Raw genomic sequence first — 56570 nt, 5'->3', positions numbered from 1 at the left:
CAGCGTGGCGGCGACGTCATGGTTGACGACGGACACACAGTACTCGGGGCGGCTTCCGTTGTACCGCTTGGCATATCGGTCGAGCCAGGCCTGTCCGATCGGGTTGCCCTCGTCGTACTGGTCGACCCCGACCCAGCCGAGGAACGCCTGCCACATGATCGGATTGACCCACGCGTTCTGAAATGCGGTGGTGGTGAAGCGCGGTGGATCCCAGTCGACTGCCTCGAGGGCCGGATTGATGAAGACGATTCCGAAACCGAAGCCGAGATGCACGATCGCCTCGGCCTTGGCTTCGTGCAGTGCGCTGACCGCGGCGTTGATGTCCTGCGCCGTCTGCGCGATCGCGGCTTCGGCGACGATGCGAATACCCTTGCGGGCGCATGCAGTTCGCAGATTCTTCAGATAGCTGTCGCCGATCAGGTTCTGCTCGACCAGTACACCGACATCGGTAAGGCCCCGCTTGGCGACGAGGTCGGCGATGAAGATCGGTTCGTCGGTCATCGACCCTTGAGGGAAGGCGAACGTCCATTCCCCGAGCCAGTCGTCGGTTCCCGTGACGCTGATCGCCGGCACCTTGAAGCGCTCCTCGATCGCCTCGCGCACCGGCACGCAGTTGTCGGTGATGTTCGGCCCGAATACCACCAGGCAACCCTCGTCGACGAGTTCGCCGTAGGCATCGATGACCGCCTTGACCGAACCCTTCGGCAGTCCCTCCACCTCGCGGTAGACCATCTGCACGGGACGGTCCATCAGACCCTGCTCGACGGCCTCGGCGAATACGAGGTCGAAAGTCTGGGTGAATGAGGCCTGCAGTACCTCCGGGAACCCCGGCGGCAGCTTGAAGTCCATGAGGTAGCCGACCTTGATTGGCTCCGCGGTGCTCTCGTACGACATCCAACCTCCTGGGCCGGTTCGGTTGTGGATCGAGAAACCTAATATTTGTTCAGACACTAACGGCGCTGCTGTGCAGCGTCAATGACCGGCCGCGCCGAGGTAGACCTCGATCATCTCCGCCAAACCGCGACTCACCGAGGCATCGTCGGTGAGCGGGCCGGCGATCGCCGCCCGGGCCGCCTCACGCACGGACAAACCCTCGGCGATCAGCCGGCCCGCAGCGATCAGTACCCGGGTCGACGCGACTTCGCGCAGTCCCCCGGTCTCCAGTCGCCGGATCGCCTGACCGAAGCGCACCAGCTCGGCGGCCGTCGCAGAATCGACACCCGCTTCGTGTGCGACGATCGTCTCCTCGACGTCGGCTGCTGGGAAACCGAACTCGATCGCGACCATCCGCTGGCGCGTCGAGTCCTTGAGATCCTTGAGGACGCTTTGGTAGCCCGGGTTATAGGACACCACCAGGCCGAACCCCGGCGCGGCGGCCAGCGTGACACCGAGGCGCTCGATGGGCAGTTGCCGCCTGTGATCGGCGAGCGGATGTAGCACCACGGTCGTGTCCTGGCGGGCTTCGACCACCTCGTCCAAATAGCAGATCGCACCGTCCCGCACGGCGCGGGTCAGCGGACCGTCCACCCACACCGTCTCATCGCCGCGTAGCAGGTAGCGGCCGACGAGGTCGGCGGTGGTGAGGTCGTCGTGGCATGCGACCGTGATCAGCGGCCGACCGAGGTCGTGAGCCATCGCCTCGACGAAACGAGTCTTGCCGCAGCCGGTCGGACCCTTCAGGACGATCGAAAGCCCTTGACGGTAGGCGGCCTTGAAGACCGACTCCTCGTTCCCGACCGGCGTGTAGTAGGGACGTGCCGTTTCAGCCTGAAGCGGTGCAATGTTCACTTCTTCAACTCCATTGCGGGACAGTGCCATCAAGCCACCCTCCGTCGGATCTCAGCTGCGTGCAGGGCCGACCGGAACAGCGGGCCGATCACACCCGCGAGCTGGTCGGGGCGGCCGACCGTCGCGTGGGCCGCGCTGCCGAACACCTTGCGCAGCGATACGACGTCGGTGCTCGCCCCCACGGTCAGGCACACACAGCCGGTTCCCCGGCGCCGCGCCTCGGTCAGTGCCCGGCGCGCGTCGGCGGCGCCATAGGCCCGCTCGTAGCCGTGGTCGTAGGCCAGGCCGTCGGACACCACCACGAGAAGTCGCCGGGAGGTGCCACCACGGGACTCCAACACCGCCGAGCCGTGGCGAATCGCAGCGCCCAAGCGCGAATACGCCCCGGGCTCAAGGCTGTTGAGCCGCCTGATGGTCCGGGCGTCGAGGTGGTCGTCGAACCGCTTGACCGGCACCATCGTCACATCCTTGCGGCCCTGCGAGCAGTAGGCGTACAGCGCGACCCGGTCACCGAGGTCGTGCAGCGCGACCGTCAAGTTGGCCACTGCCTCCCGCTGCTGCTGATGCACGGTGCGCCCGACGGTGCCCGGCTCCGCCGTGGAACCCGAAACGTCGAGCAGCACGAGCACCGACAGATCACGACGGCGGCGCAGGCTGTCCAAGTAGACGGCCTCGTCCGGCACCGACCGCGCCCGCGCTTCCACCCGCGCCTCGATCGCGGCATCGATGTCGATGTCGTCGCCCTGGGACTGGCGATGACGACGGTGCAGGCCCATCCCGAGACGCGCGAGCGGCCGTCGCACACCAATGGCGGCGTCGATGGCCTGCGGGGCGGACGCCAACACCCGCGGCTCGACCTCACGTACCGTGCACCAGTCCGGCCGGTAGCTCTTTCGGTTAACGTCCCATTCGGGATACGTGAAGCCGTCCGCTTCGACATCGGAGGTCTCCTCGGTAGGCGCAGATGCCAACGACGCCACTGCGTTCGAGCCACGCTTGGCCGAGTTGACGCGATGCGTCGGCGAATCGGCGCCGGGCGGTCCGCCGCCCTTGCCGGTCTTGCGCGCCGAGGACAACAGCTTCTTGAGCCATGTGCCGATCGCGCCACCGCCGCCGACGGGGCTGGTGAACAAATCGGGTTCGTCGGTGTCGTCGACCTCGCCGTCGTCGAGTTCCTCAAGCGCCTGCTTGCTGTCGCGTCCGCGCGGGACGTGTCCGGGCGTCTCGTGATCGGACTGGCGGTCCGCACGACTGCTCGTCGCCAGCACCTTATTCGGCCGGATGACACCGAACACCGCGGGAGGATCGTCGAGCGCGTCCTTGCCCGAGGCGATCGCCAGTGACGTTGTGGCCGAATCACTTCGACTGCCGATCTCGTGGTCGGTCAGAGACCCGAGAATGCCCGGCAGCAGCGAACCGTTGGCCAGCAGCGCGCGATGCCCCTCCACGGCCAGATAACGCTTCGTCAGACGTGGATGGCGAACCATGGCGCCGACGACCTCTGGGGCCAGGCTCCCCGCGGCGATCAGCGACGCCTGCACCGCCACCGATTCGAGTTGGTCACGCGCGGGCTCCGAGGGGTCGACGAAGATGGTTTGACCGTCGGTCCATGGCGGTTCACCTGGCTCAAGTGGGGCCACCGCCACCGGGCGGCCGGCGAGAGCAGAGGCCAGCAAGCCGAGACCGGAGTGTTCGCCGGGCACCGACCACCTCCACCAAGACGTTGACCAAATATCTGTTCCACCGTAGAGTTCGGCCCGACCGGAAGTCAATCATCAGGCCTGCGGAATGCGAATGAGCGAGGAGTGCAACATGATCGACTTCACCGGCCAGGTTGCCGTGGTGACCGGCGCGGGACGCGGGCTGGGCCGGCTCTATGCCATCGATCTGGCTCGCCGCGGCGCGTCGGTGGTCGTCAACGACATCGGTGGCACCATGCACGGCGAAGGCTCGGATACCAGCGTCGCCGACCAGGTCGTGGAGGAGATAACGAAAGCCGGCGATCGGGCGGTTGCATCGTACGAGTCGGTGGACACTGCCCAAGGTGGACAGGCGATCGTCGACTCGGCCATCGAGAACTTCGGCCGGCTCGATGCCGTGATCAGCAACGCAGGCATCTTCAACAGCATTCCGTTCGAACAACTCAGCGTGGACGACTGGCGGCGCATGCTTCGGGTGCATCTCGACGGCGGTTTCTATCTGAGCCAACCCGCATACCGGGTGATGATGAGGCAGCGCTACGGGCGATTCGTGTTCATCTCTTCGTCGGCAGGCAATTTCGGACAACCGATGGAGGCCCACTACGCCGCGGCCAAGACCGGGCTCGTCGGCCTGTCCAACGTCATCGCGATCGAAGGGGCAGCGTACGGAATCAGTTCAAATACCGTTCTACCGACGGGCTTTTCACGAATGGTCACCGAGACGGTCGGAGACGAGAGGTTTCTCGCGGAGTCCGGCTTCATGCGTGCCATTCGTCCCGAGTTGGTCGTGCCGCTGGTGACGTTCCTGGCGAGCGGAAGCTGCACCTTCACGCACCGCAATTACTCGGCGTGCGCCGGACGCTACGCTCGGGTGTTCGTCGGCCTGAGCGACGGCTGGCTGGCCGACGCGGACAGTGAGCCCTCGGCCGAAGACATCGAGAAACACTTGGACGAACTGTCCTCCACCGACGCCTTCATCGTGCCGGACTCCATCGTCGACGAGGTATTGCAGGTGTGTGACCGACGCGGCATCAGTGCCATGCCCGACAACGCCGACGTCGCGTTCCCGAAACCCCGCAGTTCGGTGGCCGATCGGTAGGATCGAGTTCCGGTCTCTGTCGGCGCACACGAAGGAGGGGCGATGGCCGTGGCTGCAGGGCGAAACCCCAAACGCGGCCGTCCGTCGACCAAGAAGAGCGCGGCCGCGGCCAAGCTCACCGCCGTTCCCGACGCCGCCGCAGCCGATCCCACGCGACGTACCGAGATCCTCAAGACCGCGAACTCCGTCATCGCCACCACCGGACTGCGCAGCTCGCTGCAGCAGATCGCCGATGCGGCAGGCATTCTCGCGGGCAGCCTCTATCACCACTTCGAATCAAAGGAAGCGATCCTCGTCGAGCTGATCCGGCTCTATCACGCCGATCTGGATCGCATCGGCGACTTCGCGCTGGAACGCCTCGACGAGCCCGACACCGGTCCCGCCACCGAACAGATCACGGCGCTCGGATGCGCCATCGCCCGGTGCGCGGTCGAACATCGGGCCGCCCTGCAGATGTCGTTCTTCGAGGGGCCGAGCGCAGACCCCGAACTCATCGAACTGACTGCCCGCCGACCGTCGAAGATCCAGGCGGCGATGTTGCAGGCCCTACGTGCCGGCCGCTGGAGCGGTGACATCCGGTCCGACGTCGACCTTCCCACCCTGGCAGACCGGCTGTGCCAGAGCATGCTGCATGTCGGCCTCGACGTCATCCGGCACAAGGCCTCCCCCGACCAGCTGGCCACGCTGAAAAGCCGGATCGCCCTGCAAGGTCTCGCCGTCGATCCTCCGTCGGATACCGAGCTCGATCGGTCGGAGGCCTTCGCCGCAGCGCAAGCCGTCATCGACAGCTGGGACGACACCGAGGACGACACCGACCTCAAGGCCGCCCATCTGCGTGCAGTGGCGCGCACGGAGTTCGGTCGCCGTGGCTATGAGATGACGACGATCCGCGACATCGCGTCCGCGGCGGGATTGGGTACCGGGACCGTCTACCGCATCATCGGCTCGAAAGACGAACTGCTGATGTCGATCATGCTCGAGTTCGGCCACAAGGTCGGCGGGGCCTGGACCGACATCGTCCGGTCGGACTCCACGACGGTGCAGAAGCTCGATGCCCTCAGCTGGCTGAACATCAACGCGCTCGACCAGTTTCCCGACGAATTCCGCATCCAACTGGCGTGGCTGCGTCACTCCCCGCCCGACACGGCCAACCCCGCATGGTCCTTCACCACCCGGATCCGTCAAATGAAAGCTCTGCTGGGCGAAGGAATTCGCGCCGGCGAGATACATGTCGACAGCCCAACAGCGGACATGTTGACCCGGTGCATCATCGGTGAGCAGTGGATCCCCGAGAACATCCTTCAGCAGATAGGCACGCGCAACGCGCTGATCCTGGCTCGCGACACCGTACTCCGGGGCATCGCCGTCCGCCGCTGACCTCATGAGCGCGAACAGACGCGTGGGTACCCCGGAATTCGCTTTCCGCGGTACCCACGCGTCTGCTCGCGCAAGGAAAGTCAGTGCCGCGGCAGGCCTAGCACCTGCGTCGCGATGATGTTGCGCTGAATCTCCGAGGTGCCACCGGCGATGGTGCCGCCGAAGCTGCGGGCGTAGCGCTCGAACCAGCTCGCGAAATAGTGGTCGAGGTTCATGTGTTCGTACGGGCCGGTGGTCGAGGGATGGATCAACCCGTCGGGACCGGCTGCGGTCAAGGCGTTTTCGAATGCGTTGCGCTCAGCCTCGGAGCCGAACAGCTTCAGCACCGACACCGACGCGGTGTCCGCCTCGCCACGCGACGCCTTCGCGAGTGCGGCCGAACCCATGGCCCGCAACGCCTGGTAGTCCATGATCGTGGTGGCGTACTGGTCACGCTCAAGCTCTGTGCGCGGCTCGAAATCGGCGAGCATGTTGTCGATGCGGTCGGCAAAACCCAGCCACATCATGGTGCGCTCATGGCCGAGCGATCCGTTGGCCACACCCCAGCCGCCGTTCAGCGGCCCGACGAGGTTCTCGGCGGGCAACCTGGCATCGGTGAAGAAGACCTCGTTGAAGTCGAGGTTCTCTTGACCGGTCATGTCGGCGAATGGCCGGCACACCACACCAGGGGTGTCGGTCGGGATGATCAGCGCACTGATTCCCTTGTGCTTCGGTGCATCCGGGTCGGTACGGACGAAGGTCAGCAGGAAGTCTGCGTCGTGCGCGCCAGAAGTCCACACTTTCTGTCCGTTGACCACGAACTCGTCGCCGTCCAGCACCGCGCGGGTCCGCAGCGACGCCAGGTCGGAGCCGGCGCTCGGTTCGCTCATACCCAGGGACGCCGTCCGCTCACCACGCAGCACCGGCACCGCCCAGCGGCGCTTCTGCTCGTCCGAGCCGAATGTAAGCAGCGACGCCGCAATGATATTGACGCCCTGCGGATTGAAGCTGTGGTAGATCCGCCGCCGGCACAGCTCATCGAGGTGGACGAAAGTCTGCACCACGCTGGCGTTGCGTCCGCCGAACTCGGGCGGCTGGGCCGGCAGCAGCCAACCGTTGTCGAACAGCAGCCGCTGCCAGTCGCGTGCCCACTGCGGCATGTGCGACACCGACCGGGGCCGCTCCAAAGTCTGCGCCTCGGAGGGCAGGTTGGCATCGAGGAACGCGGCGAACTCGGCGCGAAACTCCTCGACGTCGGAATCGAATGTCAGCTGCATTTACAGACCCCTGTAGCTCGTGCGGTACTCGGCGGCGATCACCGCGCGGTGTTCGGCCGCGCCGCCCAACAGCAGCTCGCCTGCCTTGGCCCGCTTCAACGCGAACTGCACGTCGTTCTCCCACGTGAAGCCCATGGCCCCGAACAACTGCAGGCCGTGACGGAACACGATTGCCTGGCACTCCCCCGCCGCGGCCTTGGCCATCGCCGAAGCCAGCCGGCGCCGGGGATCGTCGGCCGCGATGGTCAGTGCGGCGAAGTACGAGAGGGCGCGGGCACGTTCGATCGCGACGTGCATGTCGACGGCCTTGTGCTGCACGGCCTGGAACGACCCGATCGCCACCCCGAACTGCTGACGCTGTTTGACATGCTCGAGCGCGAGGTCGAGGACGCGTTGGCAGGCGCCGACGGTGGTCACCGCCATCCCGGTCAACGCCAGATGCCGTGCCTTGTCGGTGTCGGCGTGCACACGGTCGGTGTCCGGCACGTGGACGTCGTCGAACGACACCTCCGCGACATGCAGTACCGGATCGAATATCGGGCTGCGGCGGACGATGGCCTTGCCCGCGTCGATCAGGAACACACCGGCGTCGGTGACGACCGCGAGCGACTCGGCACGGTCACCGTCGAGGACGTGATGGGCGGTGCCGGTCAGCACCCAGCCCGAGGCGTCGCGGTGGGCGGCCACCCCGCTGTAGACGGCAGTGCCGGCATGCGCGGTGTCGAACCGGTCCCCCGCCAGCGGCGCGAACTGCGTCATCGTCGCGAGATAGGGCGTCAGATCGGTGGCGCGCCCGAGTTCTTCCAGGACGATCGCGAGCTCGACGGCGTTCTCCGGATCGGTGAGCTCCGTCCAGCCCTGGTCGATATAGCTCTTCCACAGGGGCGTCGGATCGACATCCTGTTCGGCAACTTCACGGACCAGCGTGGCCGGGCACTGCTTGGTGACCGCATCGCGCACGGTCTCCTGCCATAGCCGCTGATCGGCATCGAATTCGAGTAGCACCCGCCGCCTCCTGCTGCACTGTCACGTCGCGATGAGAATAGCATTCTCTTTAGACGATCTGTCGTTCTCGCCATGCAGACGTGGACTCTCCCTGCACCGACGCCGCGCAGCTGATCAGCAGTGGCGCTCACCTGCACCGGAACGAAGCTCGCGCCCGAGAACAATGTTCTTGCTATTGAAGAATATCGATCTAAACTGCAAAGAGATCCGGTGTCGTCGGCACACCGTCATTGGAGGCAGCCCTGGTGATCCAGCACAGCGACGGAACCCAATCCCCCGTCATCGACACCAGCGTGCACATCTTCTTCGGGTCCAACAAGGACTTGCGGCAGAACTTCCTACGAGAACCGTTCGCCAGCCGCGGTTTTCCCGACTACGAGATGAACTGGTACGGCGCGCCCGGCGGCGAGTACGCCAAGGGCACCAAGGGACCGGACCGCCAGTACCCCGGATCGGACCCGGATCTGGCGGCTCAGCACCTGTTCGACGACCGCGGCGTCGACATCGCGATCCTGCACCCGATGACGCGCGGCATCATGCCGGACCGTCATCTGGGCACCGCGCTGGCCAGCGCACACAACGAGATGATGGTGACGCGCTGGCTCGAACACGACGAGCACGGCGAGAAGTTCCGCGGCACGATCCGCGTCAACCCCGACGACATCACCGGGGCGCTGCGCGAGATCAAGAAGTACCAGGACCATCCGCGCGTCGTGCAGATCGGCATTCCGATGCAATCGCGCGAGCTGTACGGCAAGCCGCAATTCTGGCCGCTGTGGGACGCTGCCGCCGACGCCGGACTGCCGGTGGCCGTCCACATCGAAGGCGGTGCGGGCATCCAGTTCGCGCCGACGCCGTCGGGCAAGACGCGCACCTACGAGCAGTACCTCGGCTTCATGGCGCTCAACTACCTCTACCACCTGATGAACATGATCGCCGAGGGCGTGTTCGAACGGACACCGACGCTCAAATTCGTGTGGGCCGACGGCGCCGCCGATCTGCTGACGCCGTTCATGTGGCGCATGGACTGCTTCGGCCGTCCCCACCTTGAGCAAACGCCGTGGGCGCCGAAAATGCCGAGCGATTACCTGCCCGGGCACGTCTACTTCGTGCAAGGCGCGCTCGACGGGCCCGGAGATGTCGAGTTCGCCGGCGAATGGTTCGGGTTCACCGGCAAGGAAGACATGGTGATGTTCGGGTCGAGCTACCCGCACTGGCAGCTCAACGAACCCCGCGTACCGGCCGCATTCACCACCGAACAACGCGAAAAGTTGTTGTGGCGCAACGCGGCCGAGCTCTACGGCCTGCAGAGCGCACTCACATCGTCGGCCGTGGCGGCACAGTAGAGGGAGGCTTGTGAGATGACGATTACGGCGAACCCGCGGGTGCCCGCGGCCGAGCGAATCGCTGTGCGGTGCGTGGATTCCGACGTCCACCCCATGCCCAAGCGTGGCGAACTGCTCGAGTACATTCCCGAACCCTGGCGCAGCAAGTACTTCCGCAGCCACCCCGTCGGCGAACAGATCTATTACGACGCACCGGATTACGCGCACGCCTACGCGATGCGCGTCGACGCATTCCCGCCGGACGGCGAATTCGCCTGCAGTGACCCGGATATGGCCCTGCGCCAGCTCGTCATGGAGGCCGGCTCGGACATCGCGATCCTGGAGCCCACCCATTCCGAGGCCAGGCTGGGTGAGGCCACCGCGGCGTACTGCACCGCGATCAACCAATGGCTGGCCAACCACTGGCTCGACAGCCACAACAACTGGCATGAGCGGTGGCGGGGTTCGATCTGTGTCGCGATCGAGGAACCGCACACCGCGGTGGCCGAGATCGAGAAGTGGGCCGAACATCCCTATATGGCGCAGGTTCTCATGAAGGCCGAACCGCGCCCATCCTGGGGCGATCCGAAATACGACCCGATCTGGGCCGCGGCAACCAAACACGACATCACCGTCAGCTGCCACCTGTCGCGCGGCGAGTACGAGACACTCCCGATTCCGCCTGTGGGGCTGCCGAGCTACAACCACGACTTCATGGTCACCTACTCGCTGCTGGCGGCCAATCAGGTGATGAGCCTGATCTTCGACGGCGTGTTCGACCGGTTCCCGACGCTGCGGATCGTGTTCGTCGAGCACGCGTTCACCTGGATCCTGCCGCTCATGTGGCGCATGGACGCGATCTATGAGGCGCGCAAGTCGTGGATGGACATCAAGCGCAAACCCAGCGAGTACGTCAAGGACCACATCAAGTTCACCACCCAGCCTCTCGATTATCCCGAGGACAAGACCGAACTGTCGCGGGCCTTCGAATGGATGGAGTGCGAGAAGATCCTGCTCTACAGCAGCGACTACCCGCACTGGACGTTCGACGATCCGCGCTGGCTCGTCAAACATCTCCCCGACCACGCCCGCGAGGCCATCATGTTCCGCAACGGGATTGAGACCTACAAATTGCCCGAGACCGTTCCGGTCCTCGAGGGCCAGGTGCGGGTGTTCTGAAATTGGCCGAGCAGAAACCGCCCCGGCTCGCACAGGGACGCGAGCACGTCGTCGCCACCGTCGACGAAATCCCGCCCGGCACACATAAACTGGTGCCGATCGGCCGCCACGGTGTCGGCGTGTACAACGTCAACGGCACGTTCTACGCCATCGCGAACTACTGCCCGCACGAGGGCGGTCCGTTGTGCGCGGGCCGGGCGCGGGGACGCACCGTCGTCGACGAGACCGCACCGGGCGATGCGGTCATGGTGCGCGACATGGAGTACATCTACTGCCCCTGGCATCAATGGGGTTTCGAATTGGCAACCGGCACCACCGCGGTCAAGCCGGAATGGAGCATCCGTACCTACCCGGTGCGGGTCGTGGGTGATGAAGTGTTGGTGATGGCATGAGCGATACGGCGACGATCCTTGGCACCCCGGACCTCAAGCGGGGCGAGAAGTCCATAGAGATCAACGGCGGCAACGTCGTCTATGAGATCCTCGGCAAAGAGGGTGACTTCATCGCGCTCACCCCGGGCGGTCGGTTCAGCAAGGACATCCCCGGGCTGCGGCCGCTGGCGCAGGCGCTCGTCAAAGGCGGCTATCGCGTGCTGTTGTGGGACCGCCCCAACTGCGGCAAGTCCGACGTGCAGTTCTACGGCCAGAGCGAATCCCACATGCGGGCCGAGACGCTCTACACGCTGATCTCGAAACTCGGTATCGGGCCGTGCATCATCGCGGGCGGCTCGGGCGGCGCTCGGGACTCGATGCTGACGACGATGCTCTATCCCGAAATCGTCACCAAGCTCGTGGTGTGGAACATCGTCGGAGGCGTGTACGGCTCGTTCGTCCTGGGCTCCTACTACATCGTTCCGAGCATCCTCGCGGTACGCGGCGCCGGTATGAAAGCCGTTGCCAACATTGACGAGTGGAAGGAACGGATCGCCGAGAACCCCGCGAACCGCGAGCGCATCCTGGCCCAGGACTCCGACGAGTTCCTCAAGCTGATGCTGCGCTGGCTCAATGCCTTCGTACCGAAACCGGGTCAGACGATCCCCGGCGTCGAAGACGAGATGTTCGACAACATCAAGGTTCCGACGCTGATCATCCGGGGCGGCGAGAACGACCTCGACCATCCCAAGCGCACCTCACTGGAGGTGAGCTGCCTGATCAAGGGCTCCAAGCTGATCGATCCGCCGTGGCCCGAGGACGCCTGGGAGCGGGCCGGCGAGGCACGCGCATCCGGGAAGGTCAAGCGCTTCAACATGTTCGACACGTGGGTGCAGGCCGCACCCGCGATTCTGGAATTCCTGAAGTCGTGACGGCCTCAGACCGTTCGGATGTGCACCTCGCAGTTGAGCGAGGCTTCCAGTGCGGTGTGGATGCGGCTTTCCGGGATGCGTTCCAGGTCGGCCTTGCGCAGCGTCACGCTCACGACGTCCCAGCCGTCCTGATCGACCGACCGGGCGATCTCGCCGGACAGCCCGAACCCGGCGAGCACCCCGCGGGCATCCTCGTCGGTACCGCGGCTGACGAAAGTCACCACGCCCGCCGCGGGTGTCGTACCGAAGGCCTTGGCGCACAGATCGATCGCGACAGTCTGCAGCTGCCGCGCATCCTCTCCGGCGATGAGGACCTCCACTTCCCGTCGGTGCGCCGGAAGGCCGGCCAGCTGGTTGTCCAGCACGTCGGCACCACGCTCGACGAGCAGTTCCCGGAGCACCGCCATGCCGTCGGCTAGCTGCTGCGGCCCGAGCTCCCCCGCCGGGTCCACTCCGACTCGCACCACCGCAGTTCTCATGCCGGTAAGCCTAGCCGGGGACGGGATGTGACCATGACGACCGATCTGACGGTGGCGGCCTGGCCCGGGTTGACGCCGCGGCTGCTGCGCACCGAGCCCGAGACCCTCGCCGATTACACGACGGCGGGAGGCTATGGCCCCCTTGACGACCCGCAGGAGCTTCTCGACACCGTGACCGCCAGTGGGCTGCTCGGGCGTGGCGGTGCGGCGTTTCCCCTTGCGGTGAAGCTGCGCACGGTGCGTGACAACGGCCATGATGCGGGCGGGGCCGTCGTGATCGCCAACGGTGAGGAAGGTGAGCCGGCATCGGTCAAGGACCGGTGGCTGCTGCGGAACCGCCCGCACGCCGTCCTCGACGGGTTGCGGTTGGCCGCCGGTATCGTCGCTGCCGATCGTGCTGTGGTGTACGTGTCCGACGCCGCGGCCGCGCATTGCGTGCAGCATGCCCTCGGTGAGCTGAGCGGCGAATTCGGCTCCACCGCAGTCGAACTGGTCACAGTCGCCCCGGGTTATGTCGCCGGTGAGGAGACCGCTGCCGTGCACGTCGTGAACGGCGGGCCGGCCAAACCCACCGACAAGCCGCCGCGGCCGTTCGAGGAGGGTGTCGACGGCCTGCCCACCCTGATCAGCAACGTGGAGACACTGACGCACCTCGCCTATCTCCATCAGCATGGCGCCGCCGAATTCCGGTCGGTGGGAACCGGCGATTCCCCGGGAACCTTCCTCGCCACGATCACCGGAGGCGGGCGCCCGCCCGCTCTGTACGAGCTGCCGCACGGTGTCGCATTTTCCGATCTTCTGACGCTGCACGGTGTTTCGCCCGACAAGGTCAGCGGTACGCTCATGGGCGGCTACTTCGCCGGCCTGCTCAATCGCGACATCCTCGGCGCCAGCCTCGATCACGAGACCGTCCGCGGGCTCGGCAGCGGTTTGGGATGCGGCGCCATCAGCATTCTCACCGACGACTGCCCGGTGGCCGTCGCCGCGGCCGTGCTGGCCTACTTCGACCGTGAGAACGCCGGCCAGTGCGGATCCTGTTTCAACGGCACGGCGGCCATGGCCGCGGTCGCGACGGCATTGCGGGACGGCGACGCCACCGAGGACGACGTGGCGCGGCTGCGCCGGTGGTCTGTCGTGCTGCGCGGCCGCGGGGCCTGCGCGACTCTCGACGGGGCGGCCAACGTCGCTGCGAGCCTGCTCGCACAGTTCCCGGGCATCGTGCAACGCCATCTCGATAATTCTTGCCGCACTTGTGATTCCGCGGCATTCACGGCGGTGCGACCGTACGAGGTGGAGCAACTGGAGGCGGTGATGGCGGTATGAAGGTCAAGCTCGACCGCACGATGTGTGACGGCTTCGGATTGTGCGCGAAACACGCACCGGAGTACTTCCCGCTCGACGATTGGGGATACGCGTCGCTCGAAGGCACCGGCGCGGTGCCCGCGGAGGACGAGGATGCCGTCAAGCGTGCGTTACTGGATTGCCCGGTGCACGCGATCATCGAATTGAAAGACAAGCGGCGGCGCCCCGCCGGCGAGAAGGGATAGGCCGACTTGGCAGAGATACCCGGGCGTCCGCTCCCGTCCGTCACCGCGCTGAACGAGTACTACTGGACCGCAGGTGCGGACGGCGTGCTGCGGCTGCAGGAGTGCCAGGACTGCAACGCGCTCATCCATCCACCGCAGCCGGTGTGCCGTTACTGCCGCAGTCGTGACCTGGGTGTGCGCGAGGTGTCGGGACGCGGTTCGCTGGCCGGGTTCACGATCAACCACCGGTTCGGCTTCCCAGACCTGCCACCGCCGTATGTGGTCGCCGAGGTCGCCGTCGCCGAGGATCCGCGAGTCCGGTTGACCACCAACATCGTCGACTGCGACCCCGAGACCCTGAAGCTCGGGCAGCCGGTGGAGGTCGACTTCCAGCACGTCGAGGACGTCTGGCTGCCGGTGTTCAAACCGTCCGCCGACACCACCCCCGTTCCTTCCCCGGTCGACGAGATCGCGCCCCAGGACATCGGCAAGTACGTCCGGCCGATGCTGACCGAGAAGAAGTTCGAGGACCACTCCGCGATCACCGGCATCGGGATGTCGACGATCGGCCGCCGGCTGATGGTCCCGCCGCTGTCGCTGACCATCGAAGCCGCCGCGGAGGCGGTCGCCGACGCCGGCCTGACGTTCGACGACATCGACGGGCTGTCGACCTATCCCGGCCTCGACATGGCCGGCATGGGCGAGGGCGGCGTCAGCGCGCTGGAGGGCGCGCTCAGACTGCGGCCGACGTGGATCAACGGCGGCATGGACACGTTCGGTCCCGGCGGCTCGGTCATCGCCGCGATGATGGCCGTCGCGACCGGCATGGCCCGGCACGTGCTGTGCTTCCGCACGCTGTGGGAGGCGACGTTCGGCCAGCTCGTCAAGGAAGGCAAGATGTCGCCGCCCATGGGCGGCCGCACCAACAGTTGGCAACACCCGTACGGCGCCACCTCGGCCGCACACACGTTGGCGCAGAACGCGGGAAGGCATTTCGACCGATACGGCACCACCCGCGAAACACTCGGCTGGATCGCGCTCAACCAGCGAGCCAACGCCGCGCTGAACCCCACCGCGATCTACCGCGATCCGATGACGATGGACGACTACCTGTCGGCCCGTACGATCACGACGCCGTTCGGCCTCTACGACTGCGACGTGCCGTGCGACGGCGCGGTGGCCGTGATCGTGTCGGCCATCGACGCCGCGCGCGATCTGGCCAAGCCGCCCATCCGGTTCGAGGCGGTGGGCACTCAGATCATCGAACGCCTCGACTGGGACCAGACCACACTGACCCACGAACCACAGGTGCTCGGCCAGAGCGCGCACCTGTGGTCGCGAACCTCGTTGCGGCCCAGCGATGTCGACGTTGCCGAGCTCTACGACGGCTTCACCTTCAACTGCCTGTCCTGGCTAGAAGGACTTGGTTTCTGCGGTATCGGCGAGGCCAAGGACTTTCTGGACGGCGGCCACAACATCGCGCGCGACGGCATCATCCCGCTCAACACCCACGGCGGTCAGTTGTCGCACGGCCGCACGCACGGCATGGGCCTGATCCACGAGGCCGTCACGCAATTGCGCGGCGAGGCCGGCGACCGGCAGGTCGCGAACGCCAAGGTGGCCGTGGCGAGTTCGGGCGGGCTGACCCCAAGCGGGGTGCTGCTGCTGCGGACGGACGACTGACCATGGCCAGGAGCGCCCCGCACCCCAGAGTCGTCATGGTCGACGGCGTGCCGATGTCGGCATTGGTCGCCGAGGCGGCCGACCCGCGCGCCGTCGTCGTCGCACTGCACGGCGGCGCCACCACGTCGGCCTATTTCGATTGCCCCGGCCATCCCGAGCTGTCATTGCTGCGGGCGGCGGTGGAGCGCGGGTTCACCGTGGTCGCGCTGGATCGCCCCGGCTACGGCGCGTCGGCCGCCTATCCCGACTCGATGGCACACCCCGATCAACGTGTCGCGTTGGCCTTCGGTGCGGTCGAGCGCATCGCGGGCCCGGACCCGGTGTTTCTGCTGGGCCATTCGATGGGTTGCGAACTGGCGGTGCGGATGGCGGTCACCGGATCCGTTCTGGGTGTGTCGCTGGCCGGCACCGGGCTGCGGTATCGGTCCGGAGCTCGTGACATCCTCAAGAACGCGGCCGTCGACCGCCGTCCGCGCGGGCTCCGCGACCTGCTGTGGCAACCGCAGCGCCTGTACCCCACCGACGTGCTGGGCAACGGCTTGTCGGCTGGCGGCACGCTGTACGAGGCCGACGTCGTCAAAACCTGGGCATCCCACGACTTTCCGGAGCTTGCAGCGCAAGTCACGGTGCCGGTGCAGTTCCTGGCGGGCGATCACGAAAACGTCTGGGAGTCCGACGCCGACGCGCTCGCCAAGATCGCCGCGCTGTTTCGTGCCGCACCGCGGGTGGATGTCGGCGAGGTCGCCGAAAGCGGTCACAACCTGAGTGTCGGACTGACCGCCAGCACGTATCACCGCAGGGTTTTGTCGTTTGCCGATGAGTGCGTGGCAGGTTCCGCCCGCACCGCAACGGAAGTGGAGGCAGGTTGATGCGAGTCGGATTTATCGGATTGGGCAGCCAGGGAGCCCCGATGGCTCGCCGGATCGTCGAGGGCGGCTACGAAACCACACTGTGGGCGCGCCGACCGGCCTCGGTCGAACCGTTCGCCGACACCGCGGCCAAGGTCGCCGGCTCCCCCGCCGAACTGGCCGCGGCCAGTGACCTCGTGTGCCTGTGCGTGGTCGGCGACGACGACGTCAGGCAGGTGCTCGGCGGCGAAAACGGTGTCCTGGCCGGCCTGGCGCCCGGCGGGATCATCGCCATCCATTCGACAGTGCATCCCGACACGTGCGCCGAGATCGCCGAACAGGCTGCCGCTCAGGGTGTTTCGGTGATCGATGCACCGGTCAGCGGTGGCGAACCCGCGGCCACGGCGGGCACGTTGCTCGTGATGGTCGGCGGAGACGCCGACGTTGTCGAACGCGCCCGCCCGGTGTTCGCCACCTACGCCGATCCCATCGTGCACCTCGGCGGGGTCGGCGCAGGCCAGGTCGCCAAGATCCTCAACAATCTGCTGTTCAGCGCCAATCTGGGTGCGGCGATGAGCGCACTGGAACTCGGTGAGGCCCTCGGTGTTCCACGTTCGGCGCTGTGTGAGGTGATCACGCGAGGCTCGGCGACCAGCAAGGCGCTCAACAGCATCGCGATGTTCGGCGGCACGCTCGACAACCTGGCACCCATCGCCGGCGCGCTGTTGCAGAAGGATTGCCGGCACGCGGCAAGTCTTGCCGACACCGCATCGGCGCCTCAGGGCGCCGTATTCGACGCGGCCGATGCGGCGCTGGCGCTCATGAACCACCCGCGCTGATGCGTATCGGTGTCATCGGTGTCGGCCGGATGGGCACCCCGATGGTGCAGCGCCTCGTCGGGGCCGGGCATGACGTGCACGCGGTGGGCCGCACCGACGACAAACGCGCCGCCGCAGCCGAATTGGGTGCGCATCCGGTGTCCTGCTCCGCGGACGCCGGCCGAGACGCCGACGTCGTGATCGTGTGCGTCTTCACCGACCAGCAGGTGCGCGCGATCTGCCTCGATGACGACCTGGTCGGCGCCATGCGGCCCGGATCGGTCATCGTGCTGCACACCACGGGAAGTCCGCGCACTGCCGAGGAGATCGCGCGCCGGGCAGCCGAACACGACGTCGCCGTCGTCGACGCCCCGGTCAGCGGAGGTCCGCACGACATCGCCGCCGGTACGGTGACGGTCTTCATGGGCGGCTCCGACGATGCCGTCGCGCGAGCCCGGCCGGCCGTGGCCGCATACGCCGATCCGTTGTTGCACGTCGGCCCGATCGGAGCGGGCCAACGGGTCAAGCTCGTCAACAACACGTTGTTCGCGGCCCAGATCGGCTTGGTCGCGGAAGGCGTCCGCCTCGGCGGTGAGCTCGGCATCGACGAATCCACGCTGCTGACCGCACTCACGCACGGCAGTGCGGGCAGCCGCGCGCTCAGCGGCATCGCCGCGACGGGATCGGCCGATGCGTTCATCACCAGGGTCGGTGAGTTCATCGGCAAGGACGTCGCCGTGGTACGCACGACAGCCGCTGAGCTGGGCACTGATCTGGGTCTGCTCGACGCGACGGTCAGCGCGGCACTGAAGTAAGGCCGCGCGCCGATCGCGACCTGATCAACACCTATTTTGTGCTTTTCAACGACTCTCAAACGGATTACTGTTACCGTTACAGTTCAGCAGTTTCCCGTAACGCCTCTCAGTGCGCTTCCGGCACAGCCCGCCGTGGAGGAGGAGCCCATGACCAAGCCTCAGGTGATATTCGATCCGTTCTCGGAGGACTACTTCAACAACCCCTTCGACATCTACCGGCAGATGCGCGAGGAGGCCCCGCTGCACTACAGCGCGGAGCAGGACTTCTACGCCCTCACGCGCCACGAGGACGTCGCGGCGGCACTCAAGGACCACGAGGCGTTCTCGTCGTCGCGCGGCTGCGATCTGGCGATGGTCCAGGGCGATGAGCCGCCGCAGAAATCGATCATCTTCATGGATCCGCCCGACCATCGGCACATGCGCAGCCTGCTCAACAAGGCCTTCACGCCACGGGCCGTTCAGGCGCAGAAGGACACCATCGTCGAGCAGATCGACCACTACCTCGGCATGATCGACTCCGACGAGTTCGACATCGTGCAGGACTTCTCCGGCCCGTTCCCGGTCGAGGTGATCACCCGGATGGCCGGTGTCGACCCGGAATACCGTCAGCAGGTCCGGCACTGGATCGACACGAGCCTGTCGCGCGAACCGGGCCAGATCGGTTACTCCGAGGCCGGGATACAGGCCAACATCGACACCGCGATCTATTACTACTCGCTCGTGCAGAAGCGGCGGGAGCACCCGCAGGACGACATGATCAGTCGGCTGATCGCCGCCGAGATCCCGGGCGAGGACGGCCAGATGCGCCGTCTGGACGACATCGAGATCACGGGCTTCGCGACCCTGCTCGGCGGCGCGGGCGCCGAGACCGTGACCAAGCTCGTCGGTACGGCGATGGTGTTGTTCGCGCGCCACCCCGAGCAGTGGCAGAAGCTGCTCGACGACCGCGACAAGGTTCCGGCCGCGGTCGAGGAACTCCTTCGCTACGAAGGCCCGGTGCAGTACAACGTGCGCTACACGCTGAAAGAGGCACACGTTCCCAGCGGCACCATCCCGGCGGGCAAGCCGGTATTCCTGATCAGCGCGGCGGCCAACCGTGATCCCGATGCGTTCACGAATGCCGACGCCTTCGACATCGACCGCAACCGAACCGAAGCGCAGAATCTGGGGCTGGGCTACGGAATCCACAGTTGCCTCGGGGCGGCGCTGGCCCGCATGGAGAGCGCGATCGCGCTGGAGAAACTCCTCGACTTCATGCCGCGCTACGAAGTGCAGTGGGACGGGCTGCAGCGCGTGCACATGCAGAACGTGGCGGGTTATTCGCATGTGCCAGTGAGGGTATTGCGCTCATGACCAAGAAAATCCATGTCGATTTCGGCCTGTGCGAAAGCAACGGCGTTTGCATGGGCGTGATTCCCGAGGTGTTCGATCTCGACGACGAAGACTACCTGCACGTCCTGCAGGAGGACGTGACGCCGAAGAACGAGGCCGCGGTCCGCGAGGCCGTCCGACAGTGCCCGCGCCAGGCCATCTCGATAGACGACGAGTAGTCGCTGCGGTTCGTCTTCGTACGCGGCGGTTTTCACTCCACGGGGCGCCGGACGGGAATGGTGACGGTCGGCCCGGCTGTTAGCGACAAAGTCGCTGAAACCGCCACATATGCCTCAGGGGCAGCACCCGTCCCGGAATGCTAAACCACAAGAGACACAAAGACATCCTGTTCCCAACCAGCCCCGGTGGTTGCGTGCCCGGCTATCAGCGACATTGTCGCTGCAAGGCGGGCAACACAATTCGCGATCCGCAGGAGGCTGGAGGGGCCAGAGTGCATGCTGGTGCCGACGGCATGGTACGGAGGCGAAGGATGTTACGCAGGAGGCGTTTTCAGCGACAATGTCGCTACTAGGCGGGCCGACCGACACAGCACCCGGAGACGCGCCTCGCGAGCTACGCCGCGATGACGGATTTCCCGAAACTTTCAACGGTTTCAAGCGCGTGGGTCAAGCTGTCGCCCGGGAGCGAAACATGTAGCCAGGTCACCCCGAGTGCGGACAGCTTCTCCACGCCGGCCAGGTAGGCGTCGGCATTGAAATCCTCATCACCCGGATTGCCGCCGTCGAAGTTGTTGAACACGATGTCGATCGACGCGGCGTCTCGATCGGCCGCATCCAACCGGACACGAAGATCGTCGATCCCGGCTGCCAACTTGTCCAGGGAATCGAGGGCCGCGGTTCCTGCCGTCTGCGCCAGGCCCGGCGGCGCGGCGAACGGGCACCAACCGTCACCGTGCCTCGCGACGCGTGCCCGCGCGGCGGAGGTGTTGCCGCCGATCCAGATCGGTGGATGCGGCTGGCTCACCGTACGCGGGTGGGCCGTGATGCCCCGAGCGCTGAAGTGCTTGCCCTCGAACGTCAGGTCGTCGGTGGTCCACACGGCACGGATGACTTCGAGCGCCTCATCGAACAGCTCGGTGCGCTCGTCGAATGCCACGCCGAGCGCCGCGAACTCGCGCTTGAGATACCCCACGCCGACCGCAAGCGTGAACCGACCACCCGACAGCAGGTCGAGGGTTGCGCCGGATTTGGCGACCACGAACGGGTTTCGGTACGGCAGGACGACGATGTTGGGCACGAGGCGCAGCGTCGTCGTCCCGGCCGCGGCGAACGCCATCGCCACGAAGGGGTCGAGCGCGTCGTGGCCGCCCGCGTCCAGCCAGCGCTGCGACGGGGCGGGGTGATCGGTGAACCCGAACCCGTCGAAGCCGGCGGCTTCGGCCGCAGCCGCCACCGCCGCGATCCCGTCGCCGCTCACCAGATCCGGATGATACGGATGGGTGTGCATCGGGTGCGTGATGCTGTAGTGCACTGCGGCCGCCGTGGTCAGGCGGGGAAGCCGGAGATGATCACGCCGTTGCAGTCAGCCGCGCTCTGGCGGACCTTGGCCGCCTTCTGGTAGGCGTCGGAGTAGTACCACTCGCGGGCGGCGTCGACGGACTCGAACTCGAGCACGACGGTCTGGGTGCCGTGCCAGGTGCCCTCGACGACTTCCGGTTTCTGGTCGACGGCGACGATGGTCGCGCCGGCCATGGCTTGCTGCGCCAGCTTCGCGTACTCGCCCATGCCCGCCGGATCCTTGATGTCCTCGGTGATGATTACATAGCCTTTTGCCATCGAATATCCTTCTCTAGTCGTTGATCTCGCTGATCGCCCGTTCTGGGCAGTTCTCGACCGCCTCGCGGGCGGCGTCCTCGAGTCCGGCGGGCACGTCTTCCGGGTCGGCGACCGCCCAACCATCGTCTGACATCTCGAAGACCTCGGGGCACAGCGTCAGGCACATACCGTGGCCGGCGCAACGGTCCTCGTCGACCCTGACCCGCATCAGGTGTCGAACTCCAGATGCAGTTCGGTCAAGCCGCGCAGGATGAACGTCGGGATGTAGGTGTAGCGGCGCTCCCCCGCCGGGCCGTGCTTGGCGTCGGAGATCCGGATGTCGGTCGTGCGGTCGAGCAGACGCTCGAGGCCGACGCGAGTCTCGGCGCGGGCCAGCGGCGCACCGGGGCAGCTGTGGATGCCGCGGCCGAATGCGAGGTGCTGGCGGGCGTTCTTACGTGCCGGGTCGAACGTGTCCGGATCTTCGAATCGGCGCGGGTCGCGATTGGCCGCCCCGTTGAGCACCATCACCGTGGTGCCCGCACTCAGCTCGGTCTCCCCGACGGTGACCGGGCAGCGCGATAGCCGGAAGTCGCCTTTCACCGGGCTCTCGATGCGCAAGGCCTCTTCGATGAAATTCGGTATGAGACTGCGGTCGTCGCGCAGGCGCTGCTGGATCTCGGGTTGCTCGCCGAGCACTTTGAGCGCGGTACTCAGCAGTCGGACCGTGGTTTCCTGGCCGGCGGAGAAGACGTTCGTCGCGACGCGCGCGACATCGCCCACATCGGGAAGCGTCCCGTCCGGGAACGTCGCGGTGGCCAGACCCGTCAGGACGTCATCGCGGGGGTTGGCCCGGCGATCCGCTGCGTAGTCGGCGAACTGCCCGTAAAGAAACTCCAGCGGACTGTGCGACAACGATTCCTTGCTGGTGCTGCCGACACCGCCGCCGGAGTGTTGCTTGATGCCGCTGACGAATGACTCACGGTCCTCGTCGGGTATGCCCAGGAGATCGGCGATCACCAAGAGCGTGAAGGGTCCGGCGAAGCCCTTGATGAACTCACCCTCGCCGGGCGCGAGGAAGTTGTCGAGCACCTCGTCGGCAAGCTGCCACATCGCGTCCTCGTTCTCTTTGAGGCGCTTCGGTGTGATCAGCCGCATCAGCAGCGACCGGTGATTGGTGTGCGTCGGCGGATCGAGCGTCGGCAGCTGGTCGCTGAACGGCAATTCGTCGCGGTGCTTTTCGATGAGCGCCGTGACTTCCTCACCGCTGCGGCCCTCCAGCGGTACCGGGAACCCCGGGAACGGGCCGGTCACCGAGATGCACGACGAGAAGGTCTCCTCGTCGTTGTAGATCTGGACGGCTTCGTCCCAGCCCGTCACCATCGTCACGTTGTAGTGGTCCTCGCGCGTGACCGGGCACTTGTCACGCAACGCCTCGAAGAACGGGTACGGGTTGTCGACCAATCGTTCATCGCGGAAGAAATCGATACCGGTTGGGTCGATCGCCATGTGTTTCTCCCGTTCCAGCCGCCGTCGCGAGAATGCGGCTCTCATTCTTGAGTATTAGATTTCCATAGCACCTGTATTGCGTCAATGCGGCCGCGCCGGGCCGTGCGCATCCGCGCGGACGCTCGCGGGGTAAGCCGGAGTTAGTTAGACGAACGTCAACTATTTCCACCGGACAAAACCGCTGTTACAGTTCGCGTATGCCCAAAGCTGATGCACCGACGACCGTTGACGGGGGTCAGCGTCGCGCGTCGTATCAACGGGCCCGCTCTCACGAGACCAAACGCGGTTTGGTGCAGGCGGCGACGGCGCTGTGGCGGACCAACGGCTACGCGCGCACGACCGTCGCCGACATCTGCCGGGCCGCCGGCGTGTCCCGCGCGCTGTTCTACTTCTATTTCCCGGCCAAAGAGGACGTGCTCTTCGAGGTGGGGCTGCTGTCGACCCGCGCCGCGCAGAAGCGCGTGCAATCGCTGCTGAGCTCCGACTATGAGGTGGTGCCGGTCATCGCCGAGGCGCTGCGCAGCCTGGAGCGGTCGATGGCGCGCAACCCGCCGGAGTTGATCATCGAGACCATTCTCGAGGGCTACCGCCACGAGCACCGCATCCTGACCAGCGACGCCGATCCGGATGCGCTGAGCGCGGACATGTTCGGTGAGCTGTTCACCAGGGCGCAGGCCGACGGCAAGCTCGCGGCCCATGTCGACGTGGCTCACCTGTCGCATCTGGCCCAGATCCTCGTGAGCGAAGGCGTGCGGCACTGGGCCGGCGGCAGCTACGGGGACCGGTCGTTCTCGGACGTGGTAACCGGCGATATCGCCGCGCTGGTCGCAGGCTTCAACACCGTCAGACCCTAGATCGCAAGGAGGCGATATGGCTTGGGATTTCGAGACCGACGCCGAGTATCAGCAGGTGCTCGACTGGGCGGACGATTTCGTTCGCGACCGCGTCGAACCCCTCGACCTCGTCTGGCCCCACCAGCAGTTCACGCCGCTCGAGGGCAAACGCCGCGAGGCGATCGCCCCGCTGAAAGACGAAGTCCGCCAGAGAGGTTTGTGGGCCACCCACCTGGGTCCCGAACTCGGCGGCCAGGGTTACGGTCAGCTCAAGCTCGCACTGCTCAACGAGATCCTGGGCCGTTCGCAATGGGCTCCGATCGTATTCGGTTGTCAGGCACCGGATACCGGCAACGCCGAGATCATCGCGCACTACGGCACCGACGAGCAGAAGCAGAGATATCTTCGGCCGCTGCTCGACGGTGAGCTGTTCTCGTGCTACTCGATGACCGAACCGCACGCCGGCGCCGACCCGACCCTGTTCACCACCCGGGCAGTGCGCGACGGGGATGACTGGGTGATCAACGGCTGGAAGTTCTTCTCGTCCAACGCCGCAACCGCATCGTTCCTGATCGTGATGGTCGTGACCAACCCTGACGTCAGCGCCTATCAGGGCATGTCGATGTTCCTCGTGCCGACCGACACCCCTGGCGTCAAGATCGTCCGCAATGTCGGCCTGTACGGTGAACGCGACGACGAGGGCTCGCATGCGCTGATCCACTACGACAACGTCCGGGTCCCGAACGAGGCGCTGCTGGGTGGCGAGGGGCAAGCGTTCGTCATCGCCCAAACCCGGCTGGGCGGTGGCCGGATACACCATGCCATGCGCACCATCGGTCTCGCCCGCAAGGCGCTCGACATGATGTGTGAACGTGCGCTGAGCCGCGAGACACAGGGCAGCCGCCTGTCGGACAAACAATTCGTGCAGGGCTACATCGCCGACTCGTATGCACAGCTGTTGCAGTTCCGGTTGATGGTGCTCTACACCGCGTGGGAGATCGACAAGTACAACGACTACAAGAAGGTTCGCAAGGACATCGCCGCCGTCAAGGTCGTGATGCCGACCGTTCTGCACGACATCGCCTGGCGCGCAATGCAGGTGCACGGTGCGCTGGGTGTCACCAATGAGATGCCGTTCCTCGGGATGGTCACCGGCGCGGCCGTGATGGGCTTGGCCGACGGGCCGACGGAGGTGCACAAGACCACGGTCGCCCGGCAGGTGTTGCGCGACTACGAGCCCACCGACGACACGTGGCCCACCGAGTGGATACCCCGCAAGCGGGAAGCGGCGCGGGCGCGCTTCGCCGATTATCTGGAAGCCGAGGTCGGCAATCTGTGAGCGGTATCGACGTTGCGCGCCTTGCCGATTGGATGGACAACGCCGGCCTGCCCGGCAAGGGCGAACCGCTGACCGCGCGCTTCCTGTCGGGTGGAACCCAGAACGTGATCTACGAGCTGCGCCGCGGCGAGGAGCGGTGCGTCATCCGGATGCCACCGCCGGGCGCTCCGCCCGACCGCGACAAGGGCATCCTGCGGGAGTGGCGCATCATCGAGGCGCTCGACGGGACCGATGTCCCGCACACCGCCGCGGTGGCCGTGTGCGCGGATCCCGACGTGCTGGGGCGGCCGTTCTACCTGATGGGCTTCGTCGACGGCTGGTCGCCGATGGACCGGCACGGCACCTGGCCCGAACCGTTCGACAGCGACGTCAGCACCCGGTCCGGCCTGAGTTACCAACTCGCCGAAGGCATCGCGCTCCTGTCGAAAGTGGACTGGAAGGCGCGGGGTCTGGCCGACCTCGGCCGGCCGGACGGGTATCACGAACGGCAAGTCGACCGCTGGATCGGCTTCCTCGAACGGATCAAGAAGCGCGAGCTCCCGGGGCTGGAGGTGGCCACCGGCTGGCTGCGGGCCCATCGGCCACTCGACTTCATCCCGGGCTTGATGCACGGCGACTATCAGTTCGCCAATGTCATGTACCGTCACGGTGCGCCTGCTCGTCTGGCGGCGATCGTCGACTGGGAGATGGGCACGGTCGGCGACCCCAAGCTCGATCTCGCGTGGATGGTGCAGAGTTGGCCCGCCGATACCGATGTGCCGGCCGCCTCCGAGATGAGCTACGTCGACATGCGCGGCATGCCGTCGCGTGACGCGGTCGTCGCACACTATGCCGACGTTTCGGGACGCCAGGTCGACGATTTGGACTACTACCTCGTGCTGGCCAAGTGGAAGCTTGCGATCGTGCTGGAACAGGGTTTCCAGCGCGCCGGTGACGACGAGAAGCTGCTGGCCTTCGGACCGGTCGTGACCGACCTGATGGCCTCGGCCGCAGAACTCGCCGAGTCCACCGACTACCGGTGAAAGCCGCCGTCTGCCGGGAGTACGGGCCACCCGAGGCGGTCCGTGTCGAGGAATTGCCCTCACCCGTTCTGGCGCCGGGGCGGCTTCGTGTCCGTGTGGGCGCGGCGGCGGTCAACTTCCCCGACGTGCTTCTGGTGGCCGACCAGTACCAGGTGAACGTGCCGGTGCCCTTTGTGCCGGGCAGCGAATTCGCCGGGGTGATCACCGAAGTCGCGCCGGACACCGTCGATTTCGCGGTGGGTGACCGCGTCACCGGCACGGGAATGTTCGGCGCGTTCGCCGAGGAGGTCTGCGTCGGCAGCGCAGCGCTGGCCAGGATTCCCGACGGTGTGGACGACCGCACCGCGGCGGCGTTCGGCGTCGCGCACCGCACGGCCTATCACACGCTGCGGTCGGTGGCGCAGGTTCGGTCCGGCGACGACCTGATCGTGCTGGGCGCCGGCGGCGGGGTGGGGCTCGCCGCGGTTCAGCTCGGGGTCGTGCTCGGCGCGCGGGTGACGGCCGTGGCGTCATCCGACGAAAAGCTCTGCGTAGCAGCTCGTTACGGAGCCTCTGTACTGGTCAATCACACCGCAGGCCCCCTGCGCACGACGCTGCGTGAGGCGCTGCCCGCCGACGCACATGCCGTCATCGATCCGGTCGGGGGCGAGCTGTCCGAACCCGCGTTGCGATCGCTGCGCCGCGGTGGCCGGTTCGTCACGGTCGGCTACGCATCCGGCAGCATTCCCCAGATCCCGCTCAACCTCGTGCTCGTCAAGGGCATCCAGATCGTCGGATTCCAGTTCCAGGACATCCCGCCGGACGAGTTCGCGCGCAACGAATCCGAGTTGCGCGAGTTGTTGGCCACCGGCGGCGTCAAGCCACACATCGGCGCGGTCTATCCCCTGGCCGAGACCGCCGCGGCGCTGCGGCACGTCGCCGATGGGCAGGCGATCGGCAAGGTGATCATCGACATGAGCTATCCATTGCCGTCGGCGCTGGGGTCCTTCGGCGGATAGAAGTACTCGCGCCACGCCGTGATCTTTTCGCCCTTCACCTCGTAGGCTCCCATGACCGGCCAGCTCATCTGCTTCCCGTCCACAACCCAGTGATCGCGGCGCTCCATCAACACGACATCCCCATCGACGGCGAGATGTCGAATCTCGAGGTCGACGCACTTACCGCCGGCGAAAAACACCTTCATCATTTCGTGGATCGCGTCCCGCCCGGACAGTTTCGGCCAGTCGGGGCCGATGTCGAATGTGGCCTCCTCGGCGAAGTGGCTCATGACTTCGTCGATGTCGTTGCTGCCCCACGCAGCGATCTCGGCGCGGACGATTTCTTCAGCGGTCATTGTCCTCGGTCCTTCTGGCGTGACACCATGTTTACATTCTTTCGACTGATCGTAAATGCGACCGAGTCTTTCACCCAGTTCACCGCCTCGAGCGAGAAACCTTGACCGAGCGTCAGCTCACCTGCTAAGCAGGTGCACAGTAGCCCTCACCAACCGCCGAGTGCCCCTGGCCCGAACCCACTCGACACGACTTGCTCAAGCCCACCGGATGGAGATCCCATGGCCGTGCCGACGGCACCGACCGAATCCGACGTCTACTACGACCCGTACAACGTCGACCTCAACATGAACCCCTACCCGGTCTTCGCGAGGATCAGAGAAGAAGCGCCGTTGTACTACAACGAGCAGCATGATTTCTATGCGCTGAGCCGCTACGACGACGTCAACGCAGCCGTCATCGACCACGAGACGTTCATCTCGGGCCGGGGAGCCGTGCTGGAGATCATCAAATCCGGCATGGAGATCCCGCCGGGCACTCTCATTTTCGAGGATCCACCGATCCACAACATCCACCGCAACCTGCTGTCGCGCATGTTCACCCCGCGGAAGGTGCTCGCGCTGGAACCGCAGATCCGCGAGTTCACCGCGCGTTGCCTGGATCCACTGGTCGGTTCCGAAAAGTTCGATTTCGTCAACGATCTCGGCGAGCAGATGCCGATGCGCGTCATCGGCATGCTGCTGGGTATCCCCGAGGAGCGGCAGCGCCAGATCACCGACCACGGTGAGGAAATCCTGCAAGGACAGACCGTCGACGCTTTGGCCACCGGTGAGGTGTTCGCGGAGTTCATCGACTGGCGCGCCGAACACCCGTCCGACGACATCATGACCGACCTGCTCAACGCCGAATTCGCGGACGAGACAGGCACCGTCCGCAAGCTTCGCCGCGATGAGCTCCTGCTGTATCTGACGGTCATCGCCACCGCCGGTTCTGAGACCACCACCCGGCTGATCGGCTGGGCCGGCAAGACGCTGGCCGACTATCCGGATCAGCGCCGGCAGCTGGTGGAGGATCCATCCCTGATTCCTCAGGCAATCGAGGAGATCCTACGTTGGGAGCCACCGGCATTGCAGATCGCCCGATACGTCACCCGTGACGTCGAGTACTACGGCCAGACCGTGCCCGAGGGGTCTGCGATGCTGATGCTCGTCGGCGCAGCCAACCGGGACCACCGCCGGTTCGCGCCGGACGGTGACGTCTTCGACATCCACCGGGAGCAGCGCTCGCACATGACCTTTGGCGCCGGCACACACTTCTGCATGGGCAACGCGCTGGCCCGGCTCGAAGGCCGCATCGCACTCGAGGAGATCCTCAAACGCTTCCCACAGTGGGAGGTCGACTGGCCCAACGCCGTACCGTCGGAAACCGCCGCGGTCCGCGGCTGGGCTGCGATGCCCACATTTGTCGCCTGACCGTATCGAGATTCACTGCCCGTAGGTGTGTCTGAGGTTGGCGTTGACGAGTTCACCGATCCGCTTGCACATGTGCCGAGTCATTTCGGCGTCGGGGACCGGGTCATCGACGTAGAGCGTCCAGCGCAGATACGTGCCTCCGCCGGGCTCGGCTTCAAGGTCGAAACGGACCTGTGCGTCCGGCCTTCGGACCCACAGTGATGACCAGACCACACGGTGTGGGCGGGCGGACTCGACGATGGCGGGTGGCATTTCGTCGTCGCGCAGATGCAGCCAGGGACGTACCGGTTGCCGGTTCGGATCGCACAGGTCGGCGAAGATCGCCCACGGCGGTGCGGGCTGGCTCCGCCGTCGCGACCCGATCGCCTTCATCCGGCACACCTTGCCGCTCGACTGCAAGCGGCAGGCGTCAGCTGGCGGGAATGAGATCTGCCGGAACCGACCGGCTGATCATCGTGCCGCACCGGAAAGCTTCGGTGTAGCCGACGGCCGCGGCCTCGGGGTGTTGGACCGCGGCAAGCGCCTGGGCTTTGAAAGCCCGTGCAGCCGCGGATAATTCGTGACGCACGGGATCGACACTCAGATCGGCCGGGCACTGCTCGCCCCACAGCGTCACCTCGGTCCGTCCCTGCTCGAGCGCTCCGAGAACTCCCCGCCGGACGCGCTCGTCAGAGTTGAACAGATCGGCCGCCACCGCCACGGTCTGGGGGTGTGGCCGGTCCTGCCAGGACACCAGCACGCTCTCCAGGTCCATGGTGTCGACGCCGAGGATCTCCAGCGGCCGGACGTCTTCGTCAGCACCGATCAGCACCGTGACATCCCACCCCGCCATGACCCGGTCGACGAGCCAGCCACCCGCGAACCGCACCGCGTCGACCACACAGGGTGCGACGACGTCGAGCCGATACCTCATGTCGTCCTCCAATCTCACAGGCCGGCCGCTGCGCTGCGGCCGGACGGCGCCTCGATCTCGCGGGCCAGCATCTCGGCGTACCCCTTGAACACGTCCGCCAGCGGCAGTGAGGGATCGAGTAACCATGAGGTCTCCATTCCATTTACGAAGGCGAGTATCTCCACGGCCTTGGTGACCGGGTCGAAATCTGTGCGGTAGCGGCCACTGAGCTGACCGCGGCGGATGATGTCAGCGACGATGTCCCGCGCATCCTGCTGACGTTTCAGCAAACGATCGTGCAGTGGAGCATCGGGCTGGATGTTCTCCACCAACAACACGGTGAACGTGCCGACGAGTTCAGGTGCCCGGACAAACCGCTCGGCCACCCGCTTGATCTCGTCAGCGAGGTCGCCCGACCGGTCGGCGTGCGCATCGTCGTCGTCGTCACGGGCATCGAGCACCGCGTTGAGCAACTGCTCTTTGGACTCGAAGTGATGCAGCAGACCAGCCGGCGTGACACCGGCTTCCTTGGCGATCTGTGCCAGCGAGGTGTTTCGCCACCCGTTGCGCGCCAGCAGCCTCTCGGCCACCGAAAGGATCCGCTGCCTGCGGTCTTCCCCTTTGGCGAGCAGTGTCGCGTAGGGCCTTACGGCCTCAGACGATCCATCGGGAGGCGTCACCGAACTCCTTCGTCCAACCAACCTAGTGAACACACAGTAGGTTGGTTTGGGCGCTGTGACAAGTGTCTCAGAGAGGGTAAATCTTGACAGCCGTCACATGGCGTGAATGGCGCAGGTCACAGCCCGAGAGATTTCGCGATGATGACCTTCATGACCTCACTGGTGCCCGCGTAGATGCGCGCGACCCGGGCATCGGTGTACAGCCGGGCGATGGGGTACTCCATCATGTAGCCGTACCCGCCGAAGAGCTGCAGGCAACGATCGATGACCCGCGCCTGCATCTCGGTGCAGAACAATTTGACGCGGGCCGCGTCGGCCCCCGACAGCTCGCCGTCCACGTGCAGGGCCACCGCCCGGTCCAGCATCGCCTGCGCGGCCTCGACCTCGGCCGAGCACGCCGCGAGTTCGAACTTGGTGTTTTGAAAAGATGAGACCGAGGCCCCGAATATTTTGCGGTCCTTCGTGTAGTCGATCGCCGCGGCGATCGCCGACCGCGCTTGGGCCACTGATCCGACGGCGACGGTCAACCGTTCCTGCGGCAGGTTGTGCCCCAGATAGCTGAATGCCTCGCCCTCCTCCCCCAGCACGTTGGCCAGGGGGACCCGGACATCGGTGAAGGACAGCTCGGCGGTGTCCTGGACCTTGCAGCCCATCTTCTCCAACTCACGGCCACGCTCGAAACCCGGCATGCCGTCCTCGACAACCAACAGCGTCAAGCCTTTTCGCCGATTGTCCGGGTCGGTGGAGGTCCGGGCCACGACGACCACGAGATCGGCCTGGATGCCGCCGGTGATGAATGTCTTGGCACCGTTGAGCACATAGGAGTCACCGTCCCGCACAGCGGTCGTGCGCATGCCGGCGAGATCGGAGCCGGTTCCCGGCTCGGTCATCGCGACCGCCGTCAACAACGTCCCGGCCGCCAGTCCCGGGAACCAGCGTTGGCGCTGCTCGTCGTTCGCGTAGTGCAGGAAGTACGGCAGGATCACCTCGAGCTGAGTACGTACGGTCGACAGGGTGACCAGCGCCCGGGCGGCCTCCTCCTGCAAAACCACGTTGTAGCGATAGTCGGAGATGCCCGCACCCCCGTACTCCTCGGGGATCGCCATGCCCAGCATGCCGAGCTCACCCATCTGCTTGAAGACGTCGCGCGGCATGCGGCCGGCCTTCTCCCACTCGGGGTACTGCGGCACGACTTCCTTCTCGACGAAGTCGCGCGCCAGGGCGCGGAATGCCTCGTGGTCTTCGGTGAAAAGGTTTCGCTGCATGCGTTGGCCCCTTACTAGGCGAGAAGTTCGACGATCGTCGCGTTGGCGGTGCCCCCGCCTTCACACATGGTCTGCAGGCCGTAACGAATTCCCTTGTCGCGCATGTGATTTATCATTCGGGTCATCAGGACGGCCCCCGACGCCCCAAGCGGATGACCCAGCGCGATCGCGCCGCCCAGCGGGTTGAGTTTGGCTTCGTCTGCCCCGGTTTCGGCCAGCCACGCCAGCGGCACCGGCGCGAACGCCTCATTGACCTCGAAGACGCCGATCTCGTTGAGACGCACACCGGCCTTGCGCAGCACCTTCTCGGTGGCCGGAATCGGACCGGTCAGCATGAGCACCGGATCGGCGCCGGTGACCGCACCCGCGCGGTAGCGCACAATCGGCGAAAGGCCCATCGTCACAGCGTTTTCCGCGGTCATGACCAGAAGCGCGGCCGCTCCGTCGGAGATCTGCGACGAGTTGCCAGCGTGGATCACGCCGTCCTCGGTGAAGGCCGGCTTCAACCCCGCGAGCTTCTCGACGGTGGTTCCCCGCCGCACGCCCTCATCGGCGATCACGGGGTCGCCGTCATCGGGAAACACCGTGATCATCTGTGTCTCGAACGCGCCGGCGTCCTGCGCGGCCGCGGCACGCTCGTGCGAGCCGGCCGAGTACTCGTCGAGCCGGGTCCGGTCGAATCCCCACTTCTGTGAGATCAATTCGGCCGAGATGCCCTGGTTGAACGAGAAATCCCGGTACCGGTCAAGCACTTTCGGGCCATACGGCTGTCCGGTCGCGCGGGCCGCGCCCAGCGGCACGCGGCTCATCACCTCGACTCCCCCGGCCACGACGACATCCTGTTGCCCCGACATCACGGCCTGCACCGCGAAGTCCAGGGCCTGCTGGCTCGAACCGCAGGCTCGATTGACCGTGGTGCCCGGGATGTGCTCGGGCCAGCCCGCGGCGAGCACCGAGTACCGGCCGATGTTGCTGGACTGGTCGCCGACCTGGGACACACACCCCCAGACGACATCGTCGACGATCTCGGGACTGATGCCCGCCCGCTCCACCAGAGCGTTGAGCACCAGCGCGGACAGATCGGCGGCATGCATGCCGGACAGTCCGCCGTTGCGTTTGCCCACGGGGGTGCGGACGGCTTCGACGATGACGGTTTCACGCATTGGAGTGCTCCGCTCTCGGTATCTGGGACGTCGGGTAGGCCGGGCCGATCGCGCCCTGCTCCCGCAAGGCTGCGATGTCCTCGGCTGACAGGCCCATATCGCCCAGGATGGCATCGGTGTGTTCGCCGAGGCCGGGAACCCCGCCCATCGGCAGTTCGTGGCCGGAGATCACCGGCGGCGGCAGCAGCGCCGAGATGTCGCCGCTGGGTGTGGCGACGGTCCGCCACCGGTCCCGGTCTTTGAGGTGCTGGTGTGCGATCACCTCGCTGGGCCGGTTGTACCGCGAGTTCCCGATGCCCGCCTCGTCGGCGATCTGCTGGATGTCGGCGAGATCGTGCTGCGCACACCAGGTTCCGATCGCGTCGTTGAGCACGTCGCGGCTCGCGCAGCGGTCGGAGTTGGTGGCGAAGCGCGGGTCGTCGGCCAGATCGGGCCGGTCGATGATCTCCCGGGCCAGCCGCTGCCATTCCCGGTCGTTGGTGGTGCCGAGCACGACCGTCTGGCCGTCGCGGGTGGGGAACGCGCCGTACGGCGACACCGCGGGCGAACTCATGCCAAGGGGTTGTTGGTCGATGCCCGAATGCTGGGTGTAGGTGAGCGGATAGCCCATGATGTCGGTCATGGTGTCGAACAGGCTCACGGCCACCGCGGGCGCGGGGGCATCGGACGGTTGCCGGGTCCGGCCGATCAACAGCGCCATGATCGACAGCGCGGCGTACAGGCCGGTCGAGATGTCGGCAACGGGCGGGCCGGGTTTGGCCGGCATGTCCGGATAGCCGGTGACCGCGCAGGCCCCCGATTCGGCCTGGACCAGCAGGTCGTAGGCACGCTTGTGCGACAGCGGTCCGCCGGTGCCGTACCCGTCGATCTCGACCGGGATCACCTGCGGATGACGTTGCGAGAGCTCGGCAGGAGACAGCCCCATCCGCGCCATCGCACCGGGTGCGAGGTTCGACACCAGAGCGTCGGCCCGGTCCAGCAACCGGTGCAGCACATCGATGCCACCGGTCGACTTCAGGTCGAGCGTGATGGATTCCTTGCCGCGGTTGGCCCAGACAAAGTGCGCCGCAAGGCCGTTGACAACTTCGTCGTAATCCCGCGCGAAATCCCCGCCCTTGGGGTTTTCCACTTTGATGACGCGGGCGCCGAAGTCGGCCAGCACCCGCGTGCACATCGGCGCGGATACCGCCTGCTCGAGCGCGACGATGGTGATCCCGGCCAGCGGACCTGCACTACCTGGTGTGTCGTGGGGCATGCCCGTCACATAACCATGCCGCCGTCGACCGGCAGCACCTGGCCGGTGATGTACGACGCGGCATCGGAGGCCAGGAAGACGAACGCGCCCGCAACTTCGTCGGCTTCGGCCCAACGCTTGAGCGGGATGCGGTTCATCATGTTGGCCGCGAATTTCTCGTTGGTGCGGATGGTCTCGGTCATCGGCGTCGCGGCCAACGGCGCCAAGGCGTTGACCATGATGTTCTTGGGCGCGAGTTCCCGTGCGAGCGACTTGGTGAACCCGATGAGGCCGGCCTTGGCCGCCGAGTAGTTGACCTGGCCGAGGGTCCCGGTGATGCCTGCCGACGAGGTGACGTTGACGACGCGTCCGGTGCCGTCGGTCGGAATGTGCGGCAGTGCGGCCTGCGTGACGTGGAACGTCCCCATGACGTGGATGTCGAAGGTGAGCCGGAACGTCTCGTCGGTGAGTTTGGGGAACATCGCAGGCGAGGTGACGCCGGCGTTGTTGACCAGGATGTGCAGCTTGCCCTCGCCGAGCCCCGCCGCGCGCTCGGTGGCCGCGACGGCGGCGTCGCGGTCACTGACGTCGAGCGGTGCGCTGTCGGCCTTCCCGCCCGCGGCATTGATGCGTTCCGCGACCCCCGCTGCCGCGTCACCGCTGATATCGGTGACCAGTACGGCGGCGCCCGCGGCGGCCAGCGCCTCGGACACGGCGGCGCCGATGCCGGCACCTGCCCCCGTGACGAGCGCCGAACACCCGGTCAGGTCGAAATAGGTCCTCATGCGTAACGCTTCCTCTAGTAGCTCTTGGGCAGGCCGAGAACGTTGGCGCCCAGGAAGTTCAGGATCATCTCCTGGCTCACCGGGGCGATCTTCATCAATCGCGATTCCCGGAAGAACCGCGAGATGTTGTATTCCTCCGAATAGCCCATCCCGCCATGTGTTTGGAGGGCACGGTCGGCGGCCGCGAATCCCGCGTCGGCACAGAGGTATTTCGCCATGTTGGCCTCTCGGCCGCACGGCTTGCCGTTGTCGTAGAGCCACGTGGCCTTGCGCAGGATAAGTTCGGCGGCGTCGAGGCGGGCCAGGGAGTCGGCAAGCGGGAACTGGATGCCCTGGTTCATGCCGATCGGCCGGTCGAACACCACGCGCTCGTTGGCGTACTTGACCGCCCGGTCGAGCGCGACCCGGCCGATGCCCAGCGCTTCGGCGGCGATCAACATCCGCTCGGGGTTGAGCCCGTGCAGGATGTACTTGAACCCCTTGCCCTCCTCGCCGATCCGGTGCTCGGCCGGGACGCGGAGGTCGTCGATGAACAACTCGTTGGACGAGACGGCGTTGCGCCCCATCTTGTTGATGGGCCGGATGTCGACGTGGTCGCGGTCGAGGTCGGTGAGAAACAGCGTCAGCCCGTCGGTCGGTTTGGCCGCCTCGTCCCTGGGTGTCGTCCGCGTGAGAAGCAAGATCTTCTCGGACTCAAGGGCTTTGGAGATCCACACCTTGCGTCCGTTGACCAGGTAACTGTCGCCGTCTCGCTTGGCGAATGTCGTGATACGCGACGTGTCCAGGCCCGCACCGGGTTCGGTGACACCGAAGCACACATGAAGGTCCCCGTTGACGATCCGCGGTAACGTCTCGGCCTTCATCGCATCCGAGCCGAAGACCACGACCGGCTGCATGCCGAAGATCGACATGTGGATGGCGCTCGCGGCGTTCATGCCACCGCCGGATCGGGCCACTTCCTCGGCGAGGATCGTGGCCTCGGTGATCCCCAGACCGTGTCCGCCGTATTCCTCGGGGATCGTCATCCCGAGCCAGCCGCCGCCGGCGATGGCGTCGTAGAACTCCTGCGGGAACTCGTGCGCCTGGTCCTTGGTCATCCAGTAGTGGTCATCGAATTTGCCCGCGAGCTCGGCCACGGACTTCCGGATGAGCTCCTGGTCCTCGGTCAGCTCGAAGTTCATACCACCCGACACTCGCGGTCTCCTCGTCAGTCTTTGGCGCCGGACACGGCTTTGGCGTTCGCCTGGAAGTCGGCGAAGCTCGTGCCCGTCTTCTCCTTGTTGCTCAGGGCCCGGATGGACACATCATGGCCCTCGGCGGACTTTCGCAGAGCGCCGACCGTGGCCTGGTCCTTGGGAACGTCCTTGAACGGATCGAAATGGTAGAGCCGCATGGCGTTCTCGTGCGTGATCTTGTTGATCTCGTCGGCGGGCACGTCATAGGTGTCGAACACCGCCCACAGTTCCTCGGGCGCACCGGGCCACATCGAATCGGAGTGCGGGTAGTCCATCTCCCAGCAGATGTTGTCGATGCCGATCAGGTGCCGGTTCTTGACGCCGACCGGATCGGAGATGAAGCACGTCATGAAGTGCTCACGGAACACGTCGGACGGCAGCTTGCCGCCGAAGTCCTGATGCGTCCAGGTCGAGTGCATCTCGTAGGTGCGGTCCACCCGGTCCAGGAAGTACGGGATCCACCCGGTGCCGCCTTCGGACAGCGCGATCTTGAGGTCGGGGTAGGCCTTGATCGGTGCCGACCACAACAGATCCGCGGCGGCCTGGACGATGTTCATCGGCTGCAGGGTGATCATCACGTCCATCGGCGCGTCCGGCGCGGTGATCGCGAGCTTGCCCGACGACCCGATGTGCACGTTCATCACCGTGTCGGTCTCGACGAGGGCTTCCCACAACGGCTTCCAGTACTCCAGGTCGTGAAAGCTCGGATAGCCGAGGGTCGACGGGTTCTCCGTGAACGTCAGCGAGTGCACGCCCTTCTTCGACACCCGCCGCACCTCGTCGGCGCACAGTTGCGGATCCCAGATCGCCGGAATCGCCATCGGTATGAAGCGGCCCGGATTCGACCCGCACCATTCGTCGATGTGCCAGTCGTTGTAGGCCTGCACGAGCGCCAGCGAGAACTCGGCGTCCTCGGTGGCGAACAGCCGCGCGGCGAAGCCCGGGAACGACGGGAAGTTCATCGTCGCCAGCACTCCGCCCGCGTTCATGTCCTTGACCCGCTCGTCGGGGTCATAGCAGCCCTTACGGATCTCGTCGAGACCTTGCGGCTCCAGGCCGTACTCCTCCTTCGGCCGGCCCGCCACGGCGTTGAGCGCCACGTTGGGGATCACGGTGTCGCGGAACTGCCAGGTATCGCTGCCATCGGGATTGTGCACGAGCCGCGGCGCCTCGTCGCGGTACTTCGCAGGCAGATGGTTCTTGAACATGTTCGGCGGCTCGATGATGTGGTCGTCCACGCTGATCAAGATCATGTCGTCTTTTTGCATGGCGGTGCTCCGTTCCCGTGTGCTCACCAGGTTCTCTAGTACAGAAAACTAGCTTCTCGCGTAGAGAGAATCAATGTCTGCCATCGTTGACGAGCGGATACACGCTGGTCATGACCCGCTACGAGGTCTTCCCATTGACCGCTTCGAGAAAAGATGGAAACCTGTTAGTCGGAAATGAGAACCTGATTCTCGCACGCGAGAGTCATCGGAGCGCCGCCGAGAGGAGAAGCGTCCGTGGGCCTGGCCCCATTACCCGCCGACGAGTGGGATGACGACGTACGTCGCGCGCTGTCGGTCATGCTGCCCGAGGAACGACTCAACCCCCAGGGAGCGGGGGTCGCGTTGTCGACACTGGCCCGTCATCCGGCACTGACCAAGGCGTTTCTTCGGTTCAGCAACCACCTCTTGTTCCGCTCGACCCTGGACCCCAGGCTTCGCGAGCTGGCGATCCTGCGGATCGCCCACCGCAGGCACTGCGAGTACGAGTGGGCCCACCACGCCTTCATCGGCAAGGCCGAAGGTCTCACCGACGACGACATCGCAGGTGTCGCGCAAGGCACGGCCGTCGACGCGTTCGACCAAATCGTGCTCGATGCGGTCGACGAACTCGACGAGCAGTCACGCATCTCGGACGAGACCTGGGCAGCCCTCGGCGACAAACTGGACGACCGCCAGCGCATGGACCTGGTTTTCACCGTCGGCGGCTATGGCCTGATGGCCATGGCTTACAACACTTTTGGAATCGCGCCGGAGTCCGGCCACTAATCTCGGAAAGAAAGTAGGTAAATCCCGTGGCGTTTTTCCCGAAGCCGGCCGCCGGCAGCTGGACCGAGAACTGGCCCGAATTGGGCACCGGGCCAGTCAACTACGAGGATTCGATCGATCCCGAACACTGGAAGCTGGAGCAGCAGGCCATCTTCCGAAAGACCTGGCTGCAAATGGGCCGGGTGGAGCTGATTCCCAAGAAGGGCAGCTACATCACCCGTGAGCTGCCGTCGGTCGGCCCGGGCACGTCGATCATCATCGTCAACGACGGCGACCAGATCCGGGCCTTCTACAACCTGTGCCGCCATCGCGGCAACAAGCTGGTGTGGAACGACTACCCGGGCGAGGAGGTTTCCGGCAGCTGCCGCCAGTTCGTCTGCAAGTACCACGCCTGGCGCTACAACCTCAAGGGCGACCTGACCTTCATCCAGCAGGAGCAGGAGTTCTTCGATGTCGACAAGGCCGACTACCCGCTCAAGCCGGTGCGCTGCGAGGTGTGGGAGGGCTTCATCTTCGTCAACTTCGACGACGACGCGGTGTCGCTCGAGGAGTACCTGGGCGAGTTCGGCCAAGGCCTCAAGGGTTATCCGTTCCACGAGATGACCGAGCACTACAGCTACCGCTCGGAGATCAAAGCCAACTGGAAGCTGTTCATCGATGCGTTCGTCGAGTTCTACCACGCGCCGATCCTGCACATGAAGCAAGCAGAGAAGGAGGAGGCCGAGAAGCTGGCCAAGTTCGGCTTCGAGGCGCTGCACTACGACATCAAGGGCGATCACTCGATGATCTCGTCCTGGGGCGGCATGAGCCCGCCGAAGGACCTCAAGATGGTCAAGCCCATCGAGCGCATCCTGCACAGTGGCCTGTTCGGGCCGTGGGATCGCCCCGACATCAAGGGCATCTTGCCCGATGAGCTGCCGCCGGCGATCAATCCGGGTCGGCACAAGACCTGGGGCCAGGACTCATTCGAGTTCTTCCCGAACTTCACCCTGCTCTTCTGGGTGCCGGGCTGGTATCTGACCTACAACTACTGGCCTACCGGTGTGGACACCCACATCTTCGAGGCCGACCTGTACTTCGTACCGCCGAAGAACCTGCGCGAACGGCTTTCTCAGGAACTTGCCGCGGTGACGTTCAAGGAGTACGCGTTTCAGGACGCCAACACGCTGGAGGCCACGCAGACGCAGATCGGCACCCGCGCCGTCCTCGACTTCCCGCTGTGCGACCAGGAGATCCTGCTGCGCCACCTGCACCACACCGCGCACAAGTACGTCGACCGGTACAAAGAATCACTGGCCAACGGGAACGGTTCCGCCAACGGTGCGGCCCACACGAAGACCACGAAGGATCCCGCAAATGTCTAAGCTGCCCGAAGAATTCGCCGACCTCGAGCGGTTCAGCGACTGGTGCCTGCCCACCGAAGAGGAGCGCTATCAGAAGCGTCTCAACTCCACGATGGAGGAGATGCAGGACCTCTACGACGCAGGCATGGCACGGCTCGAGGACATCATGGTCTATGTCGACGCGCGGTTCCCGCTCAAGGGCATGCCCGAAGACGCCAAGGCCCTGGTGCATCTCGGGCAATCGATCGTGATGGTGAGCTTCCCGGTCGAAGTGTGGAAGCAGCCCCGCGTGCTCGACAGCGGCGCGGCCTATATCCAGCTCGTCAAGGAGCCGGTGGTCTGAACGTGCCCAACGCATCGCCGAGACTACGGGTTCTGATGAAAATCACCCGAAATCCGTCAGCAACCGTAGTGTCGGCGCAGCCATGCTGACCCTCAAAGCCGCGGGTCTGGTCGATGTCGACGCCGGGGAGATCATTCGCCCCGGCATCGTCAAGGTCGACGGCGACCGCATCGTCGGGCTCGGCGGAGAGCCCGCGGGAGAGATCGTCGATTTGGGCGACGCAATACTGCTGCCCGGCCTCATGGACATGGAGGTCAACCTGCTGATGGGCGGCCGGGGCGAGAACCCGGGACTGTCCCAGGTGCAGGACGATCCGCCGACGAGGGTGCTGCGCGCGGTGGGCAATGCCCGTCGCACGTTGCGCGCCGGGTTCACCACGGTGCGCAACCTCGGGTTGTTCGTCAAGACGGGCGGCTACCTGCTCGACGTCGCACTCGGCAAGGCCATCGACGCGGGCTGGATCGAAGGGCCGCGCATCGTGCCTGCGGGCCATGCCATCACGCCGACCGGCGGCCATCTCGACCCCACGATGTTCGCGGCCTTCATGCCCGGCGTGCTGGAGCTCACGATCGAGGAAGGCATCGCCAACGGCGTAGACGAGATCCGCAAGGCGGTGCGCTACCAGATCAAGCACGGCGCCCAGCTGATCAAGGTGTGTTGCTCGGGCGGCGTCATGTCCCTCACCGGAGAGGCTGGGGCCCAACACTATTCGGACGAGGAACTGCGGGTCATCGTCGACGAGGCGCATCGGCGCGGATTGCGGGTCGCGGCGCACACGCACGGCGCCGAAGCCGTCAAGCACGCGGTGGCCTGTGGGATCGACTGCATCGAGCACGGATTCCTCATGGACGACGAAGCCATCCAGATGCTCGTCGACAACGACCGGTTCCTCGTGACCACGCGCCGGCTCGCGCAGGCCATGGATGTCTCCAACGCGCCGAAGGTCCTGCAGGACAAGGCTGCCGAGATGTTCCCGAAGGCCGAGACGTCGATCAAGGCCGCGTACGAGGCCGGCGTGAAGATCGCCGTCGGCACCGACGCGCCGGCCATCCCCCACGGCCGCAACGCCGACGAGCTCGTGACCCTGGTGGAGTGGGGTATGCCCCCGGCTGCGGTGCTGAGGGCGGCGACCGTGGTGGGAGCGGACCTGATCAACCGGACCGACCTCGGCCGCATCGCCGAGGGCTACCTCGCCGACATCATCGCGGTGCCCGGCGATCCACTGCAGGACATCAGCGTTACAAGAGATGTGAAATTTGTAATGAAGGGGGGTAGGGTCTTTCGCAATGAGTACGCAAGCGAGAACTGACGACCTCGTCGAGATCCAGCAGGTGCTGGCGAAGTACGCGGTGACCATCACCCAGGGCGACATCGACGGGCTGGTCTCGGTGTTCACGCCCGACGGCACATACAGCGCGTTCGGGGAAACCTATGCGCTGGAACGTTTTCCGGTGCTGGTGGATGCCGCACCCAAAGGTCTGTTCTTGACCGGGACGGCACTGGTGACGTTCGACCCCGACAACCCCGACGTCGCAAGCGGCACGCAGCCGCTGTGCTTCATCGAGCACTCGGCCCACGACATGCGCATCGGGTACTACAACGACACCTACGTGCGTACCGCCGACGGCTGGCGGCTGAAGACCAGGGCCATGACGTTCATCCGCCGCAGCGGCGCGCACGACCATGGCAAGCCACACGCGATCGGCCGGCCGTCCGCATGACCGACCTCCACGACCCCGGTCAGTTCCGCACCGCACTGCAGGCCTGGCTTGCCGAGAACGACCTGACCCCACCCGGCGACCACACGCTCGAAGGGCACATGCGGCAGTTCGCCCGGGTGCAGAAGGCACTCTATGACGGCGGCTGGAGCCGCTACGGCTGGCCCGAGCACGCCGGGGGCCTGGGCGGCCCGGAGATCCTGCGCGCGATCGTCGGCGAAGAGGTCGTGGGTCGCCGGCTCGCCGAGCCCGGCCCGTATTCGATGCTCGAAGTGCTGGCGCCGACGATGATCGACTACGCGCCCGCCGAACTGGCGGCCGAGATGGTGCCGAAACTGCTGTCCGGCGAAGAGCAATGGTGCCAAGGTTTCTCCGAGCCGGGCTCGGGCAGCGATCTGGCGTCGTTGACCACCCGCGCGGTACAGCAGGACGACCGATGGATCATCAACGGACAGAAGGTCTGGACGAGTTTCGCCCAGTACTCACACCGCTGCATCCTGCTCGCCCGCACCGGTGACGCGGACACCCCCAACCACGAGGCGATCACGGCGTTCTTCGTCGACCTCGACACCCCGGGCATCTCGGTGCGCCCGTTGCGCACCATGCACGATGTCGACGAGTTCTGTGAGGTGTACTTCGACGACGTCGCGGTGGACGCCGGCCGGATGCTCGGCAAGCCCGGCGACGGCTGGCGCCTAGCGATGGATCTGCTGCCGTACGAACGCTCGACGTGCTTTTGGCAGCGCATCGCCTACCTGTACTCACGGTTCGACGCGTTGGTCGGTGAGGTCAAGAATCTCGGGCAGGTGGTGGACTCCGACATGGGTGAGGCATACCTGGCCCTGCACACGCTGCGCTGCCGCTCGCGGGCCACTCAGCACCGGCTGGCCGACGGCCACAAACTGGGTCCGGACACCTCGATCGACAAGGTGCTGCTGGCCGGTGCCGAACAACGCCTCTACGACACCGCGCGCGATCTGCTGCCGGGTGTCATCGAACTCGACGACACCGAATGGCGCACCGAGTATCTGTACTCGCGCGCGGCCACGATCTACGGCGGCACCGCAGAAGTGCAGCGCAACATCATCGCCCGCCGCCTGCTCGATCTCGGGAAGGAGTGACCATGGATCGAGAGTCGCTCGAACTGCTCGAAGACGGTCTGCGCAAGACCATGCTCACGACCTCCGGCCCCGAACTCGACGCGGCCCTGGTGGAACTCGGCTGGGCCGAGATGCTGTCGGACATGCCCGACGTCGCGGTGCCGCTGGTGTTCCGGCTGCTCGGAGAAACCGGCTCGCATGCTTCTGTTCTCGTCGACGTCGTACTGAACGCGACCGGCAACGAGATCGGCGGGACCCTGGAGTTGCCGTTGCCCTATGCGGGCAACACGTGGGTGGTGTGGGACCGGACGACCGCGCAGAGCACCGACCCGACGCTCGGCGGGTTGCCGCTGCGCCGCGAGGACGAGGGTTACCCCATTCGGGTGGCCGAGGCCCGCCTGGCCGTCGGCTGGTGGCTGGTCGGATCGGCCCGGGCGATGCTGGCCCTGGCCCGTCAGCACGCCCTCGACCGCGTCCAGTTCGGCCGGCCGATCGCGTCGTTCCAGGCCGTCCGGCACCGGCTTGCCGAAACCCTCGTCGCCATCGAAGGCGCCGAGGCGACGCTCACCCTGCCCGGCGCGGACAATCCTGACCTCACCGCATTGCTGGCCAAAGCAGCCGCGGGCAAGGCGGCGCTGACCGCGGCCAAACACTGCCAGCAGGTGCTTGCGGGCATCGGCTTCACCGAAGAGCACGATCTGCACCGCCACGTGAAGCGCGCCCTCGTGCTCGATGGATTGCTGGGCAGCTCAAGGGAACTCACCCGCCGCGCCGGAGCGGGGTTACGGGCCCGCGGCTCGGTGCCCCGCCTCGCTCACCTCTGACACCCGCTGCGCCGTGAGCCGGCGATCAGGGCGACTGCGGTAGCGGTTCGGCGAACACCGTTGCCGTCGAACGGCCACGCAACACCGTCGAGCCCCGCACCGTCCAGTGCTGCCCTTCGTCGGCATCGGCGCTCGCCAGGGCACTGCCGGAGCACAGCACTGCCGATTCCCGGTCCTTGGCGTGGTCGGCCAACCGCGCGGCCTCATTGACCGCGTCCCCGATCACGGTGTACTCGTAGCGGTTCTCGGCGCCGATGTTGCCCGCGAACACCGAACCACACGAGATGCCAACCCCGAACTCGACATCGGGCAGTTCGCGAAGCCTGGGTACGAGAGCGCGTCCGGTCTCGAGCGCTGACGACGCCGCGTTGTCCAGTCTCAGCGGCGCACCGAACACCGCCAGGATCGCGTCGCCCTCGAACTTGTTGATGAGGCCGTGATTGCGCTCGACGGTGTCGACCACGATCCGGAAGAAGCCGTTGAGCAGTTCGGCCACCTCCTGCGGCGGGCGGGATGCGCCCAACGCCGTCGACCCCACCAGGTCGACGTAGAGAACGGCGACCTCGCGCACGTCGCCGCTCACCGCCCCGCCCTGCTCCAACGCGTGCCGGGCGACATCGGCACCGACGTAGCGGCCGAACAGGTCGCGCAGTCGGTTTCGTTCGGCAAGCCCGCTGACCATCCGGTTGAACCCGTACTGCAGGCGGCCGATCTCGGACGGCTCGTACACCTTCACCGAGACCGCCGACCAACCTTTCTCGACCGCTTTCATCCCAAGCACCACCTCGCGGACGGGGTCTGAGATCGACCGCGCCACAAGCACCATCGACCGCAGCCCGAACAGCAGCGACATGACAGCCAGCACCAGCACCGCGGCCTCGACCGGAGCCGTCTTCTGCACGAACCAGCCGTTGGACCGGGCCAGCACGATCATCGCGATGCCGACCGTGGGCAAGCCGCTGAACAACACCCAGATCGTGATCAGCCGGCCCAGGATTCCGGGCATGGTCACCTGGGCCGCCGAAGCTGTCGTGAGTGACGCGGCGACGATGGGCCGCAACATCCGTTGCGTCACCAGAAATCCCATACACGCCGCCGCCACCCCGCCGAACAAGATGGCCCCGCCCATCACGTAGGCCACTCCCCCGCCGAGATCGAGATTGACCACCGTATAGACCACTGCGCTGACCGCCCAGGTGCTGAACTGGATGATGGTCTGGCGCGGCCCGATGCGCATCGCCGCCCGTTGTTGCCGCGGTGTCGGATGCCTGCCCGCGGCAAACCATTTGAAGGTCGGGTAGATGTTGACGTAACCGACGACGGTATCGACGATCGCCGCCGCCGTCATCAGCGCGACGAGCGCGATCAGATTCGCCTCGGTCAGCAGTTGTCGAACGTCGCCGATCGTGTTGCGGCTCAACGCCACGACCACGAGCGTCACGGCCGCCGCCGCCGTGATCTGTGCGTAGATCAGCCCCGCGGCGTACCGCACGCTGAGCCGAATGGCGCCCATCGGCTCGAGTTACTTGATGTTGGCCTTCATCTCGTTGATGTCCATCAGTACCGGCCAGCCACTGACGCTCAAAGCGTTGCCGTGCCCGGTCTGGTGGATGTCGAACACGGACTGGATCGCGGCGTAGAAGCCCTGCACATCGAGGGTCTGGTTGACCGCACGCTTGGCCTGGCGCAGTGCGAACGCCGGCATCTTCGCGATCTGGCCGGCCAACTCCATGGTCTGGGCGTCCAACTCGTCACGCGGCACGACGCGGTTGACCATGCCGGTGCGTTCGGCCTCCTCGGCGGTCAGCGCGCGACCGGTGAACAGGATCTCCTTGGCCTTGCGCGCACCCAGTTCCCAGGTGTGCCCGTGGTATTCGACTCCGCCGATCCCCATGAGCGCGACCGGGTCGGAGAACAGCGCGTCGTCGGCGGCGAGGATGAGATCGCACGGCCAGCACAACAGCAATCCCCCGGAGATACACCGCCCCTGCACCGCGGCGATCGACGGCTTCGGCACGTTGCGCCAGCGCAGGGTGTACTCGAGATACCGGCGCGACTCGTGTTCGATGATGAACTCGAGCGTGACCTTGTCTGGCACCGGCCCGCCCCCGCGCAGGTCGTGGCCCGCCGAGAAATGCTTGCCGTTGGCGCGCAACACGATAACCTTCACCGCGGCATCTTCGGCGGCCCTGGTCCACGCGGCGTCGAGTTCGTCGAGCAATTCTGGATTCTGCGCGTTGGCGGCCTCGGGCCGGTTGAGCGTGATCGTCGCGATCGCATCGGCGACGTCGTAGTCGATGTACACGTGGGTTCCTGTCCTTCATGAGGCCGACGCGCTGGGCCCGACGGCGCGGAGAAGACGAGATGCCCTTCTTCTCGAAGGACTTCTATAATTCCCTTCGTGAGAATACTATTCTCACAGTTCGAAAGTTACAATCTCCGACACGTTGGCCGCGAGGGGGTCTGGCACCACAATGGCAAGGCGTTCTCCGGTACAGTCAGTTCATGTTCTCCCGACTCGGCACGCATCTGAGCTGCCTGTGACCAGCGCTGGCGAAGAACCCGCCTGGAAGCAGCGGGCTGTCGAGCGGTCGATCAAAACCGCCAAGTTGCGCGCCGCTCAGCGCGTGCAGCGCTTCCTTGACGCCGCCCAGGCGATCATCATCGAAAAGGGCAGCACGGACTTCACGGTGCAAGAGGTCGTCGACCGCTCGCGTCAGTCGCTGCGGAGCTTCTACCTGCAGTTCGACGGCAAGCACGAGCTGCTGCTGGCATTGTTCGAAGATGCGTTGAGCCGCTCGGCCGACCAGATCCGGGCCGCGACCGCAAGCCATACCGATCCGTTGGAACGTCTCAAAGTGGCGATTCAGCTGCTGTTCGAGTCCTCGCGGCCCGATCCCGCCGCGAAGCGGCCGTTGTTCACCGACTTCGCGCCGCGGTTGCTGGTGTCGCATCCGTCCGAGGTGAAGGTCGCTCACGCGCCGCTGCTGGCACTGCTCACGGAGTTGATGGAGGAGGCCTCCGAGGCCGGCCTGCTCCGCGACGGCATCAATCCCCGCCGCATGGCGGCGATGACCATGCAGACGGTGATGTTCGTCGCCCAGTCGAGCGGTGGCGCGGACGAGAACTCGCAGCATCCGATCACCGCCGACGAAGTCTGGGACTTCTGCGCGCACGGATTCGCCGCCAGCTAGCTGAGAATTTCGTTCTCCGCCACGTAGAGCTCTCCTAACTCTCAGCCCGTTGGCTGATCTCCGGTCCGACCGCACCGGCGCCGGCCGATGTTCCTGTTTACGGTGCCGACAAAATCGGTGTGGGCGCCGGCGAATTGGGGCCCTTCGCCGCAGTGCCGGATGCCGGTGCCGCGTCCTCCATCCTTCATTTGATGCGTGGCCTATCGACGGCCGCGTGGCGTGCGACCTCGCGAGAACCTGATTCTTCTAGACGGAGAGTAGAAATTGCCCGAAACGAGTCTGTCGTTGACACAATGGGTAAGCCGGTGACAGAGTGCTGAGCAGGTGCACAGATTATCGCCGATGACGCATCAATTCACGAGCACAGAACTGAGGTAACCAATGTCTGGACGGGTGGAAGGCAAGGTCGCTTTCGTCACTGGCGCGGCCCGCGGGCAGGGCCGCAGCCACGCGGTGCGGCTGGCCCAGGAGGGCGCCGACATCATCGCGCTCGACATCTGCGGCCCGGTGCGGCCCGGGGTGGAGACCGCCATCCCGGCGTCGACCTCCGATGATCTGGCCGAGACCGCGAACCTGATCAAGGGGCTCAACCGCCGCGTCGTCACCGCCGAGGTCGACGTGCGCGACGCCGACGCCGTCAAAGCCGCCGTCGACAGCGGTGTCGAACAACTCGGCCGCCTCGACATCATCGTGGCCAACGCGGGTATCGGTAACGGCGGCGATGTCCTGCACGAGACCAGCCAGCTGGACTGGGACGAGATGATCGACATCAACCTGTCAGGTGTCTGGAAGTCGGTGAAAGCCGGTGTGCCCCATCTGATCGCCGGCGGCCGTGGCGGCTCGATCGTGCTGACGAGTTCGGTCGGCGGTCTCAAGGCCTACCCGCACTGCGGCAACTACGTGGCGGCCAAGCATGGTGTCGTCGGCCTGATGCGCGGCTTCGCAGTCGAGCTCGGCCAGCACAACATCCGCGTCAACACGGTGCACCCCACGCACGTGGCCACGCCGATGTTGCACAACGAAGGCACCTTCAAGATGTTCCGGCCCGATCTGGAGAATCCGGGTCCGGACGACATGGCGCCGATCTGCCAGATGTTCCACACCCTGCCCATCCCGTGGGTCGAGGCGGTCGACATCAGCAACGCGGTGCTTTTCCTGGCCTCCGACGAGGCGCGCTACATCACCGGTGTGACGCTGCCGGTAGATGCGGGTAGCTGCCTCAAATAGGCCCGGATCCCTAGCCCGGACCTAACGTGGGGGCACCGGTCTGCGGGTGGTGATACCAGCCGCCCGCAGCCCGTGTGCCGCCGTCGACGTGAATGGTCTGTCCGGTGATGTAGCTCGACATCCCCGAGGCCAGAAAGACTGCCGCCCCGGCGATTTCATCGACATGTCCGGGGCGTCCCATCGGGATGCCGTCGGCGATGCCGGGCGGCAAGCCAGGAGGCGACAACCGCAGCAGACCCTCGGTGACCGTGAGGTCCGGCGCCAACGCATTGACGCGGATGTTGTGGGGCGCCAGCTCGAATGCAGCGGTCTGCGTGTAATTGATGACGCCGGCCTTGGCGGCGGCATACGAGGCATAACCCGGCGCGGCCCGCACGCCCTCGATCGACGTGAGATTGATGACGCTGCCGGGCTTTTCGGCAGCGACCAGCTTCCTGGCGACCCGCTGCGTGCACAGGAGCACGTGGCGCAGGTTGCTCTTGTACAACGCATCCCACCCGTTCTCGCTGGTTTCGAGCAGCGGGGACGCGAACACACCGCCGGCATTGTTCACCAGGATGCTGACCGGGCCCAGTTCGGTCTCGGTGCGGGCCAGTGCGGCGTCGACCTGTTCGGAGTCACGGACATCGGTGACGATCCCCAGTCCGTCGACGACTTCTGCTGCCGATGCGCACGTTTCGGGGTCGCGTTCCCAGATCGCCACCGTCGCACCGAAGGCCGTGAGCCCTGCCGCGATACCGCGTCCGATCCCGGCCCCGCCACCGGTGACGACGGCGACCTGTCCGGTGAGGAGGATGTCAGCAGGATTGATGGCCACAATGTTTGAGGCTAGCGGTAATTCGCGTCAGCGGGCGGCTTTACGGCGTCCACGCACACCCGGCTCGGTTCCGATGACCCCATCGTCGATCAGCGCGGCGATCTGATCGCCCGTCATGCCCAGCGCCGTGAGGATCTCGTGGTTGTGCTCGCCCAGCAGCGGCGCCGGGGCCCGGTGGAATTCCCGCGGTCCGTTCGCGAGTCGCACGGGCACGGTGCTGTGCGGAGCGGCGAGGTTCAGCGGGTGCCCGACGTGTTCGAAGAATCGACGATGTCGCAACTGCGCCAACTCCAGTTGTCGATGTGGCTGCATCACTTTAGCGACCGGAACACCGGCGGCCCACAGCGTGTCGACGATGTCGTCGCCGCGCCGCGGCAGACACCAGGCAGCCAGCTTCTCGTCGATCAGATCGTGACGGGCGCGGCGGCCCGCGGCGGTGGCCAGTCGGGGATCGGCCGCCCAGTCCGGGCGCCCGAGTGCCTCGCGCAGAGCCTCCCACTGCGCATCGGTGCTCACCGCGATCGCGATCCAGCTGTCGGCGCGGTCGAACTCGTCGATATCGGCTGTCTGGTAGAGGTTCTGAGGCGCGGCCGCGGGCCCGCGATTGCCATCGCGCTGCAGCAGCGAGCCGTACGCCGTGTACTCGATGACCTGCTCGGCGGCGATATTGAGGGCGGCGTCCACCATCGCCGCTTCGATGAGGACCCCCTCGCCCGTGCGCCGCCGATGCTCAAGCGCGAGCATCAGCGCGTTGAACGCGTGGATGCCCGCGTTCGGGTCGCCGACCGAATAGGGTTCGAACGGTGTCCGGTCGGGAAAGCCGGTGAGCCAGCTCAGGCCGGACGCATCCTCGATGATGTAGGCGAATGCCGGATTGTCGCGCCACGGCCCGTCCAGCCCGAAACCGGGCATGCGCAGCATGACGATGTCGTCACGCAATGCGCGCACGGATTCGAAGTCCAGCCCGATCTGGTCGATGACCCGCGGCGTGAAATTCTCCACCACCACGTCTGACCGGGCGATCAGGCGCCGCAACACGTCTCGCCCCTGCTCGGTCTGGAAGTCGAGGGTGAGGCCCTTCTTGTTGGTGTTGAGCGCACTGAATATCGGCGAACGCTCCCACCACTGTTCCTCACTGGCCGGGATTCCGGCGATCAGCCGCGTACCGTCGGGCCGGGCCGTCGATTCCAGGTGGATCACGTCGGCACCGAGCATGCCCAGCAGGTGCGTGCAGGATGGGCCTGCCCAGAACGTCGTCATGTCGAGCACCCGCAGGCCGCTGAACGGGAGACGGTCACGGTCCGGGGCCCGGTCGGGCACCGACCGCGGCGACAACCCCTGTGCACGTACCTCGGCGGTGTGCTCACCCAGGCGAGGGGCCGCCATGGGCGGGGTCAGCGCGACCCCGCTCAGCCGATACGGGTGCGCGGGTTGCAGAAACCCGTCCGGATGGCGCACGAACGCACCGCGTTCGACGAAATGATCCATCGTCGCGACGTTCTCGCCATTGCCGACGGGCGAATTCGGGATCCGAAACGCCGAGGCGAGGTCGCGGACGTCGTCGACCTTCTGGTCGCGCAGCCACTCGTACAACTCCTCGGCGTGCAGGTTCGCCTGTTCGGTGATGGTGAGCTCGGTGGTCTCGTCGATCCACTCGTCGTGGCCCGACATCGCGCACAGATCCCACCACTGCTGCGCCGTCCCGCAACCGAGCGCGACCAGACCGTCGGCGGCCTGCGCGACACCGGGCACGGTGGGCCGCCGTTCGGTGCGCCAGGGCCGGCCCAGCATTTCGAAATAGGTGACCGGATAGTAGGTCAAGCCGAGGATCTGGGCTTCCAGCTTCGACAGGTCGATGAGCTCGCCGTGCCCGTCGCGCTGGGCCCGCGCGCGGAAGGCCAGCGTCATCGCGGCCGCGTAAGCACCCGCGAGCCAGTCCCCCACCTGACCGCCGATCGACACCGGCGCCCGGTCCTGGCTGCCGCGGCCGATCCCGATCGCGCCACCGGACCAGGCCTGCAGGGTGAACTCGGTCGCCGGTTTGTCGCTCCACGGCCCGTCCAGCCCGAACGGCGTGATGGTCGTGACGATCAGGTGCGGGTGGCGACGGTGGAGATCCTCCGGTGCCACCCGCTGTGCGACCGTGGATTCCGGGGACCACAGGACGGCATCGGCCGACGCGACGAGACGGTCTAGGAATGCGAAATCGTCGGGCTCGACCACCACACTGCGGGTGCCACCGGCCAGGAAGCCGAACAGCGCGCTGTCGCCGTCGAACGCCGCGCCCGATGCCGACCACCGGCGTAGCGGATCGCCCTCGGGTGATTCGACTTTGACGACGTCGGCGCCGCCGTCGGTGAGGATCCTGATGGCGTACGCCCCGGCGATCCCGCTCGTCAGGTCGATGACGGTGTAGCCGGTCAGTGGTGAGCTCATGTGCCTATTCGGGTTTGTTGCGATTCTTCTTGCTCAAGCGGAAATCCGGCGGGAACTTGCTGTCGTTGTCGTTGACCGCGCCGGACAACCCGCTGTCGATCGCCTCGAACATGTCGAGGTCGTCGTCACCGTCATTGGCCACCCCGTTGCCCATCGACTCGAAGAAGGCGCTCAGCAGGCTGCCCATGTACTCGCCCTGGTGTTGCTTGAACACCTCGAAGAACAGCTTCTGCTGAAAGACGGTGTCAACCGGACGGTTTCGGGCACACGCCCGGGCATACTTCTCCGTCTCGGCTTCCAGCTGATCCCGAGGTACCACCTTGTTCAGGAAGTTGCAGTCGTACATCTCCGCGGCGGTGAACGGCCGGCCGGTGAACACCATCTCCTGGAACTTGCGCAGCCCCATCATCTGGACCCACGTCCACATGCGCGGGCCCCAGCCGTGATAACGGAACGACGGATGCCCGAACAGGGCATCGTCGGACGAGATCACCAGATCTGCGTCGGCACACTGGTAGAAGTGCCAGCCGTAGCAGTATCCCTTGGCCTCGACGATGCTGATCTTCTTGAAGTCCTGCAGGGCCCGGTTACCGGCCTGCGAGTTGGCGTACCAGGCGCTGATGGTGGCTCCGTTGCGGAACGTGCCCTTCGGTGGGTAGGTCACCTCACCGACGCCCTCGTCCTCCAGCCGCAGCTCCGCCAACCGCACTGCCGGATTGTCGTTGCCCTCCATGAATTCCGGCAGGTCGGCACCGCTGCCCAGGTTGTCGCCGACGCCGCGGATGATCACCACCTTGACGTCGTTGTCGGCATTGGCCGCGCGCAGCACGTCGGCATAGCGCAGCCGCGCCATCGATGTCGGCGCGTTGAGGAATTCCGGCCGGTTGAACGTGATGGTGGCGATCTTGGTCTTGGGATCCTTGTCGTAGAGGATGATCTCTTCCGGCTTCGGGCGATCCGCCATCAACGGGCTCCTTTGCAGCAGTGACGAATTCGTGGACGGACCGGCGTGCGGTCAGCCGAGGGCGGCGGCGCCGCTGACCGACGGGGTGTGGGTCAGGACCTGGGGACCGTCGCTGCCGATCACCACGGCGTCGCGGGTGAACACCGCACCGACGCCCGGCTCCCACACGTATGCGGTCAACGCGAGCACCATGCCGTCTTCGAGCGCATCGCGCTCGGCGGTGACCCGCAGATCCGGCGACACCACCGGAGGATCGAAGCCGAGGCCGAGACCGTGGGCGACCGGCATGGCCGGCAGTCTCTCACCGGCCTGCTGGTAGGCATCCAGCAGCGCACTCGTCGTAGTGCCGGGTCGGCAGACGTCGAGCAGCCTGTCCCACAGATCATCTCGGCGCCCGTACAGCGCACGCACCGCGTCCGTCGGCTCACCGACGTAGTGCGTGCGGGCGACCTCGCCGACATACCCGTCGGCCAGCACACCGGCCGACAACGCCACCAAATCACCGTCACGTACCGTGCCGTCGCCGTCCGCGCGGCGCCATGGATGCTCCTTCGAGGTCACCCACGCCGCGTCCTGGGTCGCCGGAGTACTCACGCCACCGGCGGCCTCGGCCTCCAGAAGGGCGCCGGCCAACGACTGCTCGGTGGTGCCATCGGTCAGTTCGGCCGACGCCTTGGCCAAACCCTCCTCGGCAACGCGCAGCGCGCGCCGCAGGGCCTCGACTTCTTCCGGTGTCTTGATCCGACGGGCGTCGCGCATGGCCTGTTCGCCGTCGACGAGTTCGGCCTGCGGAAAGGCCATCGGCAGCAGCTTGGCGAAAGTCGGTGTCAGCGCGTCGGTTCCGACGCGGCATGCGGTGTCGGTGCCCTTGATGTTCTGCAATACACCGATCAGCGTCATCGGGTTCCAGGCCAGCCCATAGAGATTCTCGTGCGGAATCTCCTCGGGTATGCCCTCGTCCCATGTGCTGTTGAGGTGGATCTCACCGGTGGCGCGCACGAACGTGCAGATCGGCCCGAACGGCCGGGTGCCCACGACCCACAACTGCGGCGCACCGGAGATGTAACGCACGTTGGCCTGCCGGCCCAGTACCAGCACGTCGAGGTCGTACACCTCCATCTGTGCGATGGCGCGCTCCCGGCGACTCACCCGCAAGGCCCGGCCGTCGGCCTCGATATCAGTTCCCACTGGACACCTCGTAGGGGTCGTACGGATACGCGGTCAGCGGCATCCAGCCGGTGTCGGTGACGACCACGATCTCCTCGCCGCGGTAGCCGCCGGTGCCGTCCTCCCACACCACGGGCTCGAACACCAACAACATGCCTGCCGGAAAGACGAAGTTGTCATCCCACTCCTGGCCGAGGTCCGTTCCGATCATCGGCATTTCGGCCGCGCTCGTGCCGATACCGTGGCCGAGGTAGAAATGGGGCAACCACGGCTTCTGTCCGCCGGCGGCCGCGGTCGCCGCCCGCCCGAGGTCACCGCACGTGGCGCCGGCCCGGGTCACCGAGAGCACCGCGTCGACGATCCGGCGCCACTTGTCAAACTGCTCCTGTTGAGCTGCCGTCGGGTCCTGGCCGACGATCCATGTGCGCCCGTGATCGGAGCAGTAGCCGTGGTACGCGATGGACACATCGGTCCACAGCACGTCGCCCTGCTGCAGTTCACGCTCGGTCGTCAGCAGCGGCAGCGCGAGGTCACCGGTGGTGGTCCAGGCGCCCTCGGCTCGCGACGCCGGCATGACCTGCCAGATCGAGTCGAACATGTTGGTCGTGGCGCCGAGTTCGAACGCGTGCCGGACGAATTCGGCGGACAGGTCGATCTGGCGCACACCGGGTGCCAGAGATTTCTGGATCTCGGCGACGGCGTGTTCGGTGATCTGACACGCCCGCCGCACGCAGGCGATCTGGTCGATCGTCTTGACGAGCTTCGCCGCACCGACCACCGGGGCCGCGTCCACCGGCGCGCTGGGAAACAATGCGCTGCCTGCGCGGCGCATCGCGCCGGTCAACTCGTCGGTCGCGATCGTCGCACCGGCCGGGATGAGCCCGGCGAGGATCTTCGCGAATTCGGCCACACCCTCGTCGAATTCGAGATAGACCGGCCCGTGCAGGTGATCGTCGGGCAGGCCCGATTCCATTGCCGCACCCTCCCGGAACGGCAGGAACAGGTGCGGGTGCTCATCGTCGGCAAGCACGACCGCGACCGGCCGCTCGACGTGTGACAGCCCCGCGTCCGCCAGCGGCCAGCTGATACCCGTCGCGTACATGACGCTGCCGTTGCCGAGCAGCACCAGCGCGTCAACGCCCTGGTCGGCCATTGCGGCGCGCAGGCGCGCACCGACCTCCCGGCGCATCCGGGCGAAGTCGGGCTCGTCGGGGATGTCGAGCCAGGTGAACCCGGTCCGGGCGATCTGGGTGACGCCAGACTGAGTCGACGTCGTCACAGAACCCCCAGGAACTTCTGCACATTCGTGCTGACGATCTTGACGGCGTTCTCCGCACCGACCGCGTCCACCACGGTGGCCAGGGACTTCTCCGAATACCCGAACGTGCTCTCGTTGTGGGGATAGTCGCTGGACCACATCACGTTGTCGACGCCGATGTCGTCGATCAGCCGTAACCCGAGCGGGTCGACCATGAACGAGGCCGCCATGTGCCTGTCCCAGTAGTGCCGGACATCGTGCTGGAGTTCGTGGTTGAACATGTGCCGGTAGGACGCGAGCATGTGTTCGGCGTCCTGCAAAGCCGTTGGCACCCAGGCGATTCCGCCCTCGAACCAGCCGATCTTGAGCTTGGGATGACGATCGAGGATGCCGGAGAAGACATACTTGGCGAACTGCTCGCGGAACGAGTCGACATTGACCATCATGCCGACCACGACGCTGTTGTTCTCGCACGGGGTCTTGGGCGGCGTCTCGCCGATGTGGTGGCTGACCGGGATGCCCGACGCCTCGATCTCGTCCCAGACGGCGTCCATCGCGGTGCTGCCGTAGTCGTAGATGTTGCCGTCGTCGTCCTTACCCGGGTTGAGCGGGAGCAGGAACGTCTTGAGGCCCAGCGATTTCAGTTCGTCGAGCGTGCTGCGCGCGCCCTTGGGGTCCCACCAGTTGATCAGCCCGACACCGTAGAAATGCCCGCCGGACTGTTCCTGCAGGGCGGCGATGTGCTCGTTGTAGATACGGAACACCCGCTCCCGCAGCCCCTTGTCGGGGTAGTGGAACAGGGCCAGCACCGCGTTGGGGAACGCCAGTTCCTTGTCTATGCCATCCTCTTTGAGTTCGCGGATGCGGGCCTCGATGTTGTTCGACGCGGCGCCTGCCAGGTCGTCGTACTGCATCAGCACCCGGCCGAAATCGCCTCCGGTCCAGGCCTTGCCCTTCATGCCGACCATGTAGGCGCCGTCCTCGTACCAGATCCGTGGCGCGGCGCCCTTGAGTTCCTCGGGGAAGCGATCGTAGAAGATGTCGTCGGCCACCGAGATGTGGTTGTCGGCTGAGAAGATCTCGGTGCCTTCGGGTAGCCCGAGGTCACCGGTCGCATGGCCGCGGCGGTTCTTCGGGGCGCCGAAGCCTTCGGGTGGGTAGAGGGTCTGTGTCGCGGTGGACATGTCAAATCTCCATTCGGCGGTCAGGGCTGAAAGTCGTTGTGGATCACCAGGTCACGGGAAGTTCGTATACGCCGTAGGCGAGCCGGTCATGCTTGAACGGCACGTCTTCGAGTGGAATGGCCAGCCGCAGGGTCGGGATGCGGCGCAGCAGCGTGTGAAAGACGATCTGCAGTTCGGCCCGGGCGAGTTGCTGCCCGACACACTGGTGGCGTCCGTAGCCGAAGCCCAGTTGCTGGCCGGCGTCGCGGCTCAGGTCGAGCTTGTCGGGCTCGGGGTAGGCCTTGGCGTCCCAGTTGGCCGGTGCCAGGTCGATGATGATGCCCTCGCCGGCACGGATGGTCTCACCGCCGATCTCGATGTCCTCGATCGCGACCCGACGCTGCCCGGTCTGGATGATCGACAGGTAACGCATCAGCTCCTCGACCGCGTTGGCGATCACCTTGGGATCCTCGGCGTTGCGCAAGAAGTCGGTCTGCTCGGGATTTTCCAGCAGTGCCAGCACGCCGATGCCGATCATGTTGGCCGTCGTCTCGTGCCCGGCGATCAACAGTCCGGTGCCGAGCTGTGCGGCTTCCTTGACGCTGATCTCCCCGGCGGTCACGCGCTCGGCCAGATCGGAGACCGCGTCCTCGGCGGGGTTGGCCTGCTTTTCCTCGACGAGATCGATCAGATATTGATGCAGGCTCATCGCGCCTTTTTGCATGGCGTCGGCTGCCGCATAGCGGGCCAGGCCGGCATTGGCGTGCTCCTGGAAGAACTCGTGGTCCGCGTAAGGTACGCCGAGCATTTCGCTGATCACCACCGTCGGCACCGGGAGTGCCAGCTTCGCGACGATGTCGGCCGGTTGCGGTCCGGCCAGAATCTCGTCGATGCAGTCGTCGGTGATCTTCTGGATGGCCGGCCGCAATCCTTCGA

The 56570-nt window shown here is 65.9% G+C and carries 57 protein-coding genes (2 of these 57 only partly in view); 28 read left to right on the top strand and 29 right to left on the bottom strand.

The features are described 5' to 3' along the window. The 3 genes from ACOI2T_RS11245 to ACOI2T_RS11235 all read right to left on the bottom strand — a co-directional run. On the bottom strand, nt 1–894 hold the 5' portion of the coding sequence (locus ACOI2T_RS11245; RefSeq protein ID WP_409501265.1) for an ABC transporter substrate-binding protein. Its footprint begins 222 nt before the window's first position; the window shows 894 of its 1116 coding nt (coding positions 1–894); the start codon lies at nt 892–894; the stop codon falls past the left edge of the window. Nucleotides 895–972: 78 nt separating this feature from the next. Continuing rightward, on the bottom strand, nt 973–1788 hold the full coding sequence (locus tag ACOI2T_RS11240) for a CbbQ/NirQ/NorQ/GpvN family protein (RefSeq protein ID WP_409501264.1): 816 nt from the start codon (nt 1786–1788) through the stop codon (nt 973–975). Nucleotides 1789–1817: 29 nt separating this feature from the next. Further along, nucleotides 1818–3491 carry a nitric oxide reductase activation protein NorD gene (locus ACOI2T_RS11235; RefSeq protein WP_409501263.1) on the bottom strand — a complete coding sequence of 558 codons (1674 nt, stop codon included), beginning with the start codon at nt 3489–3491 and terminating at the stop codon, nt 1818–1820. Between the two features lie 109 nt (nt 3492–3600). On the opposite strand from ACOI2T_RS11235, the gene ACOI2T_RS11230 reads away from it, so the two are divergent. Together ACOI2T_RS11230 and ACOI2T_RS11225 are read left to right on the top strand one after the other, a co-directional pair. Continuing rightward, entirely contained in the window at nt 3601–4587 is a 987-nt protein-coding gene (locus ACOI2T_RS11230) for an SDR family NAD(P)-dependent oxidoreductase (RefSeq protein ID WP_409501262.1), read from the top strand. A gap of 42 nt (nt 4588–4629) precedes the next feature. Beyond that, nucleotides 4630–5964, top strand: coding sequence for a TetR/AcrR family transcriptional regulator (locus ACOI2T_RS11225; RefSeq protein ID WP_409501261.1), 1335 nt, complete (start codon nt 4630–4632; stop codon nt 5962–5964). Nucleotides 5965–6044: 80 nt separating this feature from the next. Here the strand turns inward: ACOI2T_RS11225 and ACOI2T_RS11220 are convergent, their stop codons facing one another. Both ACOI2T_RS11220 and ACOI2T_RS11215 read right to left on the bottom strand, forming a co-directional pair. Next, nucleotides 6045–7220, bottom strand: coding sequence for an acyl-CoA dehydrogenase family protein (locus tag ACOI2T_RS11220; protein ID WP_409501260.1), 1176 nt, complete (start codon nt 7218–7220; stop codon nt 6045–6047). Next, nucleotides 7221–8225: an acyl-CoA dehydrogenase family protein gene (locus ACOI2T_RS11215; protein WP_409501259.1), complete on the bottom strand. Its 1005-nt coding sequence runs from the start codon at nt 8223–8225 to the stop codon at nt 7221–7223. It lies immediately after the preceding gene. 242 nt (nt 8226–8467) lie between these two features. Here ACOI2T_RS11215 and ACOI2T_RS11210 point away from each other — a divergent pair, with 242 nt between their 5' ends. From ACOI2T_RS11210 to ACOI2T_RS11195, 4 genes are read left to right on the top strand one after another with little or no spacing between them, the layout of a single operon-like run. Next, nucleotides 8468–9571 carry an amidohydrolase family protein gene (locus tag ACOI2T_RS11210; RefSeq protein ID WP_409501877.1) on the top strand — a complete coding sequence of 368 codons (1104 nt, stop codon included), beginning with the start codon at nt 8468–8470 and terminating at the stop codon, nt 9569–9571. 15 nt (nt 9572–9586) lie between these two features. After that, nucleotides 9587–10729: an amidohydrolase family protein gene (locus ACOI2T_RS11205; RefSeq protein WP_085143750.1), complete on the top strand. Its 1143-nt coding sequence runs from the start codon at nt 9587–9589 to the stop codon at nt 10727–10729. A gap of 2 nt (nt 10730–10731) precedes the next feature. After that, the gene (locus tag ACOI2T_RS11200; protein WP_085143751.1) at nt 10732–11121 is read left to right on the top strand and encodes a Rieske (2Fe-2S) protein; all 390 of its coding nucleotides are present in this window, start codon (nt 10732–10734) and stop codon (nt 11119–11121) included. After that, the gene (locus ACOI2T_RS11195; RefSeq protein ID WP_409501258.1) at nt 11118–12032 is read left to right on the top strand and encodes an alpha/beta fold hydrolase; all 915 of its coding nucleotides are present in this window, start codon (nt 11118–11120) and stop codon (nt 12030–12032) included. The genes ACOI2T_RS11200 and ACOI2T_RS11195 overlap by 4 nt, the downstream gene beginning before the upstream one ends. Before the next feature lie 5 nt (nt 12033–12037). Here the strand turns inward: ACOI2T_RS11195 and ACOI2T_RS11190 are convergent, their stop codons facing one another. Continuing rightward, nucleotides 12038–12511 (bottom strand): hypothetical protein, encoded by a 474-nt coding sequence (locus tag ACOI2T_RS11190; protein ID WP_409501257.1) that lies wholly within the window; start codon nt 12509–12511, stop codon nt 12038–12040. Nucleotides 12512–12538: 27 nt separating this feature from the next. On the opposite strand from ACOI2T_RS11190, the gene ACOI2T_RS11185 reads away from it, so the two are divergent. The 8 genes from ACOI2T_RS11185 to ACOI2T_RS11150 all read left to right on the top strand — a co-directional run bounded on the left by ACOI2T_RS11185 (nt 12539) and on the right by ACOI2T_RS11150 (nt 19751). After that, a complete protein-coding gene (locus ACOI2T_RS11185) occupies nt 12539–13834 on the top strand; it encodes an NADH-ubiquinone oxidoreductase-F iron-sulfur binding region domain-containing protein (protein ID WP_409501256.1) in 1296 nt (431 codons plus the stop codon). Beyond that, entirely contained in the window at nt 13831–14058 is a 228-nt protein-coding gene (locus ACOI2T_RS11180) for a ferredoxin (protein ID WP_067847726.1), read from the top strand. The genes ACOI2T_RS11185 and ACOI2T_RS11180 overlap by 4 nt, the downstream gene beginning before the upstream one ends. A 6-nt stretch (nt 14059–14064) precedes the next feature. Further along, complete coding sequence (locus ACOI2T_RS11175) at nt 14065–15720, top strand: thiolase C-terminal domain-containing protein (RefSeq protein WP_409501255.1); 1656 nt, start codon at nt 14065–14067, stop codon at nt 15718–15720. Nucleotides 15721–15722: 2 nt separating this feature from the next. After that, nucleotides 15723–16589, top strand: coding sequence for an alpha/beta fold hydrolase (locus tag ACOI2T_RS11170; RefSeq protein WP_409501254.1), 867 nt, complete (start codon nt 15723–15725; stop codon nt 16587–16589). Then, nucleotides 16589–17407 (top strand): NAD(P)-dependent oxidoreductase, encoded by an 819-nt coding sequence (locus ACOI2T_RS11165; RefSeq protein WP_409501253.1) that lies wholly within the window; start codon nt 16589–16591, stop codon nt 17405–17407. Before ACOI2T_RS11170 ends, ACOI2T_RS11165 begins: the two co-directional genes overlap by 1 nt. Continuing rightward, on the top strand, nt 17407–18201 hold the full coding sequence (locus tag ACOI2T_RS11160) for an NAD(P)-dependent oxidoreductase (protein ID WP_409501252.1): 795 nt from the start codon (nt 17407–17409) through the stop codon (nt 18199–18201). The genes ACOI2T_RS11165 and ACOI2T_RS11160 overlap by 1 nt, the downstream gene beginning before the upstream one ends. Before the next feature lie 147 nt (nt 18202–18348). Then, a complete protein-coding gene (locus tag ACOI2T_RS11155; protein WP_409501251.1) occupies nt 18349–19554 on the top strand; it encodes a cytochrome P450 in 1206 nt (401 codons plus the stop codon). After that, nucleotides 19551–19751, top strand: coding sequence for a ferredoxin (locus ACOI2T_RS11150; RefSeq protein WP_409501250.1), 201 nt, complete (start codon nt 19551–19553; stop codon nt 19749–19751). The genes ACOI2T_RS11155 and ACOI2T_RS11150 overlap by 4 nt, the downstream gene beginning before the upstream one ends. Nucleotides 19752–20145: 394 nt before the next feature. Here the strand turns inward: ACOI2T_RS11150 and ACOI2T_RS11145 are convergent, their stop codons facing one another. The 4 genes from ACOI2T_RS11145 to ACOI2T_RS11130 are packed head-to-tail and all read right to left on the bottom strand — an operon-like array spanning nt 20146 to nt 22856. Then, the gene (locus ACOI2T_RS11145) at nt 20146–21063 is read right to left on the bottom strand and encodes an LLM class F420-dependent oxidoreductase (RefSeq protein ID WP_409501249.1); all 918 of its coding nucleotides are present in this window, start codon (nt 21061–21063) and stop codon (nt 20146–20148) included. A gap of 14 nt (nt 21064–21077) precedes the next feature. Then, nucleotides 21078–21368, bottom strand: coding sequence for a DUF1330 domain-containing protein (locus ACOI2T_RS11140; RefSeq protein ID WP_067847750.1), 291 nt, complete (start codon nt 21366–21368; stop codon nt 21078–21080). Nucleotides 21369–21381: 13 nt separating this feature from the next. Next, nucleotides 21382–21576 (bottom strand): ferredoxin, encoded by a 195-nt coding sequence (locus ACOI2T_RS11135; RefSeq protein ID WP_409501248.1) that lies wholly within the window; start codon nt 21574–21576, stop codon nt 21382–21384. Beyond that, complete coding sequence (locus tag ACOI2T_RS11130) at nt 21576–22856, bottom strand: cytochrome P450 (protein WP_409501247.1); 1281 nt, start codon at nt 22854–22856, stop codon at nt 21576–21578. The genes ACOI2T_RS11135 and ACOI2T_RS11130 overlap by 1 nt, the downstream gene beginning before the upstream one ends. Nucleotides 22857–23053: 197 nt before the next feature. Here ACOI2T_RS11130 and ACOI2T_RS11125 point away from each other — a divergent pair, with 197 nt between their 5' ends. The 4 genes from ACOI2T_RS11125 to ACOI2T_RS11110 are packed head-to-tail and all read left to right on the top strand — an operon-like array spanning nt 23054 to nt 27048. Beyond that, the gene (locus ACOI2T_RS11125) at nt 23054–23710 is read left to right on the top strand and encodes a TetR/AcrR family transcriptional regulator (RefSeq protein WP_409501246.1); all 657 of its coding nucleotides are present in this window, start codon (nt 23054–23056) and stop codon (nt 23708–23710) included. Nucleotides 23711–23726: 16 nt separating this feature from the next. Further along, nucleotides 23727–25028 carry an acyl-CoA dehydrogenase family protein gene (locus ACOI2T_RS11120; protein ID WP_409501245.1) on the top strand — a complete coding sequence of 434 codons (1302 nt, stop codon included), beginning with the start codon at nt 23727–23729 and terminating at the stop codon, nt 25026–25028. Between the two features lie 32 nt (nt 25029–25060). Beyond that, a complete protein-coding gene (locus ACOI2T_RS11115) occupies nt 25061–26050 on the top strand; it encodes a phosphotransferase family protein (RefSeq protein WP_409501876.1) in 990 nt (329 codons plus the stop codon). Continuing rightward, on the top strand, nt 26047–27048 hold the full coding sequence (locus tag ACOI2T_RS11110; RefSeq protein ID WP_409501244.1) for an NADPH:quinone oxidoreductase family protein: 1002 nt from the start codon (nt 26047–26049) through the stop codon (nt 27046–27048). The genes ACOI2T_RS11115 and ACOI2T_RS11110 overlap by 4 nt, the downstream gene beginning before the upstream one ends. Here ACOI2T_RS11110 and ACOI2T_RS11105 read toward each other — a convergent pair. After that, nucleotides 27009–27383, bottom strand: coding sequence for a limonene-1,2-epoxide hydrolase family protein (locus tag ACOI2T_RS11105; protein ID WP_409501243.1), 375 nt, complete (start codon nt 27381–27383; stop codon nt 27009–27011). The genes ACOI2T_RS11110 and ACOI2T_RS11105 overlap by 40 nt on opposite strands. Before the next feature lie 219 nt (nt 27384–27602). Between ACOI2T_RS11105 and ACOI2T_RS11100 the strand changes: the two genes are divergently transcribed. Beyond that, on the top strand, nt 27603–28793 hold the full coding sequence (locus tag ACOI2T_RS11100) for a cytochrome P450 (protein ID WP_409501242.1): 1191 nt from the start codon (nt 27603–27605) through the stop codon (nt 28791–28793). 12 nt (nt 28794–28805) lie between these two features. Here the strand turns inward: ACOI2T_RS11100 and ACOI2T_RS11095 are convergent, their stop codons facing one another. The 9 genes from ACOI2T_RS11095 to ACOI2T_RS11055 all read right to left on the bottom strand — a co-directional run bounded on the left by ACOI2T_RS11095 (nt 28806) and on the right by ACOI2T_RS11055 (nt 37315). Beyond that, the gene (locus ACOI2T_RS11095) at nt 28806–29165 is read right to left on the bottom strand and encodes a hypothetical protein (protein ID WP_409501241.1); all 360 of its coding nucleotides are present in this window, start codon (nt 29163–29165) and stop codon (nt 28806–28808) included. 37 nt (nt 29166–29202) lie between these two features. Then, on the bottom strand, nt 29203–29706 hold the full coding sequence (locus tag ACOI2T_RS11090; RefSeq protein ID WP_067847978.1) for a hypothetical protein: 504 nt from the start codon (nt 29704–29706) through the stop codon (nt 29203–29205). A 14-nt stretch (nt 29707–29720) separates the two neighbouring features. Next, nucleotides 29721–30365: a TetR/AcrR family transcriptional regulator gene (locus ACOI2T_RS11085; RefSeq protein WP_067847774.1), complete on the bottom strand. Its 645-nt coding sequence runs from the start codon at nt 30363–30365 to the stop codon at nt 29721–29723. A 116-nt stretch (nt 30366–30481) separates the two neighbouring features. Next, nucleotides 30482–31630 (bottom strand): acyl-CoA dehydrogenase family protein, encoded by a 1149-nt coding sequence (locus ACOI2T_RS11080; RefSeq protein WP_409501240.1) that lies wholly within the window; start codon nt 31628–31630, stop codon nt 30482–30484. A gap of 14 nt (nt 31631–31644) precedes the next feature. Next, nucleotides 31645–32793 carry a thiolase family protein gene (locus ACOI2T_RS11075; protein ID WP_409501239.1) on the bottom strand — a complete coding sequence of 383 codons (1149 nt, stop codon included), beginning with the start codon at nt 32791–32793 and terminating at the stop codon, nt 31645–31647. Beyond that, entirely contained in the window at nt 32786–34048 is a 1263-nt protein-coding gene (locus tag ACOI2T_RS11070) for a CaiB/BaiF CoA transferase family protein (protein ID WP_409501238.1), read from the bottom strand. Before ACOI2T_RS11070 ends, ACOI2T_RS11075 begins: the two co-directional genes overlap by 8 nt. 5 nt (nt 34049–34053) lie before the next feature. Continuing rightward, nucleotides 34054–34812, bottom strand: a complete 759-nt coding sequence (locus ACOI2T_RS11065) for an SDR family NAD(P)-dependent oxidoreductase (RefSeq protein WP_409501237.1) — start codon at nt 34810–34812, stop codon at nt 34054–34056. 14 nt (nt 34813–34826) lie between these two features. Next, entirely contained in the window at nt 34827–35993 is a 1167-nt protein-coding gene (locus tag ACOI2T_RS11060; RefSeq protein ID WP_067847786.1) for an acyl-CoA dehydrogenase family protein, read from the bottom strand. Nucleotides 35994–36019: 26 nt separating this feature from the next. Beyond that, on the bottom strand, nt 36020–37315 hold the full coding sequence (locus ACOI2T_RS11055) for an amidohydrolase family protein (RefSeq protein WP_067847789.1): 1296 nt from the start codon (nt 37313–37315) through the stop codon (nt 36020–36022). Nucleotides 37316–37549: 234 nt separating this feature from the next. On the opposite strand from ACOI2T_RS11055, the gene ACOI2T_RS11050 reads away from it, so the two are divergent. The 7 genes from ACOI2T_RS11050 (at nt 37550) to ACOI2T_RS11020 (ending at nt 43408) form a co-directional block, all read left to right on the top strand. Beyond that, on the top strand, nt 37550–38080 hold the full coding sequence (locus tag ACOI2T_RS11050) for a carboxymuconolactone decarboxylase family protein (protein WP_067847792.1): 531 nt from the start codon (nt 37550–37552) through the stop codon (nt 38078–38080). Between the two features lie 26 nt (nt 38081–38106). Next, complete coding sequence (locus tag ACOI2T_RS11045) at nt 38107–39444, top strand: aromatic ring-hydroxylating oxygenase subunit alpha (protein ID WP_067847795.1); 1338 nt, start codon at nt 38107–38109, stop codon at nt 39442–39444. Continuing rightward, nucleotides 39437–39766 (top strand): hypothetical protein, encoded by a 330-nt coding sequence (locus ACOI2T_RS11040; RefSeq protein ID WP_067847798.1) that lies wholly within the window; start codon nt 39437–39439, stop codon nt 39764–39766. The genes ACOI2T_RS11045 and ACOI2T_RS11040 overlap by 8 nt, the downstream gene beginning before the upstream one ends. Nucleotides 39767–39848: 82 nt before the next feature. After that, a complete protein-coding gene (locus tag ACOI2T_RS11035) occupies nt 39849–41075 on the top strand; it encodes a metal-dependent hydrolase family protein (RefSeq protein WP_409501236.1) in 1227 nt (408 codons plus the stop codon). Further along, nucleotides 41053–41487, top strand: coding sequence for a nuclear transport factor 2 family protein (locus tag ACOI2T_RS11030; protein ID WP_409501235.1), 435 nt, complete (start codon nt 41053–41055; stop codon nt 41485–41487). The genes ACOI2T_RS11035 and ACOI2T_RS11030 overlap by 23 nt, the downstream gene beginning before the upstream one ends. Next, nucleotides 41484–42605, top strand: coding sequence for an acyl-CoA dehydrogenase family protein (locus tag ACOI2T_RS11025; protein ID WP_409501234.1), 1122 nt, complete (start codon nt 41484–41486; stop codon nt 42603–42605). The genes ACOI2T_RS11030 and ACOI2T_RS11025 overlap by 4 nt, the downstream gene beginning before the upstream one ends. 2 nt (nt 42606–42607) lie before the next feature. Continuing rightward, nucleotides 42608–43408 carry an acyl-CoA dehydrogenase family protein gene (locus ACOI2T_RS11020; RefSeq protein WP_409501233.1) on the top strand — a complete coding sequence of 267 codons (801 nt, stop codon included), beginning with the start codon at nt 42608–42610 and terminating at the stop codon, nt 43406–43408. 25 nt (nt 43409–43433) lie between these two features. Here the strand turns inward: ACOI2T_RS11020 and ACOI2T_RS11015 are convergent, their stop codons facing one another. Continuing rightward, nucleotides 43434–44921 carry an adenylate/guanylate cyclase domain-containing protein gene (locus tag ACOI2T_RS11015; protein WP_409501232.1) on the bottom strand — a complete coding sequence of 496 codons (1488 nt, stop codon included), beginning with the start codon at nt 44919–44921 and terminating at the stop codon, nt 43434–43436. Between the two features lie 9 nt (nt 44922–44930). Beyond that, a complete protein-coding gene (locus ACOI2T_RS11010) occupies nt 44931–45713 on the bottom strand; it encodes an enoyl-CoA hydratase (RefSeq protein WP_409501231.1) in 783 nt (260 codons plus the stop codon). 169 nt (nt 45714–45882) lie between these two features. Here ACOI2T_RS11010 and ACOI2T_RS11005 point away from each other — a divergent pair, with 169 nt between their 5' ends. Continuing rightward, nucleotides 45883–46602 (top strand): TetR/AcrR family transcriptional regulator, encoded by a 720-nt coding sequence (locus ACOI2T_RS11005; RefSeq protein ID WP_085143778.1) that lies wholly within the window; start codon nt 45883–45885, stop codon nt 46600–46602. A 381-nt stretch (nt 46603–46983) separates the two neighbouring features. Beyond that, the gene (locus tag ACOI2T_RS11000; RefSeq protein ID WP_085143779.1) at nt 46984–47829 is read left to right on the top strand and encodes a mycofactocin-coupled SDR family oxidoreductase; all 846 of its coding nucleotides are present in this window, start codon (nt 46984–46986) and stop codon (nt 47827–47829) included. A gap of 10 nt (nt 47830–47839) precedes the next feature. Here ACOI2T_RS11000 and ACOI2T_RS10995 read toward each other — a convergent pair whose 3' ends face one another. The 7 genes in view from ACOI2T_RS10995 to ACOI2T_RS10965 are tightly spaced (at most 51 nt apart) and all read right to left on the bottom strand, a layout consistent with a single transcriptional unit that may run on beyond the window. Next, nucleotides 47840–48646, bottom strand: coding sequence for an SDR family NAD(P)-dependent oxidoreductase (locus ACOI2T_RS10995; protein ID WP_409501230.1), 807 nt, complete (start codon nt 48644–48646; stop codon nt 47840–47842). A gap of 27 nt (nt 48647–48673) precedes the next feature. Beyond that, nucleotides 48674–51082 (bottom strand): CaiB/BaiF CoA transferase family protein, encoded by a 2409-nt coding sequence (locus ACOI2T_RS10990; RefSeq protein WP_409501229.1) that lies wholly within the window; start codon nt 51080–51082, stop codon nt 48674–48676. Nucleotides 51083–51086: 4 nt separating this feature from the next. Continuing rightward, nucleotides 51087–52046: an enoyl-CoA hydratase/isomerase family protein gene (locus ACOI2T_RS10985; protein WP_409501228.1), complete on the bottom strand. Its 960-nt coding sequence runs from the start codon at nt 52044–52046 to the stop codon at nt 51087–51089. Between the two features lie 51 nt (nt 52047–52097). Then, nucleotides 52098–53234, bottom strand: coding sequence for a M24 family metallopeptidase (locus tag ACOI2T_RS10980; protein WP_409501227.1), 1137 nt, complete (start codon nt 53232–53234; stop codon nt 52098–52100). Continuing rightward, nucleotides 53224–54492 carry a M24 family metallopeptidase gene (locus ACOI2T_RS10975; RefSeq protein ID WP_409501226.1) on the bottom strand — a complete coding sequence of 423 codons (1269 nt, stop codon included), beginning with the start codon at nt 54490–54492 and terminating at the stop codon, nt 53224–53226. Before ACOI2T_RS10975 ends, ACOI2T_RS10980 begins: the two co-directional genes overlap by 11 nt. Beyond that, complete coding sequence (locus tag ACOI2T_RS10970; RefSeq protein ID WP_085143785.1) at nt 54489–55655, bottom strand: amidohydrolase family protein; 1167 nt, start codon at nt 55653–55655, stop codon at nt 54489–54491. Before ACOI2T_RS10970 ends, ACOI2T_RS10975 begins: the two co-directional genes overlap by 4 nt. Nucleotides 55656–55698: 43 nt before the next feature. Then, nucleotides 55699–56570, bottom strand: the 3' portion of a protein-coding gene (locus ACOI2T_RS10965) for a cytochrome P450 (protein ID WP_409501225.1). The gene runs 346 nt beyond the window's last position; 872 of the gene's 1218 nt are visible here — the last part of the coding sequence; its start codon lies beyond the right edge, outside the window; its stop codon occupies nt 55699–55701.

The sequence above is a fragment of the Mycolicibacterium wolinskyi str. Jessa 2025 genome, assembly GCF_049241375.1.
Taxonomy (GTDB): domain Bacteria; phylum Actinomycetota; class Actinomycetes; order Mycobacteriales; family Mycobacteriaceae; genus Mycobacterium; species Mycobacterium wolinskyi.
Note: the sequence above shows the minus strand (reverse complement) of the source record. Positions and strands in the feature narration are given on the sequence as shown.

Bases quoted from the DNA above. Each gene is read 5' to 3' on its own strand.
- ACOI2T_RS11140 (WP_067847750.1), bottom strand. From the start codon at position 21,368: ATGGCAAAAGGCTATGTAATCATCACCGAGGACATCAAGGATCCGGCG.
- ACOI2T_RS11015 (WP_409501232.1), bottom strand. From the start codon at position 44,921: ATGGGCGCCATTCGGCTCAGCGTGCGGTACGCCGCGGGGCTGATCTAC.
- ACOI2T_RS11020 (WP_409501233.1), top strand. From the start codon at position 42,608: ATGGATCGAGAGTCGCTCGAACTGCTCGAAGACGGTCTGCGCAAGACC.
- ACOI2T_RS11075 (WP_409501239.1), bottom strand. From the start codon at position 32,793: ATGCGTGAAACCGTCATCGTCGAAGCCGTCCGCACCCCCGTGGGCAAA.
- ACOI2T_RS11070 (WP_409501238.1), bottom strand. From the start codon at position 34,048: ATGCCCCACGACACACCAGGTAGTGCAGGTCCGCTGGCCGGGATCACC.
- ACOI2T_RS11220 (WP_409501260.1), bottom strand. From the start codon at position 7,220: ATGCAGCTGACATTCGATTCCGACGTCGAGGAGTTTCGCGCCGAGTTC.
- ACOI2T_RS11230 (WP_409501262.1), top strand. From the start codon at position 3,601: ATGATCGACTTCACCGGCCAGGTTGCCGTGGTGACCGGCGCGGGACGC.
- ACOI2T_RS11205 (WP_085143750.1), top strand. From the start codon at position 9,587: ATGACGATTACGGCGAACCCGCGGGTGCCCGCGGCCGAGCGAATCGCT.
- ACOI2T_RS10970 (WP_085143785.1), bottom strand. From the start codon at position 55,655: ATGTCCACCGCGACACAGACCCTCTACCCACCCGAAGGCTTCGGCGCC.
- ACOI2T_RS11170 (WP_409501254.1), top strand. From the start codon at position 15,723: ATGGCCAGGAGCGCCCCGCACCCCAGAGTCGTCATGGTCGACGGCGTG.
- ACOI2T_RS11160 (WP_409501252.1), top strand. From the start codon at position 17,407: ATGCGTATCGGTGTCATCGGTGTCGGCCGGATGGGCACCCCGATGGTG.
- ACOI2T_RS11095 (WP_409501241.1), bottom strand. From the start codon at position 29,165: ATGAAGGCGATCGGGTCGCGACGGCGGAGCCAGCCCGCACCGCCGTGG.
- ACOI2T_RS11165 (WP_409501253.1), top strand. From the start codon at position 16,589: ATGCGAGTCGGATTTATCGGATTGGGCAGCCAGGGAGCCCCGATGGCT.
- ACOI2T_RS11030 (WP_409501235.1), top strand. From the start codon at position 41,053: ATGAGTACGCAAGCGAGAACTGACGACCTCGTCGAGATCCAGCAGGTG.
- ACOI2T_RS11135 (WP_409501248.1), bottom strand. From the start codon at position 21,576: ATGCGGGTCAGGGTCGACGAGGACCGTTGCGCCGGCCACGGTATGTGC.
- ACOI2T_RS11080 (WP_409501240.1), bottom strand. From the start codon at position 31,630: ATGCAGCGAAACCTTTTCACCGAAGACCACGAGGCATTCCGCGCCCTG.
- ACOI2T_RS11115 (WP_409501876.1), top strand. From the start codon at position 25,061: ATGGACAACGCCGGCCTGCCCGGCAAGGGCGAACCGCTGACCGCGCGC.
- ACOI2T_RS11035 (WP_409501236.1), top strand. From the start codon at position 39,849: ATGCTGACCCTCAAAGCCGCGGGTCTGGTCGATGTCGACGCCGGGGAG.
- ACOI2T_RS11155 (WP_409501251.1), top strand. From the start codon at position 18,349: ATGACCAAGCCTCAGGTGATATTCGATCCGTTCTCGGAGGACTACTTC.
- ACOI2T_RS11150 (WP_409501250.1), top strand. From the start codon at position 19,551: ATGACCAAGAAAATCCATGTCGATTTCGGCCTGTGCGAAAGCAACGGC.
- ACOI2T_RS11055 (WP_067847789.1), bottom strand. From the start codon at position 37,315: ATGCAAAAAGACGACATGATCTTGATCAGCGTGGACGACCACATCATC.
- ACOI2T_RS11125 (WP_409501246.1), top strand. From the start codon at position 23,054: ATGCCCAAAGCTGATGCACCGACGACCGTTGACGGGGGTCAGCGTCGC.
- ACOI2T_RS11180 (WP_067847726.1), top strand. From the start codon at position 13,831: ATGAAGGTCAAGCTCGACCGCACGATGTGTGACGGCTTCGGATTGTGC.
- ACOI2T_RS11190 (WP_409501257.1), bottom strand. From the start codon at position 12,511: ATGAGAACTGCGGTGGTGCGAGTCGGAGTGGACCCGGCGGGGGAGCTC.
- ACOI2T_RS11130 (WP_409501247.1), bottom strand. From the start codon at position 22,856: ATGGCGATCGACCCAACCGGTATCGATTTCTTCCGCGATGAACGATTG.
- ACOI2T_RS10990 (WP_409501229.1), bottom strand. From the start codon at position 51,082: ATGAGCTCACCACTGACCGGCTACACCGTCATCGACCTGACGAGCGGG.
- ACOI2T_RS11225 (WP_409501261.1), top strand. From the start codon at position 4,630: ATGGCCGTGGCTGCAGGGCGAAACCCCAAACGCGGCCGTCCGTCGACC.
- ACOI2T_RS11065 (WP_409501237.1), bottom strand. From the start codon at position 34,812: ATGAGGACCTATTTCGACCTGACCGGGTGTTCGGCGCTCGTCACGGGG.
- ACOI2T_RS11000 (WP_085143779.1), top strand. From the start codon at position 46,984: ATGTCTGGACGGGTGGAAGGCAAGGTCGCTTTCGTCACTGGCGCGGCC.
- ACOI2T_RS11060 (WP_067847786.1), bottom strand. From the start codon at position 35,993: ATGAACTTCGAGCTGACCGAGGACCAGGAGCTCATCCGGAAGTCCGTG.
- ACOI2T_RS11025 (WP_409501234.1), top strand. From the start codon at position 41,484: ATGACCGACCTCCACGACCCCGGTCAGTTCCGCACCGCACTGCAGGCC.
- ACOI2T_RS11005 (WP_085143778.1), top strand. From the start codon at position 45,883: ATGGCAAGGCGTTCTCCGGTACAGTCAGTTCATGTTCTCCCGACTCGG.
- ACOI2T_RS11090 (WP_067847978.1), bottom strand. From the start codon at position 29,706: ATGAGGTATCGGCTCGACGTCGTCGCACCCTGTGTGGTCGACGCGGTG.
- ACOI2T_RS10985 (WP_409501228.1), bottom strand. From the start codon at position 52,046: ATGGCGGATCGCCCGAAGCCGGAAGAGATCATCCTCTACGACAAGGAT.
- ACOI2T_RS11100 (WP_409501242.1), top strand. From the start codon at position 27,603: ATGGCCGTGCCGACGGCACCGACCGAATCCGACGTCTACTACGACCCG.
- ACOI2T_RS11040 (WP_067847798.1), top strand. From the start codon at position 39,437: ATGTCTAAGCTGCCCGAAGAATTCGCCGACCTCGAGCGGTTCAGCGAC.
- ACOI2T_RS11195 (WP_409501258.1), top strand. From the start codon at position 11,118: ATGAGCGATACGGCGACGATCCTTGGCACCCCGGACCTCAAGCGGGGC.
- ACOI2T_RS11105 (WP_409501243.1), bottom strand. From the start codon at position 27,383: ATGACCGCTGAAGAAATCGTCCGCGCCGAGATCGCTGCGTGGGGCAGC.
- ACOI2T_RS11120 (WP_409501245.1), top strand. From the start codon at position 23,727: ATGGCTTGGGATTTCGAGACCGACGCCGAGTATCAGCAGGTGCTCGAC.